At 71.1% G+C, this 46250-nt stretch carries 50 protein-coding genes; 20 read left to right on the forward strand and 30 right to left on the reverse strand.

The genetic code is table 11. From position 1 onward, the window contains the following. Positions 1 to 141: 141 nt before the first annotated feature. From AB0D04_RS27345 to AB0D04_RS27355, 3 genes are all read right to left on the reverse strand, one after another. A complete protein-coding gene (locus tag AB0D04_RS27345) occupies positions 142 to 1896 on the reverse strand; it encodes a PQQ-binding-like beta-propeller repeat protein (protein ID WP_362708325.1) in 1755 nt (584 codons plus the stop codon). After that, the gene (locus AB0D04_RS27350) at positions 1893 to 3386 is read right to left on the reverse strand and encodes a hypothetical protein (RefSeq protein ID WP_362708327.1); all 1494 of its coding nucleotides are present in this window, start codon (positions 3384 to 3386) and stop codon (positions 1893 to 1895) included. The genes AB0D04_RS27345 and AB0D04_RS27350 overlap by 4 nt, the downstream gene beginning before the upstream one ends. A gap of 561 nt (positions 3387 to 3947) precedes the next feature. Next, positions 3948 to 4802, reverse strand: a complete 855-nt coding sequence (locus tag AB0D04_RS27355) for a helix-turn-helix transcriptional regulator (RefSeq protein WP_362708328.1) — start codon at positions 4800 to 4802, stop codon at positions 3948 to 3950. 144 nt (positions 4803 to 4946) lie between these two features. On the opposite strand from AB0D04_RS27355, the gene AB0D04_RS27360 reads away from it, so the two are divergent. After that, positions 4947 to 5552, forward strand: coding sequence for an NAD(P)H-dependent oxidoreductase (locus AB0D04_RS27360; RefSeq protein WP_362708331.1), 606 nt, complete (start codon positions 4947 to 4949; stop codon positions 5550 to 5552). A 186-nt stretch (positions 5553 to 5738) separates the two neighbouring features. Here the strand turns inward: AB0D04_RS27360 and AB0D04_RS27365 are convergent, their stop codons facing one another. The 14 genes from AB0D04_RS27365 to AB0D04_RS27430 form a co-directional block, all read right to left on the reverse strand. After that, positions 5739 to 5912 carry a CsbD family protein gene (locus AB0D04_RS27365; protein ID WP_362708334.1) on the reverse strand — a complete coding sequence of 58 codons (174 nt, stop codon included), beginning with the start codon at positions 5910 to 5912 and terminating at the stop codon, positions 5739 to 5741. A gap of 132 nt (positions 5913 to 6044) precedes the next feature. After that, positions 6045 to 6458 (reverse strand): gas vesicle protein K, encoded by a 414-nt coding sequence (locus AB0D04_RS27370; RefSeq protein WP_362708337.1) that lies wholly within the window; start codon positions 6456 to 6458, stop codon positions 6045 to 6047. After that, positions 6455 to 6655 (reverse strand): gas vesicle protein, encoded by a 201-nt coding sequence (locus tag AB0D04_RS27375; RefSeq protein ID WP_362708431.1) that lies wholly within the window; start codon positions 6653 to 6655, stop codon positions 6455 to 6457. The genes AB0D04_RS27370 and AB0D04_RS27375 overlap by 4 nt, the downstream gene beginning before the upstream one ends. A 104-nt stretch (positions 6656 to 6759) precedes the next feature. Continuing rightward, complete coding sequence (locus AB0D04_RS27380; protein WP_362708339.1) at positions 6760 to 7587, reverse strand: GvpL/GvpF family gas vesicle protein; 828 nt, start codon at positions 7585 to 7587, stop codon at positions 6760 to 6762. Further along, positions 7584 to 8033, reverse strand: a complete 450-nt coding sequence (locus AB0D04_RS27385) for a gas vesicle protein (RefSeq protein ID WP_362708434.1) — start codon at positions 8031 to 8033, stop codon at positions 7584 to 7586. The genes AB0D04_RS27380 and AB0D04_RS27385 overlap by 4 nt, the downstream gene beginning before the upstream one ends. Before the next feature lie 36 nt (positions 8034 to 8069). Then, positions 8070 to 8342, reverse strand: a complete 273-nt coding sequence (locus AB0D04_RS27390; protein WP_362708341.1) for a gas vesicle protein GvpG — start codon at positions 8340 to 8342, stop codon at positions 8070 to 8072. Positions 8343 to 8352: 10 nt separating this feature from the next. Further along, entirely contained in the window at positions 8353 to 9066 is a 714-nt protein-coding gene (locus AB0D04_RS27395) for a GvpL/GvpF family gas vesicle protein (RefSeq protein WP_362708344.1), read from the reverse strand. A 3-nt stretch (positions 9067 to 9069) separates the two neighbouring features. Further along, positions 9070 to 9537: a gas vesicle structural protein GvpA gene (locus tag AB0D04_RS27400; RefSeq protein WP_362708346.1), complete on the reverse strand. Its 468-nt coding sequence runs from the start codon at positions 9535 to 9537 to the stop codon at positions 9070 to 9072. Between the two features lie 90 nt (positions 9538 to 9627). Next, positions 9628 to 10068, reverse strand: a complete 441-nt coding sequence (locus AB0D04_RS27405; RefSeq protein WP_362708348.1) for a gas vesicle protein — start codon at positions 10066 to 10068, stop codon at positions 9628 to 9630. Between the two features lie 409 nt (positions 10069 to 10477). Beyond that, a complete protein-coding gene (locus tag AB0D04_RS27410; RefSeq protein WP_362708349.1) occupies positions 10478 to 11491 on the reverse strand; it encodes an SRPBCC family protein in 1014 nt (337 codons plus the stop codon). A gap of 6 nt (positions 11492 to 11497) precedes the next feature. Beyond that, positions 11498 to 12517, reverse strand: a complete 1020-nt coding sequence (locus AB0D04_RS27415) for a histone H1-like repetitive region-containing protein (RefSeq protein WP_362708352.1) — start codon at positions 12515 to 12517, stop codon at positions 11498 to 11500. A 454-nt stretch (positions 12518 to 12971) separates the two neighbouring features. Then, a complete protein-coding gene (locus AB0D04_RS27420) occupies positions 12972 to 13103 on the reverse strand; it encodes a DUF6191 domain-containing protein (protein WP_362708355.1) in 132 nt (43 codons plus the stop codon). A 189-nt stretch (positions 13104 to 13292) separates the two neighbouring features. Continuing rightward, positions 13293 to 13667, reverse strand: coding sequence for a DUF3817 domain-containing protein (locus AB0D04_RS27425; RefSeq protein WP_362708358.1), 375 nt, complete (start codon positions 13665 to 13667; stop codon positions 13293 to 13295). Further along, positions 13664 to 14140 (reverse strand): hypothetical protein, encoded by a 477-nt coding sequence (locus tag AB0D04_RS27430; RefSeq protein WP_362708437.1) that lies wholly within the window; start codon positions 14138 to 14140, stop codon positions 13664 to 13666. Before AB0D04_RS27430 ends, AB0D04_RS27425 begins: the two co-directional genes overlap by 4 nt. A gap of 82 nt (positions 14141 to 14222) precedes the next feature. Here AB0D04_RS27430 and AB0D04_RS27435 point away from each other — a divergent pair, with 82 nt between their 5' ends. The 6 genes from AB0D04_RS27435 (at position 14223) to AB0D04_RS27460 (ending at position 18711) form a co-directional block, all read left to right on the forward strand. Then, a complete protein-coding gene (locus AB0D04_RS27435) occupies positions 14223 to 14564 on the forward strand; it encodes a helix-turn-helix transcriptional regulator (RefSeq protein ID WP_362708360.1) in 342 nt (113 codons plus the stop codon). Beyond that, positions 14561 to 15226: a permease prefix domain 1-containing protein gene (locus AB0D04_RS27440; RefSeq protein WP_362708363.1), complete on the forward strand. Its 666-nt coding sequence runs from the start codon at positions 14561 to 14563 to the stop codon at positions 15224 to 15226. Before AB0D04_RS27435 ends, AB0D04_RS27440 begins: the two co-directional genes overlap by 4 nt. Before the next feature lie 192 nt (positions 15227 to 15418). Beyond that, positions 15419 to 15958 (forward strand): GNAT family N-acetyltransferase, encoded by a 540-nt coding sequence (locus tag AB0D04_RS27445; RefSeq protein WP_362708365.1) that lies wholly within the window; start codon positions 15419 to 15421, stop codon positions 15956 to 15958. A 671-nt stretch (positions 15959 to 16629) separates the two neighbouring features. Next, positions 16630 to 17622, forward strand: a complete 993-nt coding sequence (gene dhaK / locus AB0D04_RS27450) for a dihydroxyacetone kinase subunit DhaK (RefSeq protein WP_362708368.1) — start codon at positions 16630 to 16632, stop codon at positions 17620 to 17622. A gap of 112 nt (positions 17623 to 17734) precedes the next feature. After that, a complete protein-coding gene (gene dhaL, locus AB0D04_RS27455; RefSeq protein ID WP_362708440.1) occupies positions 17735 to 18301 on the forward strand; it encodes a dihydroxyacetone kinase subunit DhaL in 567 nt (188 codons plus the stop codon). Beyond that, positions 18298 to 18711: a PTS fructose transporter subunit IIA gene (locus tag AB0D04_RS27460; protein WP_362708370.1), complete on the forward strand. Its 414-nt coding sequence runs from the start codon at positions 18298 to 18300 to the stop codon at positions 18709 to 18711. The genes dhaL and AB0D04_RS27460 overlap by 4 nt, the downstream gene beginning before the upstream one ends. Positions 18712 to 18745: 34 nt before the next feature. Here AB0D04_RS27460 and AB0D04_RS27465 read toward each other — a convergent pair whose 3' ends face one another. After that, positions 18746 to 19567, reverse strand: coding sequence for an SAM-dependent methyltransferase (locus tag AB0D04_RS27465; RefSeq protein WP_362708373.1), 822 nt, complete (start codon positions 19565 to 19567; stop codon positions 18746 to 18748). A 335-nt stretch (positions 19568 to 19902) separates the two neighbouring features. Between AB0D04_RS27465 and AB0D04_RS27470 the strand changes: the two genes are divergently transcribed. Then, positions 19903 to 20652 carry a sigma-70 family RNA polymerase sigma factor gene (locus tag AB0D04_RS27470; RefSeq protein WP_362708376.1) on the forward strand — a complete coding sequence of 250 codons (750 nt, stop codon included), beginning with the start codon at positions 19903 to 19905 and terminating at the stop codon, positions 20650 to 20652. A 2-nt stretch (positions 20653 to 20654) separates the two neighbouring features. Next, positions 20655 to 21437, forward strand: a complete 783-nt coding sequence (locus AB0D04_RS27475; protein ID WP_362708378.1) for a hypothetical protein — start codon at positions 20655 to 20657, stop codon at positions 21435 to 21437. On the opposite strand, the gene AB0D04_RS27480 is transcribed toward AB0D04_RS27475, so the two are convergent. From AB0D04_RS27480 to AB0D04_RS27490, 3 genes are all read right to left on the reverse strand, one after another. After that, on the reverse strand, positions 21424 to 23001 hold the full coding sequence (locus AB0D04_RS27480; RefSeq protein WP_362708380.1) for an aldehyde dehydrogenase family protein: 1578 nt from the start codon (positions 22999 to 23001) through the stop codon (positions 21424 to 21426). The two genes, AB0D04_RS27475 and AB0D04_RS27480, sit on opposite strands and share 14 nt — an antisense overlap. A 123-nt stretch (positions 23002 to 23124) precedes the next feature. Further along, positions 23125 to 24564, reverse strand: coding sequence for a VOC family protein (locus tag AB0D04_RS27485; protein WP_362708383.1), 1440 nt, complete (start codon positions 24562 to 24564; stop codon positions 23125 to 23127). Positions 24565 to 24652: 88 nt separating this feature from the next. After that, entirely contained in the window at positions 24653 to 25873 is a 1221-nt protein-coding gene (locus AB0D04_RS27490; protein ID WP_362708386.1) for an FAD-binding oxidoreductase, read from the reverse strand. A 156-nt stretch (positions 25874 to 26029) separates the two neighbouring features. Between AB0D04_RS27490 and AB0D04_RS27495 the strand changes: the two genes are divergently transcribed. Both AB0D04_RS27495 and AB0D04_RS27500 read left to right on the forward strand, forming a co-directional pair. Then, positions 26030 to 26941, forward strand: coding sequence for a LysR family transcriptional regulator (locus AB0D04_RS27495; RefSeq protein ID WP_362708389.1), 912 nt, complete (start codon positions 26030 to 26032; stop codon positions 26939 to 26941). A 176-nt stretch (positions 26942 to 27117) separates the two neighbouring features. Then, positions 27118 to 28335, forward strand: coding sequence for a sialidase family protein (locus tag AB0D04_RS27500; RefSeq protein WP_362708392.1), 1218 nt, complete (start codon positions 27118 to 27120; stop codon positions 28333 to 28335). A gap of 64 nt (positions 28336 to 28399) precedes the next feature. Here AB0D04_RS27500 and AB0D04_RS27505 read toward each other — a convergent pair whose 3' ends face one another. After that, a complete protein-coding gene (locus AB0D04_RS27505) occupies positions 28400 to 28828 on the reverse strand; it encodes an STAS domain-containing protein (protein WP_362708394.1) in 429 nt (142 codons plus the stop codon). Positions 28829 to 29200: 372 nt separating this feature from the next. Here AB0D04_RS27505 and AB0D04_RS27510 point away from each other — a divergent pair, with 372 nt between their 5' ends. The 5 genes from AB0D04_RS27510 to AB0D04_RS27530 all read left to right on the forward strand — a co-directional run bounded on the left by AB0D04_RS27510 (position 29201) and on the right by AB0D04_RS27530 (position 34285). Next, positions 29201 to 29962: a DeoR/GlpR family DNA-binding transcription regulator gene (locus AB0D04_RS27510; RefSeq protein WP_362708396.1), complete on the forward strand. Its 762-nt coding sequence runs from the start codon at positions 29201 to 29203 to the stop codon at positions 29960 to 29962. A gap of 229 nt (positions 29963 to 30191) precedes the next feature. Beyond that, positions 30192 to 31487 carry a sugar ABC transporter substrate-binding protein gene (locus tag AB0D04_RS27515; protein ID WP_362708442.1) on the forward strand — a complete coding sequence of 432 codons (1296 nt, stop codon included), beginning with the start codon at positions 30192 to 30194 and terminating at the stop codon, positions 31485 to 31487. 100 nt (positions 31488 to 31587) lie between these two features. Further along, positions 31588 to 32448: a sugar ABC transporter permease gene (locus tag AB0D04_RS27520; protein ID WP_362708444.1), complete on the forward strand. Its 861-nt coding sequence runs from the start codon at positions 31588 to 31590 to the stop codon at positions 32446 to 32448. After that, on the forward strand, positions 32445 to 33296 hold the full coding sequence (locus tag AB0D04_RS27525; RefSeq protein ID WP_362708398.1) for a carbohydrate ABC transporter permease: 852 nt from the start codon (positions 32445 to 32447) through the stop codon (positions 33294 to 33296). Before AB0D04_RS27520 ends, AB0D04_RS27525 begins: the two co-directional genes overlap by 4 nt. Beyond that, positions 33293 to 34285 (forward strand): zinc-dependent alcohol dehydrogenase family protein, encoded by a 993-nt coding sequence (locus tag AB0D04_RS27530; protein WP_362708401.1) that lies wholly within the window; start codon positions 33293 to 33295, stop codon positions 34283 to 34285. The genes AB0D04_RS27525 and AB0D04_RS27530 overlap by 4 nt, the downstream gene beginning before the upstream one ends. Positions 34286 to 34295: 10 nt before the next feature. On the opposite strand, the gene AB0D04_RS27535 is transcribed toward AB0D04_RS27530, so the two are convergent. The 5 genes from AB0D04_RS27535 to AB0D04_RS27555 all read right to left on the reverse strand — a co-directional run bounded on the left by AB0D04_RS27535 (position 34296) and on the right by AB0D04_RS27555 (position 40634). Beyond that, a complete protein-coding gene (locus AB0D04_RS27535) occupies positions 34296 to 35309 on the reverse strand; it encodes a winged helix-turn-helix domain-containing protein (RefSeq protein WP_362708403.1) in 1014 nt (337 codons plus the stop codon). Positions 35310 to 35424: 115 nt separating this feature from the next. After that, a complete protein-coding gene (locus tag AB0D04_RS27540; protein WP_362708406.1) occupies positions 35425 to 35907 on the reverse strand; it encodes an NUDIX domain-containing protein in 483 nt (160 codons plus the stop codon). A 5-nt stretch (positions 35908 to 35912) separates the two neighbouring features. Next, on the reverse strand, positions 35913 to 37460 hold the full coding sequence (locus tag AB0D04_RS27545) for an ATP-dependent DNA ligase (protein ID WP_362708408.1): 1548 nt from the start codon (positions 37458 to 37460) through the stop codon (positions 35913 to 35915). 60 nt (positions 37461 to 37520) lie between these two features. Then, the gene (locus AB0D04_RS27550; protein ID WP_362708410.1) at positions 37521 to 39179 is read right to left on the reverse strand and encodes an amidohydrolase; all 1659 of its coding nucleotides are present in this window, start codon (positions 39177 to 39179) and stop codon (positions 37521 to 37523) included. Positions 39180 to 39239: 60 nt separating this feature from the next. Beyond that, positions 39240 to 40634 (reverse strand): cytosine permease, encoded by a 1395-nt coding sequence (locus AB0D04_RS27555; protein ID WP_362708413.1) that lies wholly within the window; start codon positions 40632 to 40634, stop codon positions 39240 to 39242. Between the two features lie 168 nt (positions 40635 to 40802). Between AB0D04_RS27555 and AB0D04_RS27560 the strand changes: the two genes are divergently transcribed. Next, complete coding sequence (locus AB0D04_RS27560; protein WP_362708415.1) at positions 40803 to 41411, forward strand: TetR/AcrR family transcriptional regulator; 609 nt, start codon at positions 40803 to 40805, stop codon at positions 41409 to 41411. 12 nt (positions 41412 to 41423) lie between these two features. On the opposite strand, the gene AB0D04_RS27565 is transcribed toward AB0D04_RS27560, so the two are convergent. Further along, positions 41424 to 42191, reverse strand: coding sequence for a hypothetical protein (locus AB0D04_RS27565; RefSeq protein ID WP_362708417.1), 768 nt, complete (start codon positions 42189 to 42191; stop codon positions 41424 to 41426). A 344-nt stretch (positions 42192 to 42535) separates the two neighbouring features. Here AB0D04_RS27565 and AB0D04_RS27570 point away from each other — a divergent pair, with 344 nt between their 5' ends. Next, positions 42536 to 42847 carry an antibiotic biosynthesis monooxygenase gene (locus AB0D04_RS27570; protein ID WP_362708420.1) on the forward strand — a complete coding sequence of 104 codons (312 nt, stop codon included), beginning with the start codon at positions 42536 to 42538 and terminating at the stop codon, positions 42845 to 42847. 2 nt (positions 42848 to 42849) lie between these two features. Beyond that, a complete protein-coding gene (locus tag AB0D04_RS27575) occupies positions 42850 to 43527 on the forward strand; it encodes a histone deacetylase (protein ID WP_362708422.1) in 678 nt (225 codons plus the stop codon). Here AB0D04_RS27575 and AB0D04_RS27580 read toward each other — a convergent pair. Continuing rightward, positions 43481 to 44278, reverse strand: a complete 798-nt coding sequence (locus tag AB0D04_RS27580) for an HAD-IIA family hydrolase (RefSeq protein ID WP_362708424.1) — start codon at positions 44276 to 44278, stop codon at positions 43481 to 43483. The genes AB0D04_RS27575 and AB0D04_RS27580 overlap by 47 nt on opposite strands. Positions 44279 to 44423: 145 nt before the next feature. Between AB0D04_RS27580 and AB0D04_RS27585 the strand changes: the two genes are divergently transcribed. Continuing rightward, positions 44424 to 45731 carry a phosphoribosyltransferase family protein gene (locus tag AB0D04_RS27585; protein ID WP_362708426.1) on the forward strand — a complete coding sequence of 436 codons (1308 nt, stop codon included), beginning with the start codon at positions 44424 to 44426 and terminating at the stop codon, positions 45729 to 45731. A gap of 133 nt (positions 45732 to 45864) precedes the next feature. On the opposite strand, the gene AB0D04_RS27590 is transcribed toward AB0D04_RS27585, so the two are convergent. Then, positions 45865 to 46250 (reverse strand): ATP-binding protein (locus AB0D04_RS27590; protein WP_362708429.1); only part of this gene is annotated, 386 nt, incomplete at its 5' end.

Here is a 46250-nt window from a genome sequence, read left to right on the forward strand (position 1 = left end):
TTCCCTCCCCCCCTCTCTTCCTTTCTCGGGGGTCTTCGCGGGTTCCGGGGTACGGCCATCTGGACGTCAGGACCTCACACCGCTCCGCGGCCGTGCCCACAACTAAGGGTGGGCACGGCGGCGTGTTGGTGCCGAGCGGAGCTACTTGGCCGGAGACATCCGGAGGGCGATGATGCCGTACTTCTCCAGCGGATTGAACGTCCGGTTGGGGATGGCCGTCAGGTACATCTTGTCGTCACGCACCGTGGGCATGAGGCGGAGGCTGATGCCGTCGGCGACTCTCTCCGGATACTCGACGAGAGTGTGCGGGGCGCCGGTGTTGGGGTTGTACTCGACGAGCTCGGGGCCCTTGTCATTGCCGTTGATGCGCACGTAGGCAAGTATCTTGCCGCCGTCCGTGCCCGGCAGCAGGTGGTAGTCCCTCGACTCGTCCGGCTTGGTCTTCCACAGCAGCTTGCCGCTGTCGAGGTTGTAGGCGGCCAGCAGGTTCTTGCTGTTGCCTTCCACCACGCTCATGACGAAGGTCTTGCCGAAGGCCGCGGCCTCCGCCCACGGCGACCCCGACGGACTGTGGGTCTGCACGTATGTGGCCGGTGTCTTGGGGGAGAAACGGCTGTGGATCTTGCCCGTCTCCTTGTCCAGGACGATCAGCCCCATGTCCTGGCGTTCCGGCTGCAGCACGATCGGGTCCGTGCTGACGACATCACCGGTGGCCATCCCGGCGTCGAGCTCGTCCTTGCTCTCGGGCTGGAAGGTGTAGGTCCACATGGCCTCGCCGGTCGCGGGATCGACCCGGGAGACCTCGTCGTACGGCACTCCGAGCACGGGCTTGGTGTGGCATGCGCGTACCCGGATCAGGACCTTGCCGCCGGTGTACGACGGAGTGTCGCAGTTGGCGGTCGACTCCGCTTTCCACGCCACGGAACCGTCGGAGACCTTGAACGCCTGCCTGCCCCCGTACCCCTGCGAGATCACGACGCCGCCGGAGCGGGCGAAGTAGGCCGTCTTCCCGCCGAAGTCGACGCCACCGGGCTTGAACCGGTCGTCGGCGCCCGGCTTGGGCTTGGGCTTGGGCTGCTTCTTGAGCTCCTTGGTCCACAGCTGCTTGCCGGTGGTGAGGTCGTACGCGGCGATGTGGTTGCAGGCCTTGTTGTCACCGAACGCAATGATGCCGATGTCACCGTCCGACTGACGCGGCGCGGAGCAGGCAACGTTGCTGTCACCCGGAAGCCGCGTCGCCCACAGGCGCTTGCCCGAGGCGAGGTCGTACGCCTTCACACCGTCGGGAAGGGCCTGGATGAGGGTCTTGTCGGTGGTCCAGGTGCCGTCGAGCTGCTGGACGCTCTCGCCGGGAGGCATCTTGCCCTTGTAACCGGGCTGCGACCACAGCACGTTCTCCTCCACGGACGACCCGGTCAGCAGGAACCAGGCACCGGCACCGGCCCCGCCCAGCACCAGGAGCGCCACGACCAACAGCACGATCAGGCCGGCCTTGCCCTTCTTCGCCGGGGATGCAGGGGCCGGAGCGCCGTACGGGGCCTGGCCGTACGGGGCATGCGCCGCGAGGGGCGGCGGGGGCTGCTGGCCTCCGCCGTACTGCTGCTGGCCCGGAGGCACGGCACCGTATCCCTGGGGAGGCGCGGCCGCCTGCTGCGGGTAGCCGTATCCCTGCTGGGGCTGCTGTGGCTGCTGTGGCTGCTGTGGCTGCTGTGGCTGCTGTGGGTAGCCGTATCCCTGCTGCTGCGGCACCTGCTGCTGCGCAGGGGACTGTGGCTGCTGTGGCTGCTGCTGGGGAGCCTGCGGCGGTGCGGCCTTCTGCCAATTCACCGCGCCGGAGGCCGGGGGCGGGTTCTGCGGCGGCCCACCTGCCGGGCCGGGGATGCCGTTGCCCGTCATCGGACCACGCTCCTTACGTACTTGGCCCAGCTGCTCTCGAACGCGGCGCCGCTCTGGCCCGTGGCTTCCTGCAACTGCTGGTCCAGCTTTTTCGGTTTCTGGTAGTGGTCCGCGACGAACTTCAGGACCGCCGCCTCGCCGCCCTTCTTCTCGATGTACTTCAGGGCGAGATAGCTGAGGGAGTAGTCCATGCCGACGCTGTGCGGATAGGAGCCGAACTCGGAGTCGACATCCGGCAGCTTGTTGTCGAATTCGTGGCCGCGGAACGCGTATCGCATCTTGTCGCCGCCCGCCTTCGGGTCGAAGTGGAAGGCGATGTACTCGGCGAATCCCTCGACGGCCCAATTGCGCGGGCCGCCCTTGGCGCCCGTGAGGAAGCTGTGGTCGCCCTTGTCGAGCGGCTGCACCATGGCATGCGCCATCTCATGGTGGGAGATCTGCGCCACCCCGCGCTGCCAGTCACTGCCCTTGAAATAGCCCGAGCTGCCGTCGATCTTGATCCGGGCGCCACCGAACTGCGGCCGGTCCCCCAACGTCTCGTACGGTCCGGTGTACGCCGGCATGGCCACGCTCATCCCCGCGTCCCAGCCGGGGTCCTTCTGGTCGCTCGTGTACAGCGTTTTGTACGTCTTCCGCTCGGGCTCCACGATCACGGCGAACGACTTGGGCGTCGTCGCGGTGGTCGGCGGGTTCGCGCCCCAGTACGCCACGTCGTCGGCGGCCGCCTTCTCGATGGCCGGGGCCACCCGGCTCAGTTGCGCCGTGTTCTTGCTGTCGCCGATGACGACCGAATGCGGCTGCCTCTTGACGAACATGTTGTCGTAGGCATCCCACGGCGCGGGGTAATAGACGTACCCCTTCGCCCCGTAGGCGGACGGCGATCCGCCCACCTTCGTGATGGTCGGCTTCTCGCTCTTCGACTTCCGCTTGACGACCCATCGGTACCACTCGGAAACCGGCTGGACGTCCACATCCTTGATCTTGTGGACGAAAGCCACATCGAGTGCGACCGTCGCACCGTCCCCGTAATCGTTGTCGCCCGTGCCGGTCTGCTTCGTGACGCGGTATTCGGCCTCGGCGAGCGGCACCTTGCGCAGATTATCGAAAATCTTCTTCTGCTGCGTGCGCGCGGCGCCCGAGAAGGGGGCGAGGAAGGCGTCCTCGTCACCGCCCTGGAGGGCCTTGCTCCGCCCGTCCAGCAGGCTGGATATATCGGATTCGCTGAGCAGTTGCCCCTTGGACCCGTCTCCGCCGGCGGCCGTGGGCAGCGCTTCGCTGCCCATGTTCTTGACGATCGCCACTCCGCCGATGCCGACGACCGCCAGCACGGCGAGGACGATCACTCCGATGACCGCCCGCTTCAGCCCCTTGTTCTCATCGCCGGACGGCGGGGGCGGGGGCGGCATCGGCGGACCGCCGGCCTGCGGCGGCCAGGGCTGCTGCGGCGCGTACGGGCCGCCCTGAGGTGCCGGGCCCTGGCCCGGGGGCACATAGGGCCCCGAGGGGGGCAGGCCCGGAGCTGCCGGGGGTGGACCTGGGGGCTGGGAAGGCCGGGGCGCCTGGCCGTACGCATTGCTGCCGCCCGGCCCTCCGGGCTGCGGAGGGTACGACATGTGCTTCCTTTCGGACACGGATGGGTGGCACGGCGCCGAACTGCTGCGCTCGCGGGCAGACCTGGAGACGCCTCCCGCACACACTTCCCGGCCGGGCCGGGCGCCGTGCGGGAGTTGCCGGCCGGCAGATGTCGGCCCGTGCTTGGGTGCCGCGTCCGAGTGCCGCCGACACGCCGTTGGCCGGACTCGCGAGGCGAGTCGTGACCACTTCCCCGTTACTGCTGACGCGTACTGTACAAGCGTGGTAGCCGCTGGTCAGCCGTGGGCCGCGGCTGACTGGTATATGCCAGATGGGTGTGTTGGGTGGTGTCGTGGGAGGGTGCGGCAACCGCCCGGATTACGGCGTGGTTTCGGGCTCGCGGCCTTATGTGCCACGCCTCATGCGTCGCGGCTCTTGCCTCGCGCCATAGGCCTCGCGCCGTGCTCAAGCGGCCCGCGTCATCCGGACACTGCGCGCAGAACGCCCGGCCGGCGGCCGGTGAGATGGTCGAGCGCGGCGGATGTGGCGTCGTCGGCAGGGAGATGGACCACGAGGCGCTGGTCGTCGTCAGCGGGCAGTTCGAGGGTTTCGTATGCCAGGCGCAGCTCCCCCGCCTCCGGGTGGACCAGCCGCGCGATGCCGCTGGACTTCGGAAGGCCGGGCAGGGTCTCCACGCGCCCGGCGAAAGCCACCCCGGCGGTGACGCTCAATTCATCGGCGAGCTGCGCTACATGCCGGTCCGCCCGGAACGGCCCCTGCTTGAGGGCGGCGACCTGTTCGTCGGCGATACGGTCCCAGTCGGGGTAGGCGGTACGCGCGCGGTCATCGGTGAAGACGAAGCGGGCGAGGTTCGGCGGACTGCCGTCCAGCAGCCCGATGGGGCCCGCCAGCCGCTCGTAACCCGTGGTGCAGGCGAGGATCTCGCTGAGCCGGTTGAGCAGCACGGCGGGGGCGGGCTCGAGGCGGTCGAGCAGTGCCCGCACGGTGGGCCGTACCGTGCGGTTCGGCGCCGCACCACCCATGCAGGTGAAGCCGCCCTCGGCCGCCTTGGTGAGTTGGTGCAGGTGGATGCGTTCGCTCGCGATCAGCCGTAGTGCGTCGGCCAGCGCGGCGAGCACCTGGGCGGACGGCCGGCGGTCACGCCCCTGCTCGAGCCGGGTCACGTACTCGACGCTGACTCCGGCAAGCGTGGCCAGCTCGGCCCGGCGCAGACCCGGCGTACGGCGGCGGGGGCCGGTGGGCAGCCCCACCTCAGCGGGTGTGACGGCTTCGCGGCGGCTCCGCAGGAACAGACCCAGCTCGTTGTCGCTCACCGTGCGAACGTAACAGCCGCGGCCGACGGGATCGTGGCCCTGCCACTACCAGTCCCGGCCCGGCCTTCCTGGCCTTGGCCCCGCTCGGCAGATTGAGGGACGTGACCCCACGGTCACTTGTGACATCGGACAAGGAGCACAGTCATGGCCAGTGAGCCCCTCAACCTCGCAGTGATCATCGGCAGCGTCAGGGAGGGCCGGTTCGGGCCCGTGGCCGCGCGCTGGTTCGTCGAGCAGGCCGAACAGCACGGCCGGTTCGCGGTGGACCTCATCGACCTGGCGGAGACGCCCCTGCCGCTCGAGCTGCCGCCCGTGCCGCCGGCGCTCGAGCCCGACATGGCCCGTCCCGCCGAGATGGCGGACCTCACGCGGCGGATCGGGGCGGCCGACGCGATCGTGGTGGTAACGCCGGAGTACAACCGCAGCTTCCCGGCCTCGCTGAAGGCCGCCATCGACTGGCACTACACCGAGTGGCAGGCCAAGCCGATCGGTTTCGTCGGCTACAGCGGAGGGAGCGGCGGCCTTCTGGCGATCGAGCAACTGCGGCAGGTCTTCGGCGAGTTGCAGGCCCATACGGTCCGCGACTACGTCGCGTTCCCCCGCTACTACCAGCTCTTCACGCCCGACGGTCGCCTCAAGGACCCCGAGGTCCCCAGCGGCGATGCCAAGGCTCTGCTTGACCAGCTCCTCTGGTGGGGCTCGGTCCTCCACGACGCCCGGCGCGACCGCCCGTACACCCTCGCGGACTAGGGCCTGTCCGATGGGCGCGGGCCCGGCCATGACCCATCGGACAGGCCCTGGGTGCGTCCGCCTGCCTGTGGCGGCAGACGCAGCCGGGGTCTCTCCGCCCGGCGGCCGGCGGCGATGCGGGGCAGCGCCCGGGTGGACACCACCGGGCGCTGCCACGTTCGTGGGCGTCAGTGCTTGAGAGCGTCCTCAGTGCTTGAGAGCGTCCTTGGCCTTTTCCGCGGCGTGCTTCACCATGCCCTTGATCTTTTCGGCCTTGCCCTTCATCTCCAGGCTCTCGTTGCCGACGGCCTTCCCCGTCGATTCCTTGGACTTCCCTTCGGCGATGTGGCCAATGTTCTGCAGCTTCTTTCCGATGCCCATGTCGTGCTCCCTCGGAGGCTTCGGTCGAGCGGAGGCTTCGGTGAGCCGGCGGGATTCTCGGTCGGATCGCCGGGCACGGCTCCTGGATCACCCGTTCCCCGGTTTTCATTGTCCCACCTCAGGGGAAACCGCTCAGTCGGACGGCGGCAGCAAGGTCCCCAACGGACCGAGGTCCAGATTGAGGTCTTCCAGGGAAAGGTCGTATCGGGCGCAGAGTTCGATCATGCGGTTGTGCAGGATCATGAGAGTGGTCCCCAGGCGCTCCTCCTGTTCTTCGGTGAGGTCTCCGGCGTCGACCCGGTGCAGGGCCTGGCGTTCCATGAGCTGGCGCAGCAGCTCGACCAGGGTGAGGACGAGTTTGACGAGGTCCCTTTCCACCGTGTCGGGGTCGGTGTTGATGCGCTGCGCCGCGCCGCGGGTTTCCGCGGTGTGCAGCGGCGGCGCGTTCTGGGATGCCGCGGGCAACCGCCGGGCGGCGCGGGAGGCCGCGTCGGCGACGTCACGGAAGCGGTCGGCCGGCCGGCGTCCGTCAGGGGGCATCGTCATGGCCGTCTCGTCGGCGTGGTGGCCTCGCCGTGCCACGGCGAGGGGTTCTGTTCGCTGATGGAGGCGATGAGCGCGCGCAGTGAGATGCGTACGAGGTCGATGTCGGCGATGGAGAGGACGACGTCGCCGGTGAGGACCACGCCTCCGGTGAGCAAGCGGTCCAGCAGGTCGATGAGGGCTATCTGCCGGTCCGGCAGCGGTCGGTCCGCCGCCGGTGACCGGTCGCCCGCGGGTGACCGCTCGAGTGCCGGTTGCCGGTCCGCCTCCGGTGACCGGGCCGCCGGCTGCCGGTCCGCCGCGCTCATGGCGTGGCGCTCCTCGACGGCGTGGCTTCGGAAGGGCCGGCAAAGGAGTACGGGGCCCAGGGGCCGGTGACCTCCACACGTACCCCGTCGATTCCCTCGGTGGCCTGCAGGACGCCGGCGCGGAAGCTCTCGGCGTGCTCACACGGTACGAGGTAGGCGTCGTTGAGGACATTTTCCCCGGGCCCGCGGGCGAGTTCGCCCTGCTGCGGCCGGTGCTGGACCCGGTCCACCGCGTGGCCGCGTGCGGCGGCCTCCACGCGTGCGGCGGCCTCCTCGGCGCCCCGGTACGTGTCGTCGCGGGCATGCCGTTGCGCTCTGCGGTGGCTGAGGTAGGCCCGCCCGGGACTCAGGTCCGGGGTCGGCTCCGGGGCCGCTGCGGGCTCCGGCCGGCTCTCCGTCGCTGCGGGCTTCTCGACATAGATCTTGACGCCCCACTCCTCGTGCGCGGCCAGATGGGACAGGCGCTCGGCGAACGCCTCCTGGCGGGCATCGAGCATGCTCCGTACCCGGTCGTCGTCGAGATAGACCGTCGCCAGACGAAGCGGCAGCACAGTGGCGCGGGCGGCCAGCGCCTCGATCACACGGTGATGGGCACGGGCGACCGACTCCAGCCAGTCCAGGTCCTCCAGATGCGCCTTCAGCGCGTCCTCCTGGAAGTCCTGTGCGGGCACGGGGCTTACGGCGACCACCACCTCGCCGCCGTGTTCCGCACGCACGAGATGGACGGGAGCATCCGCCACCCCGGGGAGCCCGGGCAGCGCCTCCTCCAGCAGTCCGTCGGCGTCCCGAGCCGCACCGTACGCGTAGGTGATGGACTCGGTCATCGCTCGTCCCGCCTCCTGCTGCGCGGGCTCTTCGGCGCTGCCCGTTCGGTACCTGCGGTGCGTGCGGTACGCGTGGGACGCCGAGCGGTGCCTGAGCGGCTCTCCTCGCCCTCGGCCGGTGGCAGTTCGCCTTCGCTGCCGTCGCGCAGGGCCGCGATCTCGGCGCGCAGCCGTTCGTTCTCCTGGGCGAGCTCATGGTCGTCGCGGGCACGGGAGGACAGCGCGGGATCGTGCTCCCACCAGTCGATGCCCATCTCCTTCGCCTTGTCCACCGATGCGATCAGCAAGCGCAGCTTGATGGTGAGCAGTTCGATGTCCAGGAGGTTGATCTGGATGTCGCCGGCGATGACGATGCCTTTGTCCAGGACGCGCTCCAGGATGTCGGCGAGATTGGCCGAGGAGCCCTGGCCGTACGGCGTGGCGGACCTGGACGGGTAGTCGCCCATCCTCCTGGCGACGGGTTCGGTCACGGCCCTTCCACCTCATTCTCCTGTGCCGGTGTTGTCGGTGTCGGTCCCCCGCAGATGGGCGCGGATCTCGTCCAGCCGGTCCAGCAGCTCGTCCTCGCGCCGGTCGAAGGTCTCCTCGTCGATCTCCCCCGCGAGGAGCGCCCGCTCGAGCTCGGCCAGCTCCCGTTCGATCGGCTCGGGGTCGTAGTACTCGTTCTCCGCGGCCTCAAGGACGCGCCCGACGACCCAGGCCACGCCGCGCACCGGCGCCAGCGGAAAGGTGGTGATCTGCGTCAGCAGGCCCATGAGGTGCTCCTCAGATGAAGCTGTACGGGGGCAGCGGGCCGCGCAGGCGAAGGTCGAAGTCGTCACCCAGCTCTGCGGCGAGCCCTTGCTCCGCGGCGAGGAACTTCGCTTCCCGGTCCCGGTCCACCAGGAAGGAGACGTTCACGAAGTCGTCCCCGGCCGCCGGCGACGCGCTCTCGTCCCGTGCGAATTCCCGGAGTACCTCGACGACGCCGGCGGCCAGCCGGTCGTGGCGGGCCTGCACTTCCTGTGCGATCACTTCACCGAGAGCGAGCGGCAGTTGCGGGCTGTTGCTGCCTCTCCTGATCTCCTCGTTGAGCCCACGCGCCTCATCCGACTCCCGAAGGATCTCGCGCAGCAGTGCGTCCTCGTCCTGGGCAGCCTTGAGGTGGTATTCGGCGCAGCCCTCCAGCGCCTCCAGCCGTGCGGTGAATTCGTCCGTACGCTCCTCCAGCACCTCCCGTACGGCGTCGTCATCGGTGGTGGTGAAGCCGAACTGCAGCGGCAGGACCGTGCCGTCGGACATCAGCCGCTCCTGTACGGCCTGGTGCGCGCCGAGGTCGCGGCGTTTGGGCCGCAGGTTCTCCGGAGCGTCGCTGACGACTGCGGAGAGCTTCCGGCCGCGCACCGTACGGAGGGGGGCCGGCGGGTCCCCTACCCCGCCGAGGCCGTCCAGGCGCTGTGGGTGGGTGATCGCGACAACGGAGTAGACGTACACGGCCATGGCTTATTCCTTCCGGCGCCGGGCCGGGCGGTGTGCCGGCCGCTCCCGCTTCCCTGCGGGCTCCTTGTGGCGTTCCGCGTGCCGGCTCTCGTGCTCCTCGTCGTCGTCGCGTCCCCCCTTGACGGCGTCGGACACGGCCTCCGCGGCCCCCTGCAGCGCCCCCTTGGCCTTGCCCTGGGCACCGCCCTCGGTGACCTCGCCGACGATGTCCGTCAACTGGGCGGGCGCCTTGTCTCCCGACTCCAGGTCGAGGCGGTTGCAGGCCTCGGCGAAGCGCAGGTAGGTGTCGACGCTCGACACGACGATGCGGGCATCGATCTTGATGAGCTCGATGCCCACCAGCGACACCCGCACAAAGACGTCGATGACCAGGCCACGGTCCAGAATCAGATCGAGGATGTCGTAGAGGTTTCCGGAGCCGGCCCCGCCCGCCCTGGAGATGGTTCCTCCGCCTTGCGGCACCACAGTCACGGTGCCTCCCTTCGTCGACGCGCCCCTGCCTGGGCGGGGCGGCCGTTTCGTTCGCCTGGTGAACGGTGCTGCACCGGCATGCCGAAGTCCTCAGGTACCCCGGTCGATCTGCCCGCGGGTGTAGCGGCTGGTGCGCTCGTACGCCACCAATTCGCCCTCCTCGTTCAGCGTCACCCGATAGCTCGCCATCACGCTGGTGGTCTCGGGGACGCGTGCCAGCTCCAGCACTTCCACATCCGCCTGCCAGCCGTCTTCCGTCGGCTTCACGGAGGAGACGGACTCGGGGGCCCGCCCGAGCAGCTCCTGAAGCTGCTCGGCCGCGTACCGCATGGCCCGCGGCGCCGACACGCGACGGGGCGCGTGCTCCGTGCCGCTCCCGTTCTCACGGCTGTCGGGCCGAAGACTGCTGGTCTTTTTGCCAGCAGTCTTCTTGGCGGTCGTCTTGGCAGTGGTCCTGGCAGTCTTCTTGACGGTCTTCTTGCCGGACGGCCGCCGTACTCGTGCGGGGCCATCCTCTTCCTCTGCGGCCATGCTCTCTCTCCGGGATCGGAGACGATGCTGCCCGCGCCACCTTCAAGAGGCGCCACTACATCATATACGGCATGAAACCGGGGGGAATTGGGACGCATCGGATGCTCCCGCCGGGAACGGCACGGCCCGGGGAGCCGCGGTTCGGCGGCGCGGCTCAGCAGGGGCTGAGCCGCCGCTGCCGCGTCCGGCCGTCATGAGCGGCAGGCAGGCGCGGCCAACGGCATCCCAGAGCCTGAGTGGCACCTACGGTGCCGTACGGCGTCATGCGGCGCATTCGGCGTGATGCGGCGCATCCGGCCGACTCGGATCAGCCACGGGACCGGATGCCGGGTGGCCCGTTGCCGGCGCGGCCGTCGAGCCACGTCATGTCAGCGGGCGAACACATGGCGTGGACAGCGGGACGAGGTACTCATTCCTCTTCCTCGTCGCCACCCTCTTCCGCGTAACCCTCTTCCTCGTAACCTTCTTCGTCGCCCTCTACCTCACCATCCTCATCATCCACGTCGTATTCCTCGCCCTCCTCGCCATAGTCCTCACGGTCACGGGCCTCGCCCTCCTCGCCTTCTTCGCCTTCTTCGTCTTCAACTTCTTCGTCCTCGGCTTCTTCGTCCTCGATGGCCTCTTCGTGGGTCCGTACGACCTCGCCGTCGCGGATTTCCCCGCGCCAGCCCTCCGGCTCCTCGTCGGTGAGCGAGACATGGCGCTGGAAGTGTTTGAAGTCCAGCCTCAGGCGTCGCCCCTGAGCCCGCCACAGGTTGCCCGTTTTCTCGAAGAAGCCCGAGGCGTAGTACTCGACGACCAGCACGATGCGGGTGAGACTGGGCGTCAGCTCATGGAAACTGACGGCACCCCGGGTTGATCCCTTGGCTCCCTCGGACGTCCAGACAATGCGCTCGTCGGGGATCTGTTCCTGAACGGTCGCCTTCCAGCCCCTCGTTGACGGACCGACCTTGACCTTCCAGTCACTGGTCACTTCATCGCCCTGGGATACGTTGCGTACGCCCTTGGTGAAGCCGCTGAACTTCTCGTACTGCGTCCAGTGATCGTAGGCGGTGCGTATCGGCACACCGACATCAATGACCTCGATGATGTTGGTGACCTTCGTATCCCCCGACTTCCCTCCTCCTCCGCCGCCCAGGGCTTCTTTTGCCTTCCCCAGGACTTTATCTTTCACGTCCTTTGCTTTCCCGGTGATCGCAGCCTTGATCGGAGAGTCGCCTTGGAGGATGCCGGCCCCGATTTTGGACAGCGATCCGCCGTTCTCGGCGACATCGGTAAGCTGGCCTGTCACATCCATCAGCTTGTCGCCGGCCTTTTCGGCCATGTTCCCGACCCAGGCATTCACGTAATTTCCGAGCTCGTCACGCAGTCGATCGATACCCGAGTCTCCTGCGCCGCCGTTTTCCCGTTCTGTCTTGGCCATGACCGGCTACCTCCGGCGCGCGGCGCGCGATGATGTCTTCTGGGCAGCCCTCTTCGACGAGGCTGCCTTCTTCGACGACGCCGCTTTCTTGCCTGCGGCTGTCTTCTTGGCCGGCGCCTTCTTCGCGGGGGCCTTCTTGGCTGGTGCCTTCTTGGCGGCGGTCTGCTTCGCCGCAGATTTCTTGGCCGGGGCCGTCTTCTTGGCCGGGGTCTTCTTCGCCGCGGCCTTCTTGACAGGGGCCGACTTCTTCGCGGTGGTCTTCGTCGCCGCGGTCTTCCTGGCCGGGGCCGCCTTCTTGGCCGGGGTCTTCTTCGCCGCGGCCTTCTTGGCAGGAGCCGACTTCTTGGCGGGGGCTGACTTCTTCGCGGCCCTCTTGCCGGAAGCAGGCTTCTTTTCGGTGGCGGCGGGCTTCCCTGCTGCCGACTTCTTGCCGGCCCGCTTTTCCCGGGCCGCCTTCACGGATTTACGCGAGGCACGACGACGGGGGCGCTCCTCCGGCTCTTCTTCTTCCTCTTCCTCTTCCTCTTCCTCTTCCTCTCCCTCTTCCTCTGCTCCCTCCGGCTCTTCTTCCTCCGGCTCCTCTCCGTACTCCTCCTCTTCTTCCTCTTCTTCCTCTTCCTCCTCCGGCTCTTCCGGCTCCTCTTCCTCCTCCTCGTATTCCTCTTCGTATTCCCCTTCCGGCTCTTCGCCCTCCTCTTCCGACTCTTCCTCACCGCTCTCGAGCTGGAGAGTACGGTCATGGAGCGTGTCGGCGAGCGACTCCAACTGACGGTTGGCAGCGGCCGTGACGGCCTGTCGGCCGGCATCCATCACTTCCCCGCGCAGCTGCTCCACCAGTTCCGTGACCTGGGGTATCTCACCGAGCCTGCGGACCCCCTCCACTACGAGCTGGCGCGGCTGAAGCCCGAATTCCCGCCCGGCGAGATAGGAAACGGCGCTGAGAGCGAACCGGCCCTTCTTCGTACGGCCCAGAACGTAGCCGCCGGCCACGGCAGCGGCGAGCAGGACCTTGGTCCCGTCATTCATACGTGCATCACCTCTTCATCGGCATGCGGCCGATCGGTGCCCGTGCAACGGGCGAGCGGCCCGTTCCTCTTCACCGACTCGACGACACGGTGTGCCGCCGCCCCAGCTCCGTATTCCGGGGCATGGGACGCCGTCGGCTGACCGTCGATGGGGGACCGAGTACGCGTTCGGATCGCTCTCCCATATTTCAAGAGTGATCCGGGTCCTGGCCTGCGCATCCCGAGCACCCCGAGGGTGACCCTGCGGAATCGGGCGACGCTGCCGCGTGAACCACGACCGCGCTCAACCGGGAGACGGGGAATCCCCGGGCGCCCTTCCGTCTACTGGACCGGAACGAAGCCGTGGTGGGCGTGGTGGAGCCCGTGACGGCCGGCGTCACCGTCGGGCGGGGCATACGGCACCGGCCCCGGCCCCGGCCTCACCGTCGGCGCTGCCGAAGAGGCGGTTTACTTTCTCAACGGACGTCTCGGCGCCGCTGTGGAACGACCGCAGTACCCGCGTCCAGGCCAAGGCCCGTGCGGGGCGGGGCGCCGTCTTGTGCGTCATCGCGCAGCACCATCTCCACCCGGCGTTGCTCCACTTGCACGCGCCACCGCCATGACTGACAAGCTCGCCAGCATGACCCTGCCTCACCAACGCCCCGGAGCTGCGAGCAGTTCCCTGTTGCTCGGCGCAAGGACCCTCCGTCAGCCTCGCCGCTGGCAGGGAGAAGCTCGGCCAACTCGACGCGCGGCAAGAACGCGGGTACTCCCCGGTCTTCATACGCCGAAGTTCTTCACCGGCCCGATGACCTCGATGGCGGCTGCCGAGCCGCTCCTGGCCATGAGCCCGGCCTGGCCCCGGTCGACGGGCATCCTCCCTGAGGCGGTACGGGTCCGGGCGCACCGGCGCCGACAGAGGCGTTGCGGAGCCTGCGCAGGGCGAGCATCGCGCCGATTCCCGGGATGAGGGCCGGCCACCGGGCACGCGACGACGCGGCGGCCGGGGCCATCCAGGTCATCGCGAGGGCGACGAGGTAGGCCGTGCCGTGGATCGGTCCACAGAGCGACGTGATCGGCTTCGCGTGGACGGTCAACGCATTGAGCAGCAGCACGACGAGAGAGGCGGCCTCGACGGCGGCCGCGATGCGCAGCGTACGCATGGGCGTCACGCCCCCGTCGTGGAGCCGGGGCGAACGATCATGAGGATCACGACGATCGCCCACAGAAGGTTGAACATGCCGGTGAGCATGGACAGTCGGCTCGCCGGGGGCGGCGGCGCGTGCGTTTCGGCCGCTCCCCGGGCCACCGCCAGAACGCGCTGTTGGTGAGGCAGGATCGCCATCGCGAGAACGGCCGCGGCGGCCGCGGTCAGGATGATCGAGACGATGAGCCAGATGTCGCCGAGCGCCCCGAGCTGGGCGGCCGTGGCGAATCCGAAGACCGGGACGGCGATTCCGAAGAGTGCGTAGCCGCGGCAGATCTTGTGCAGGATCGCGGCGACGCCGGCGGCCCGACCGTTCGGATCTTCCGCGTGGGGCGCCAACTGCTGTGCGTAGCGGGGGAACATCGAGGCGGCCACGGCGATCGGCCCGACCGCCAGGATCGCCACGAGGACATGCACGGATAACAAGAACTTGGTCACTGCGGACCCTTTCACCGGCAGCAGATATGTTGGCTGCCAATAGATAGCATGCCAAGAGCCCGAATAGGTAGGCTGCCCACTCATGAGACAAGACGCGGTACGAGGGCACCTGGACGGGCTGTTGCTCGCCGTGCTCGAGTCGGGCCCCTTGCACGGCTACGCGATCATCACGGCGGTGCAGCAACGCAGCGGCGGCGCACTGGAGTTGCGTACGGGCACGATCTACCCGGCGTTGAATCGCCTTGAGCGGGTCGGGCTCCTGCGCAGCAGTTGGCAGTCCGTCGGTGAACGCCGAAAGCGCTGTTACGAGCTCACCGACGAAGGGCAGCGCTCCCTGGCCAACGAGCGGACGGCCTGGAGCGAGTTCACGACGGCGATCGGCTCGGTCCTCAACCCCGTGATCCCGCCCGGGCTCACCACGTGAGCACGGAGCGACGGGACGACCCCATCGAGGACTACGTCGCGGCGCTGGAAGCCGCTCTGCACGGCCCCGTCCGGGCCAAGGCCAGGCTGGTCGAAGAGATACGCGACGGCCTCACGGATGCCGTGGCGGAGCGCACCCGCGACGGGATGCCCTACGGTCGCGCCGCCGACCAGGCGGTGCGCGAGTTCGGGAGCACGGACGACCTTGTGCCGAGCTGCCAACGGGAACTGACCATCGCCCAGGCCCGGCACACCGCCCGGGCCACAGCGGCGACCGCCCCGTTCCTGATCGCCTGCTGGTACCTGGTCCGCAGCGCGGACCACGACCAGGACTGGCTGTTGTCACGGACCGCCCAGCTGATGGCCGTGCACCTGGCCGGAATCGCGGTGGGAGCAGCCCTGCTCACGGCAGTGGCCCTCGCCGCCACCGGAACCCTCGCCCGCCGGCTGCCCATCCCGGACCGGTTGCCGCGCATGGTCGGGTGGACGGGCACCACTGCCAGTGTGTCCATCGCGATCGCCACACTCGCCCTCGCCACCGCCTCCGTGCTGGCCACGAACTGGCCGCTGATCGCGCTCGCCGGTTCGCTCGCCGCCGCTTCGCACGGCGTGATGGCCAGTTCGGTCCGCGCCTGCCGTCGGTGTGCACGTCTGCCCAACTGACGGGCCGAGGCCGAGCGGTCGCAGCCCGGCGGGCTGCCCGGCGTCGAGGACGGGGTGGCGCCGCTCGATCTGCCGAGCTCGATGCCGGTCACGGCGTGCGGCTCGGTCCGCGAGGGAGCGCGTGGGGATGGGCAGTCGGGGTGGGGATGCCCAGGTGCCTGGCCAGAGCGGCAGACTGAGATACTCCGGCGCATGGATGCCGGGGTGACGGGGAACGGGACGCGAGCGGACGTGGCGGTGTCCGCACGGTCCACGTCGGCGCATGGCGCGGGCTGGGTGCTGCGCTCTGCGGCGGCCGCGGACATCGAGACGATCGCGGAGTTGCGGGCCACCGTCATGCGTGCGGATCTGGAACGCCTGGGGCGCTACGACGAGCACCGGGTGCGGCAGCGGCTGCGGGATTCCTTCTCCCGGCAGCACACGTCGATCATCATGATCGACCGCGCACTCGCAGGATGCGTCACGCTGCGGCCCGCCGACGGCAGGCAGTGGCTGGAGCACTTCTACCTTGCTCCGCATCATCAGGGCCGAGGGCTCGGATCCGCTGTCCTGCGCACGGTGCTGGGGCGGACCGACGCGCGGGGCATGACCGTGGGTTTGAACGTCTTGCAGGGCAGTGCTGCCCGTCGGCTCTACGAGCGCCACGGATTCGTCGTGGCGGCCCAGGACCCGATCGATGTCTTCATGGTGCGGCCCCCGGGGGCGATGGCGAGCCCCGCCACCCAAGCCTGACCTGCGACGACGCGGCGGTGCGACGGCCTCACCCCGTCCCGCGGGGCCGGCCACGGCGATAACGTGACAGTGGCCGCACGGGTTCTTCGACGGTGACCAAGAAGTGGTCTGCGGGAACTCTTCCGCTTCCTCGCTGACGTGGTGGCCGTCTCGGCCGCGGCGGCCCGATCCGCCTCCCGCTGACCTCGCGCAGCCGGGCCGAGCGCACGCCGAAGACCTCCACGAGCGACTGCGGCGCCAGCGCTTCGCGCGGTGGACCCGAGGCCACGACCCTGCCCTGGCGCTCGGACAGGAGGCCGCACCGTACGCCGCGGGTGGCGAGGGACTCGCGCCCGGAGGGAGGTGTGTCATGGAGGCAGTGACCCGCCAAGGCGGGTCACCCGTGGGCAGCGCGAAGTGACCACACCACACAGACCACACCGACACCGGCACACAGCAGTGCGCCTCCCCCTTCTCCGTCAGATACTGATCCCGTACGCCCTCGACGCCTTGGAGGCCGGCACGAGCTCACGTGACGCCCCATCAGCAATGTCGGCATGAAGTCGGCATCGGCCGCACCGGAGTCCGTCTCCGGCCGTGCGGGACCGCTCACACCAATATCGCCGAAATCGTGACTGACCTGGAAAAACACCGGTCAGAGACTCGCCTGCGAAGCTGCCCAGGAGGTACCCATGAAGATGCTTATCAACGTCACCGAAACCGTTGTGGCGGACGCCTTGCGGGGAATGGCGGCGGCCCACCCCGAACTGGTGGTGGATGTGGAGAACCGGGTGATCGTGCGGCGGGATGCGCCGGTGGCGGAGAAGGTGGCGTTGGTGTCCGGGGGCGGGAGTGGGCATGAGCCGCTGCACGGGGGGTTTGTGGGACCAGGGATGTTGGATGCCGCGTGTCCTGGGGAGGTGTTCACCTCGCCGGTGCCGGATCAGATGGTGCGGGCCGCGGCGGCCGTGGACAGCGGGAGCGGTGTGCTGTTCGTGGTGAAGAACTACACCGGCGATGTCCTCAATTTCCAGATGGCGGCGGAACTGGCGGAGGACGAGGGGGTGCAGGTCGCCAGCGTGCTCGTCAATGACGATGTGGCGGTGACCGACTCGACGTTCACCGCGGGGCGGCGCGGGACCGGGGCGACGCTCTTCGTCGAGAAGATTGCGGGCGCGGCGGCCGAGGAGGGCATGCCGCTGGAGCGGGTCGAGGCGCTGGCGCGGCGGGTCGTGGCGTCCTCGCGGAGTTTCGGGGTGGCGCTGAGTGCCTGTACGACGCCGGCGAAGGGCAGTCCGACGTTCGATCTGCCCGCCGGTGAGCTGGAGTTGGGGGTCGGTATTCATGGCGAGCCGGGGCGGGAGCGGCGGGCGATGATGACCTCGCGCGAGATCGCGGACTTCGCGGTGGAGGCGATTCTGGAGGATCTGGAACCGCGGCTGCCGGTGCTGATGCTGGTCAACGGGATGGGTGCGACGCCGCTGCTGGAGCTCTACGGGTTCAGCGCGGAAGTGCGGCGGGTGCTGGACGAGCGCAAGGTGCCGGTGGCTCGTACGCTCGTCGGGAATTACGTGACGTCGCTGGACATGGCGGGGTGTTCGGTGTCGTTGTGTCAGGTGGACGGGGAGCTGCTGCAGCTGTGGGATGCGCCGGTGGAGACGCCGGGCCTGCGCTGGGGGCGGTAGGGCCTGTCCCACCCGGCGCACCGTACGAGATCCACAGGGATCAGCCAGTGCACGAGCAGAGGAGCAGTACGTGACCGACAGCGTCTTGGATGCCGCGTTCTTCGTCCGGTGGATGGCGGCGGCGGCCGCCTCAGTGGAGCGGGAGGCCGGCCGGCTGACGGAGCTGGATTCGGCCATTGGGGATGCCGATCACGGGAGCAATATGCAGCGGGGCTTCGCTGCCGTGGTGACGGTGCTGACGACGGATGAGCCCGCGACGCCAGGGGGTGTACTGGTGGCTGCGGGGCGGCAGTTGATCTCGACGGTGGGCGGTGCGTCCGGGCCGTTGTACGGGTCGCTGCTGCGGCGCAGCGGGAAGGCGCTGGGCGATGCGCCGCAGGTGACGGTCGGGGAACTTCGGACGGGCCTGCAGGCGGGGGTGGCCGCGGTGGCGCAGCTGGGCGGTGCGGGCCCGGGGGACAAGACGATGCTGGATGCGCTGGTGCCGGCGGTCGAGGCGCTGGGCACGTCGTTCGAGGCGGCGGCCGCGGCGGCGGAGGACGGCGCGCTGGCGACCGTACCGCTGCTGGCCAAAAAGGGGCGGGCGAGCTACCTGGGGGAACGCAGCATCGGGCATCAGGACCCGGGGGCGACCTCGTCGGCGTTGCTGTTCGCGGCGCTCGCGGAGGTGGCGAAGTGACCGGGGAGGGTGCGCCGGTGGGGATTGTGCTGGTGTCGCACAGCGGGCCGGTTGCCGAGTCGGTCGCGGCGATGGCGGCCGCGCTGGCCGGGGGCGGGGCGACGGCTCCGGTCGCCGCGGCCGGGGGGACGCCGGACGGCAGGCTCGGTACGAGTACGGAGCTGATCAGCGCGGCGGCGCGGTCGGTGGACCGGGGTGCGGGGGTGGCGATCCTGGTGGACCTGGGCAGCGCCGTACTGACCGTCAAGGCGATGGTTGCCGAGGGGGACGACCTTCCCCAGGGTGCGCGGCTGGTGGATGCGCCGTTCGTGGAGGGCGCGGTGGCCGCCGTGGTCACCGCCTCGGCCGGCGCGGATCTGGACGCGGTGGCGGCCGCGGCCGGGGAGGCGTTCGGCTACCGGAAGGAGTGAGGAGGAGCGGAGGTGAGGGAGCCGGGCGGGGCCGTTACGGCTTGCGGGCGATTGCCGCGTAGCAGGCGGCCTCGGCGTCGGTGACGTGGGTGGCGTCCTCGGGGTGGTCGGGGCGCCACTGGTGGGAGAGGGTGACGCCCGGCTCCAGCAGCTCCCAGCCGTCGAAGAAGCGGAGGAATGCGGCGCGGGAGCGGAACTGGAGGTTGGCGCCCGCGCCGCGGTAGATGTCGATGATCTCGCCCATCGCCTCGGGGTCGAAGTCCGCGGTCGCGTGGGTCATCGCGAGGGTGCTGCCGCTGGGCAGGGCGGACTTGAGGGTTTCGACGACGGTGTGGGCGCGGCATTCCCCGTCGTCGGCGACGAAGTGCATCAGGGCGTTCAGACTGAGAGCGACGGGCTCGCGCAGGTCGAGGGTGTCGAGAAGCTGTGGCGCGGCGAGGATGCCCTCGGGGTCGTTGACATCGGCCTGTACGTAGGCGGTGCGTCCCTCGGCGGTGCTGAGGAGGAGGGCCGCGGCGTGGGCGAGGACGATGGGGTCGTTGTCCGTGTAGACCACGCGGGCGTCGGGGGCGATGCCCTGAGCGATGTCGTGCAGATTCGGCGGGGTGGGGATGCCGGTGCCGATGTCGAGGAACTGGCGCAGGCCCGACCGTGCGAGGAAGCGGGTGGCGCGGTGCATGAACTCGCGGTTGATACGGGCGGCGACCAGCGCGGCGGGGAAGACGGACAGGACGCTCCCGGCGGCCATCCGGTCGGCCAGGAAGTTGGTCTTGCCGCCGAGGAAATAGTCGTAGATACGGGAGGAGTGGGCCCGGTCGAGCTGTAGATCCACCACGGGCTCGGTGCGGTCGCTCATCGTGGGCTGCCTCCCCAGTACGGCCGGCGCGCTCCCCGCGGCGCCCCGAATGCCGCCGCCCGCCCGGCAGTTGGAGCACTGCCCCGTACGGTCCGGATCATACCGGCCGTGTGCCACGCGCCCCGGCGTACGCCCAGCGCACCGCCATGCGGGGTGAACATGCCCTTGGCACGCGTAGTCATATGAATACGCAGCGGAAGATTTCTTGCGCCCTGGTGCCACAAATGGGCGTACTTTCCTGTTCATTAGATGGTGAGGGCAGACAGTCCTCCCACTGCGGCCGGCCTCCTCTGTGCGGCAGCAGCGGCGCACGGCGAACGGAACGAGGACGGCTCGTGGGCTCAGACCGGGACCGACTTCTGCCGGCGTGCGCGGAGGCGCACGGCCATCGCGCGGACTTACCCGCGCTCCCCCGCCGGCCATCGGCGGGCTCGGCCGACCCCTCCCGTCCCACCGGTCCATCCGGCCCGGCGGGCCCCGCGGCTCGACATCTGTCGATAGCCCTGGAGGCGTTCCATGCCACGCATGCCCGGAAGTGGCTGACGTACGCCTATCTGCACACCGGCAGCGAGGACGCGGCCCGCGAGGTGACCCGGTCCGCCTTCCGGCAGCTGAGCCGGCTGTGGCCGCATGCGCTGCGCCAGGCGTCGGTGGAGGCGTTCGCCTGGTCGGTCCTGAAGGAACGTGTGGTGGAGTGGCTGTACGACCACCAGCAGCCCACCGCGCTCACCGAGACCGCCGCCTTCGCGATCGTCACGCATGCCCTGCTGCGCGAGTGCCAGCAGCGATTCGCCCTGCTGGAGAGCCAGTTGGGGCTGTACGCGGCGATCTCGCGGCTGCCGGAGCGGCAGTGCGATGTGATCGTGCTGCGGCATGTCACCGGGTACGACGACGCGCAGATCGCCGCGCTGCTCGGCGTCGACGAAGTCACCGTCCGCTCGTATGCGAGCCGGGGCAAACGCAAGCTCGCCGCCGCGCTCGGCATCGACCAGGGCACGACGGGGCGGGGTACCGGCGACGACCGCGGCGCTTCGGACGACCACCACGCAGCACACGCCTCGCACGCATCGGCAAGGGGGAATTGACCATGTCGCCCATCGATCACACGGATCACACCGGCCACGCCGGGCGTCGGGACACCGTGGAGACGCTGCTGAGCGCCGCCGCGGCGGTGGCCGGCATCGACGGCCTCGCCGGGTTCTGCGCTCTCGATCACGCGGGCGCGCTCGACGGTCTCGGCTGCTTCGCTGCCGTCACGGAAACGGGGTGCGGGGCTCGGGGCGCGGCGGGACGCGGTGACGGGCCGCCCCCGGTGCGGGCCGACCGCGGTGCGCCCAGCGCCTATCCCAGCGCCCGCGACGAGGCCACCCATGAGCTGGAGCTGGCCTGCGCGCTGGTGGTCAATGCCGCGGCGGCCGCCGCCAGCCTGGAGCGGCTGGTCGACGACCATCACATCGACCCGGAGGGCGCGCTGGTCTTCGCCTGCCTGCTGCACATCACCGGGCGCTTCGACGCGGCGCACTTCTGGTGGCACTTCGGCGCGGGCGCGGGAAGCCGGACCGCCGCGTACTGCCTCTATCTCTCCCACCGGCGCAACGGCGAATACCGCGACGCCGCGTACTGGCGCGAGCAGGCCGCGCACGGTCCGGACGAGGAGCGTCCGTCGGTACCGGCCTGCGACGACAAGCAGTTGCTGCCGGACGCGGCCCGGCACAATCTCCTCGTCCAGTGGCACAGCGGGCTCGCGCCGAGCCTGCCGACGGCTCTGGAGAATGTGATCAACCGTCTTGTGGTGGACAGCGACGACGAGGATTTCGGGGAGATCCCCCGTCCCTCGCCCACCCTCGTCAGGGATCTCAGAGGAAGTTGACGCCCTGGGCGAGGGGGAGGTCGGCGGAGTAGTTCACCGTGTTGGTGGCCCGGCGCATATAGGCGCGCCAGGCGTCGGAGCCGGATTCGCGGCCGCCGCCGGTCTCCTTCTCGCCGCCGAACGCGCCGCCGATCTCCGCCCCCGAGGTGCCGATGTTCACGTTGGCGATGCCGCAGTCGGAACCGTCGGCGGCGAGGAAGCACTCGGCCTCCCGCTGGTCCTGGGTGAAGATGCTGGACGACAGGCCCTGGGGGACGCCGTTGTGCAGCGCGATGGCCTCCTCGAGGGTGCGGTAGGTGAGGACGTACAGGATCGGGGCGAAGGTCTCGGTGCGGACGATCTCGGTCTGTTCCGGCATCCGGACGATCGCGGGACGGACGTACGCGGCGTCCGGGACCTCGGCCGTGAAACAGCGGTCGCCGCCGGTCAGGAGCTTGCCGCCGTCGCGTTGGGCGGTGGCCAGGGCGTCGGCCATCGCCGTATGGGCGGACGGGGTGATGAGCGGCCCGACGAGGGTCGAGTCGTCGAAGGGGTCACCGAGCGGCAGTTGGCCGTAGGCATGCACCATCCGCTCGGTGAGCCGGTCCGCGATGTCCTCGTGGACGATCAGCCGGCGCAGCGTCGTACAGCGCTGGCCCGCGGTGCCGGCGGCGGAGAAGACGGTGCCGCGGACGGTGAGGTCGAGATCCGCGGAGGGGGTGACGACGGCGGCGTTGTTGCCGCCGAGTTCCAGGAGGCAGCGGCCGAAGCGGGCGGCCACCCGCGGGCCGACCTGCCGGCCCATCCGTACCGATCCGGTCGCGCTGACCAGCGCCACCCGGGGGTCGTCGGCCAGGCGCTCGCCGCATGCCTGCGCCCCGAGCAGCAGCCGGTGGACGCCGGGCGGTGCGCCGGCATCGGCGGCGGCGCGGGCGAGCAGGCCGTCGCAGGCGAGCGCGGTGAGCGGGGTGAGTTCGGACGGCTTCCAGACGACGGTGTCACCGCAGACCAGGGCGATGGCGGTATTCCAGGACCAGACGGCGACGGGGAAGTTGAAGGCGGAGATGACGCCTACGACGCCGAGCGGGTGCCAGGTCTCGGCGAGCCGGTGGCCGGGGCGTTCGCCGGCAATGGTGCGGCCGTAGAGCTGCCGCGACAGGCCTACCGCGAAGTCGCAGATGTCGATCATTTCCTGGACTTCGCCGAGCGCCTCGGAGCGGATCTTCCCCGCTTCGAGGGTGACCAGGTCGGCCAGGTCGTCCTTGTGGGTGGTCAGGAGTTCGCCGAGCCGCTTGACGAGGGCGCCGCGGCGGGGGGCGGGGACGGTGCGCCACTGGTGGAAGGTGCGGTGGGACGCCTCGACGGCCTGGGTGGTCTGTTCGGCGGTGGTGACGGGGAGCCGGGCGAGGGTGGCCCCGGTCAGGGGGGTACGGGCGAGGACGACGGCGGCGGTGGTTTCGGGGTGGTCGTACGCGTCGAGATCCACGCCGCAGTGGCGCAGGGCCGTTGCCGCGCGGGCACGGAGGACGTCGACGGAGGGGAAGCGGGGGGTGGTGGGCGGCGGGGTGGGGGTGGCGGTGGTCATGGTGGGTTCCTTGGCTCCTTGGGAGTTGGGGCGGGGGGCGGGATCCCCCGGGCCGGGCGACGGGGCGGGGCGGGCCGGGGGTGGGAGGTCATGGTCATGGCGACTCGCTCGGGGCCGAGGTCCTCAGGGTCCGTTCCTCTCGGTCGTCGTCAGGGTCTCCTCGCCGGTGTCCAGGGCGCGGAGCGCCGCGCCGGCCCCCACGGTGAACAGCGCCTGGCGCAGCGAGTGGTCCTGCTGTGCGGCGTAGAGGGTGAACGGGTCGAGGACGGGACGGCCCATGGCCTCGGAGAGACGGTGGGCATCGAAGGGGGTGCCGGTCAGGGCCGCGTCGCGGGTTCCTTCGCCGGTGAGGTTGGAGCGGAAGATGCCGGCGGCGGAGCGGGGCAGGAAGTCCTCGTAGACGATCGGTTGGGCGGTGAGCCAGCCGCCGTCGAGGAGGCCGGCGAGGTCGGCCGGCGGGCGCCGGCCGTCGCGGGGCCGTCCGGTCACCGGGTGGTAGGTGAAGAACGCCTGGCGTGCGGTGGCCAGTTGGTGTTCGGTACGCGGGAAGGTGCGCTGCCACAGGGCGCGGGCGGTCTCCTGCCGGTCGGCGTCCGGGTGGTGGGCCATCTGGCGGTCGGTCTCGGCCATCAGCTCGTCGTAGCGGGCCCGGCCCGCGCGGGTCAGGGCGATGCCGCGGGCCTCGACCTCGCCGAAGCGGACCCGTAGGGAGCCGCCGGAGATGCTGCCGTCGGGCTCGCGGAAGCGCCGTGGCTCGGCGAGCGCGCGGAAGGACGTCTGACGCAGGAGGACGTCCGGGCCGTCCCAGCGCGGGGGTCCCTGGATCCGGTCGATCATGGTGATGCCGCGCTCCCCCATGCGGCGGTAGAGGGCGTCGATGTCCAGGACGCGGGGGGTGAGGTGATTGATGTGGGTGGCGGCCACCCCGCCGATGTCTGCGGCGACGGCGGAGATCCGCTCCAGTTCGGCGTACCAGGCGCGGTCGACCGGTTCGGGGGACAGTTCGAAGGCGGCCACGGCGAGGGTGAGGAAGCGTTCCGCGTCGGGTTCGGGGAGGCCCGCCAACTCCTCGGCCTGTTCGGCGAGTTGGAGGAGTTCCGGCGGGAAGAGGCGGCGGCGGGCGAGGAAGGCGTCGAGCCGGGATTCCAGGCCGGCATCGAAGAAGCGGCGGTCGGAGGTGGTGAGGAGGGAGGTGAAGACGCGGAAGGGGTTGCGGTCCAGTTCTTCGGTGCCGGTGGGGCGGAAGGCGGTGGAGACGACGGGTACGGCGCCGGTCTCGCCGTCCCGCAGGTCGTAGAAGCCCACGGGGCTCATCCCGAGGGCGGCGAAGATCTGGGCGGCCTGGCGCAGCTCCTCCTCGGTGCCGACACGGATGGCGCCGTGGCGTTCGGCGGTGACGCGGGCGATGCTGCCGAGCCGTTCCGCGTCCGGGTCCCGGCCCGCGACCTCGTCGTTGACCTGCCCGGCCACCTCCAGCAGCGTGGTGTAGGCGGGCACTTCGGTGCCGTACATCCCGGACAGCCGACGGGCGAACGCGGCGCGCAGCCGCCAGGTGGGGACCATGGGGGGCTCCAGGGGGCTCCGGTCGTAGGACGTCGGATGCAGTGCGTCTGATGGGGTGCGTCGGGTGGGGAGTGGCGGGTCGGGTGCGTCAGATGATGTGGGCCTCGGGGCGGGTTTCGCGGGCGGCGTGGCCGTCGAAGCGGGTGGCGGTGAGCGGGGCGATGTCGAGGAACGGTGCGCGGCCGAGGTAGAGGTCGCGGATGATCTCGCCGACGGCGGGGGCCTGGAGGAAGCCGTGGCCCGAGAAGCCGGTGGCGTAGAGGAAGCGGTCGAGGTGGGTGGCCTCGCCGATCAGTGCGTTGCGGTCGGGGGTCATCTCGTACAGGCCGGCCCAGCCGCCGGTGACGGGCAGCCGGGCGAGCTCCGGTGCCCGGCGGGCCGCGGCCGCACGGAACGGGCGCAGCCATTCGCGGGTGAACTGCCGCCCGAATCCCGCCTGTTGGGCCGGGTCGGACAGGCCCAGGAGGAGGCCGTCGGCGGTGTCGTTGTGGAAGTAGAGGGTGGAGTCGAAGTCGAGGGTGAAGGGGATACGGGGCGGGGCGGGATGCAGCGGTCCGGTGAAGGCGATCTGGCGGCGCAGCGGGGTGACGGGGAGGTCGACGCCGGCCATCGCCCCGATGGCACCGGACCAGGCGCCGGCGCAGCAGATCACGCTGCCCGTGCGCACGGAGCCGTACGGGGTGCGGACGGCCCGGAGCGTGCCGTCGGCGGTGTCGATCGCGGTGACCGGGCAGCGGGTGCGTACGGTGGCGCCGAGCCGTTGGGCCGCGCGGAGGTAGCCGGTGACGGCGGCCTTGGGGAGGGCATGGCCGTCGGTGGGTGAGTAGGCGGCGGCGACGATGCCGCGCGGGTCGAGGTAGGGGCACAGACCGGCGGCCTCGGACGGGGTGATGATGCGGCTGGGCAGGCCGAGGGCGTTCTGGGTCTCCACTCCCCCGGCGAAGGTGGCCAGTTCGGTGTCGTCGCCGAGGAGGAAGAGATAGCCGACGGATTCCAGTCCGATGTCGGCGCCGGGGCGGCGGGCGAAGGAGCGCCAGGCGTCCAGGCTGCGCAGGCCCAGGCGGATGTTGAGGGGGTCGGAGAACTGGGCGCGGACGCCGCCGATGGGCTTGCCGGACGAGCCGGAGGCGGGCCGGTCGCGCTCCAGCAGCAGTACGTGGCGGACGCCCGCCTCGGCCAGGTGGAACGCGATGCTCGCCCCGATGACGCCGCCGCCGATGATGACGACGTCGGCGTGTTCGGGGAGACCGGCATGTTCCGGGAGTCCGGCGGGTTCGGGGACGGGGACAGAAGCCGCAGTGGGAGCCATCGAGGCCGCCTTCCCGGTCTTCTTCGGGCGGGCCCGCTCGGCGGTGAGCGGGTCACTTTTGATGGTGGCGGGTGGGACGTCCCCCGTCCATGCACAGTTGCTGGACGTGATCTATCAGGAACTCTGGTCATCGGAAGCGCTGGGTAGGGTCCCGGCATGGAATTGCCGGGGGCCCAGCTGAGGGCGCTGCTGGAGCTGACCCGTAGCGGCACGATGACCGCGGCGGCCGCGGCCCTGGGCTATACGCCGGGCGCGGTGTCCCAGCAGATCGCGGCGCTGGAGCGGGCCACCGGGACGGAGCTGGTGCGGCGGCTGGGGCGCCGGGTGGAGCTGACGGACGCCGGGCACACGCTCGCCGCGCACGCCGAACGGATCCTGGCCGCGCAGGCCGAGGCGGTGGCGGCCCTGGAACGCGGCCGGGGCGAGGTCACGGCGCGGCTGCGGCTGGGCGTCTTCGGCACGGCGGCGGCCGTGCTGCTGCCGCCGGCCCTGCACCGGCTGCGGGCGCGGCATCCGGGGGTGCGCGTGGCGAGCCGCGAGGTGGAGGTGGACCAGGCGTACACGGAGGTCTGCGCCGGTCGGGTGGATCTGGCGCTGGGCCTGGACTATCCGGATGCGCCGCTGGCGCCGGCCGGCGGGGTGGAGTTGGTGCGGCTGCGGTCGGAGCGGTTCGGGCTGGCGGTGGCGGCCGGGCCGAGGGCGGAGGGGTGGACGGCGCAGGGGCGGGCGCTGCGGCTCGTGGACGCCGCCGCCTGCGACTGGGTGCTGCCCGCGCCGGGCTCGTACTACGGGCGGGCGATGCGGGCCGCCTGCCGGCGGGCCGGGTTCGAGCCGCGGGTGGTGCACGAGGTGACCGATACGGCCACGTCACTGGCGATGGTCGGGGCGGGGCTGGGGGTGGCGCCCCTGACGGAGCTGATGCTGCGGCTGCGGTCCGAGGGGATTGTCCCGGTGCCGCTGGCGGAGGTGGTCGAGCGGCACATCGTGGTGGCCGTCGGCGCCGCCGCGCGGCAGCGGCCGTCGGTCGAGGCGCTGATCGCGGCGCTGCGCGAGGGCGTCGCAGCGTAGGCCGAGGGTGCGGCGCGAGGTCCCGCGGGCTGCGCTCCGTGGACGAAGCGGGGTCCGCCGGCTCGGATTACCTTGGCGTCGAGGTTCCTTGGACATCGGACGTCCCATGTCCCTGCGTCCGCCGTCCGGCACCTCATCGATCGGCCCGTCGCGTCACGCCCGCCCTGGAGGTACCGGTGAGAGCCGCCCGCCCGGTGAGAGCCGCCCGTTCCCTGTCGCTGACCGTGCTGCTCGCCACCGGCACCGGCCTGGCGACGGCCACCCCCGCGGCGCCCGCCACCGAGCCGCCGCCCCCGGAAACGTCCCCGCCCCGCCACCCTCTGTACGAGACCACCGACGTGGCCGTCTCCGGCCAGGGCGCGCACACCTACCGCATCCCGGCCCTGGAGACGCTCCCCGACGGCACCCTCGTCGCCGCCTACGACCGGCGCAACGACAGCGCCGCGGACCTGCCCGGCAACGTGGATGTGATGGTGCGTCGCAGCACCGACAACGGACGGACCTGGAGCACCCCGCAGGCGGTCGCCGACTACGACGGCGGGGCGGGCGCCGGCGATCCCAGCCTGCTGGCCGACCGGTGGACCGGCCGTCTGTTCCTCTTTCACGCCTACGGCCCCAAGGGCATCGGCTTCGGCAATGCGGGCATGGGCAACGACCACGCCGGCACCAAGATCCTGCACACCGACTACCACTACTCCGACGACGGCGGCCGCAGCTGGCGCGCCCGGCGGCTGACCCGCCACCTCAAGGACCCGTCCTGGCTCGGCATCTTCGCCTCGTCCGGCACCGGTATCCAGCTCTCCACCGGACGGCTGGTACAGCAGTACGCCCTCCGTAAGGCCGACGCCAGCATGTGGGCAGCCAGCGCGTACAGCGACGACCACGGGGAGACCTGGCGCCTGGGGACGCCGGTCGGGCCGCTGATGGACGAGAACAAGACCGTCGAGCTGGCCGATGGCCGCATCATGCTCAACAGCCGCACCGGCAGCACCACAAGACGGCTGGTCGCCTACTCGCGTGACGGCGGGGTCACCTACAGCGCCCCGGTCGCGGACGACGAGCTGATCGACCCGGTCAACAATGCGGCGCTGCTGCGCTACGACCCCACGGCCCGGCCGGACCGCGCGCGGGCGCACTGGCTGCTGTTCAGCAATACGGCCAGCGCCACCGCCCGGCGGAACCTCACCGTCCGGCTGTCCTGCGACGACGGCCGGAGCTGGCCCGTCTCGCGGGTCGTCACGCCCGGCCCGGCGGCGTACTCGACGCTGACCCGGCTGAAGGACGGCACGTTCGGGCTGCTCTACGAGTCCGGCCCGTACCGGAGGATCACTTTCCAGCGGTTCAACGACGCCTGGCTGGGGGCGCACTGTCCGGCGGGATCGCCTGCGGGGTGACCTGCCCTGGGGAGGACCGTCGCCACAGCCGTCTCCACGACCGTCACCCCGATACCGCGTTACGTCACACGAACGGGTCATCGCTCGGCAGCGTCGGCTCTTCCATCGCCGGTGGCCACGCCGGACGCGCGCCATCAGGGACGGCCGCCAGCGCATGGCCGACGGTCGGAAAGCAGGAGAAGACGCCCAGCGACTGGGTGCCGACCAGCAGCCGCAGCATCCGTACGCCGAGCGAGGCCAGGAACAGCCGGCCGTCCAGCCGACGGCACAGCCACTCCAGGGCCAGCAGGCAGCTCAGCCCCCGGGAGTCGCAGAAGCGCAGGGCGGTCAGATCGAGCACGAGGAAGCGGTGGCCGACCGAGACGATGGACCGGGCCTCGTCAAGAAAGGCCTGCTCGGTGCGGAGATCCAGCTCTCCGCTGACCCGCAGCACCGCGCACTCCTCCGCCTGGACGATCGTCGTGACCGCCAGGGACCGCATCTCCGCACTCATGGCGTCCAGACTAAGCGCCCTTTTCGACCGCATCATCGGCACGGGGCCACCCGATGACGCGGGGCGTGCGCGGGGCGTGCAGGCATCGCGCAGACGGCAGCGGGCGGGCGTACGGAGCGTTCCGGAGGGCCGTACGGGCACCGTGATCAGGCAAACGGCCTGGTCACAGGCATCGGGGTGCGGGCAGAAACGGTCAGGCTTTCTCCGCTTACGGGCGGAGTTACCGCGTTCTACCGTTGCTATAAACCTGAGGCGGGCAGAAACGGTCAGGGCAGTGACCGAACGGACCCCCGATCGGGGCCCGTCATCCCACGTCACCCCACATCGCCCCACGTCATCCGCCACCACCGCCACTACGGGCAGGAGAGCACCATGAGGGCCGAGGAACGTCAGCACCGCCTCCTTGTGCTGGCCCGGCAGTCGGGGCGGGTCGAGGTCGCCGATGCGGCAGTGGAGTTCGGGGTCGCCCGGGAGACCGTACGGCGCGATCTGAGCGAGCTGGAGCGGCGCGGGCTGATCCGGCGCACGCACGGCGCGGCGTATCCGGTCGAGAGCGCCGGTTTCGAGACCACTCTGGCCCGGCGGGAGACCCAGCAGGTGGCGGAGAAACGCCGGATCGCGGCCGCCGCGGCCCAGCTGGTGGGCGAGGCGGAGACGGTGTTCGTGGACGAGGGCTACACCCCCGAGCTGGTCGCCACGCTGCTGCCCACCGACCGCCCGCTGACCGTGCTCACCGCCTCGCTGCGCACCGCCTCCCTGGTCTCCGCGTCCGGCTCCACCACCGTCCTGCTGCTCGGCGGCCGGGTCCGCGCCGGGACGCAGGCGACGGTGGGCTCCTGGGCCCGGGACATGCTCGCCGGGTTCGTGATCGACCTGGCGTTCATGGGCGCGAACGGCATCTCCCGGGAGCACGGTCTGACCACCCCTGATCCGGCGGTCGCCGATGTGAAGGCACAGGCGGTGCGGTCCTCGCGGCGGCGGGTGCTGGCCGGGGTGCACAGCAAGTTCGGGGCCAGCAGCTTCTGCCGGTTCGCCGAGGTGAGCGACTTCGACACGGTCGTCACCGACGTCGGGCTCTCCGCGCCGGAGGCCCATCGCTACTCCCTCCTGGGGCCGCAGGTGCTCCGGGTCTGACCGGGCCGGGGGCCGCCCGGAGGACCGGCCCCGTACGGAAACAACCCACCGCTCACCGCCGACGGCCGACCGGCCGCCGGACGGTCTCCCCAACGTGCCCGCGGGCACCCCCGTACGTCCCTGTACATCCCTGTACGTCCCCAGAAAGGCACGAGCCGTGAAAGCACGATCCCCCATGCGCAGCCGCACCTGCCGCACCGTAGGGCTGACCTCGGTCGCCCTGACCCTGATGCTGTCCACCGCCGCCTGCTCCGGCTTCGGTGACGCAGAGGGCGCTTCCGACACCCTCAATGTGCTGATGGTCAACAACCCGCAGATGGTGGATCTGCAGAAGCTCACCGCCGAGCACTTCACCAAGGAGACCGGCATCAAGGTGAATTACACCGTGCTGCCGGAGGACGATCTGCGCGACAAGATGAGCCAGGACTTCTCCAGCCAGGCCGGCCAGTACGACGTGGCCAGTGTGAGCAACTACGAGACGCCGATCTACGCCCGCAACGGATGGCTCGCCCCGATCGGCGAAAGGGCCGCCAAGGACCCGAAGTTCGACCAGAAAGACATCCTCGCGCCGCTCCGCAAGTCCCTCACCGCCGCCGACGGCAAGGTCTACGCGGAGCCCTTCTACGGCGAATCGTCGTTCCTGATGTACCGCAAGGACCTCCTCAAGGCCGCCGGACTGAGCATGCCCAAGCAGCCGACCTGGCAGGAAGTCGCCAAGATGGCCGCCAAGCTGGACGGCAAGGGCACGAAGGGCATCTGCCTGCGCGGCCAGCCCGGCTGGGGCCAGGTGATCGCCCCGCTGTCCACGGTCGTCAACACCTTCGGCGGCACCTGGTTCAGCAAGGACTGGAAGCCGCAGCTGGACAGCCCGGAATTCACCAAGGCCACCCAGTTCTACGTCGACCTGGTACGCAAGCACGGCGAGGCGGGCGCCCCGCAGGCCGGCTACGCCGAGTGCCTCAACGACATGCAGCAGGGCAAGGTCGCCATGTGGTACGACGCGACCGCAGGCGCCGGCTCGCTGGAGGGCTCCGACTCCAAGGTCGCCGGCAAGGTCGGCTACGCGCCGGCGCCGGTCGTCAAGACGCCCAGCTCCGGCTGGCTGTACACCTGGGCCTGGGGCGTGCAGAAGGCCAGTAGGCACCAGGACGCGGCGTGGAAGTTCATCAGCTGGGCCTCCAGCAAGGAGTACGAGCAGCTGGTGGGCCGCAAGCTGGGCTGGTCCAGCGTGCCCGCGGGCAAGCGGGCGTCCCTCTACGCGAACCCGAAGTACGTCCGGGAGTCCGGAGCGTTCGCCCAGGCCACCAAGCAGGCGATCAGCTCGGCCCGGCCCGATGACCCGGGTGTGCAGCCGCGTCCGGCCCCCGGTATCCAGTTCGTCGGCGTCCCCGAGTTCGCCGACCTGGGCACCAAGGTCTCGCACGAGGTGAGCAATGCCATCGCCGGTGCGCAGAGCGTCCCCGAGGCCCTCAAGAACAGCCAGCGGCTGGCGCAGGAGGTGGCCGGTGCGTACGCAGACCGCTGAGCGGACCCGGCCCGTCGAGGCCGTCGACCCACCGTCGGGCAGACGGGCGGCCCGCGCCCGGCGCGCACAGCGGGCGAAGGACTGGGCCCGGCGCGCTCCCCTGCTGCCCGCCCTCGTCTTCCTGATCGTGGTGACCCAACTGCCGTTCGTGGCAACCGTGGTGATCTCCTTCACCCGGTGGAACGCGATGGCGCCCGAAAACCGCGGCTTCGCCGCCTTCGACAACTACAAGGCCGTCTTCACCGACCCTGCGATGCGGGCGTCGGTGGGCACGACCGTGCTGCTGACCGTGTCCGTGGTGCTGGTCAGCCTGCTGCTGGGGCTGGGCCTGGCGCTGCTGCTGGACCGCAGTTTCCGCGGCCGCGGGATCGTACGGACCCTGCTCATCACGCCGTTCCTGGTGGTGCCCGTCGCCTCCGCCCTGCTGTGGAAGCACGCCCTCTACAACGCCTCGTACGGGCTGATCAACGGCTCGCTGACCTGGATATGGGGGCTGTTCGGCAGCGACAATCCGCCGCAGCCGGACTGGATGACGGACTCGCCGCTGCTCGCCGTGGAGACGTCGCTGATCTGGCAGTGGACACCGTTCATGATGCTGATCCTGCTCGCCGGGTTGCAGAGCCGGCCGGCGGACGCCGTCGAGGCGGCCCGGATGGACGGCGCCTCCGCCTTTGACATCTTCCGCTATCTCACCCTGCCCCACCTGCGCCGCTATCTGGAGCTGGCCGCGCTGCTGGGCACCATCTACGTCGTCCAGAACTTCGACGCGGTGTTCACCATCACCTCGGGCGGGCTGGGCACCGCCAACCTGCCCTACACCATTTACCAGACCTTCTATCAGGCCCATGACTACGGACTGGCGTCCGCGCAGGGCGTCGTCGTCGTGCTGTGTTCGCTGGTGGTGGCGACCTTCGCGCTGCGCACCGTCTCGTCCCTGCTGCGCGAGGAGGTCTCCCGATGAACAGCGCACTGCGCAACACCCTGGGCCGGCGACGCACCGGCAGCCTGCTGGGCCTGCTGGCCTGGCTGTGCGGCATCGCCTTCTTCCTCCCCGTCGCGTGGATGGTGCTGACGTCCTTCCACAGCGAGACGGACGCGGCGACCAATCCGCCGAGTATCGGTGCCGGGCTCAGCCTGCACGGCTACCGCGAGTTCTTCGGCGAGGGCACCGGCATCAGCCCCTGGCCGCCACTGATCAACTCGCTCACCGCCTCGGTCGTCTCCACCCTGCTGGTCCTGGCGCTGGCCGTACCGGCGGCGTACGCGCTGTCGATCAAGCCGGTGCGCAAGTGGAGCGATGTGATGTTCTTCTTCCTCTCCACGAAGATGCTGCCGCTGGTGGCGGGCCTGCTGCCGATCTATCTCGTCGCGCAGAACACCGGGATGCTGGACAGCATCTGGCTGCTGGTCATCCTCTACACCTCGATGAACCTGCCGATCGCGGTGTGGATGATGCGCTCGTTCCTCTCCGAGGTCCCGACGGAGATGCTGGAGGCCGCCGCCATCGACGGCGCGGGGCTGCACACCACCCTGCTCCGGATCGTCGCCCCGGTGGCCATGCCGGGGATTGCCGCGACGGCCCTCATCTCCTTCATCTTCAGCTGGAACGAGCTGCTGTTCGCCCGGGTCCTGACCGGCATCGTGGCCGGTACGTCGCCGGTGTTCCTGACCGGCTTCGTCACCAGCCAGGGCCTGTTCCTGGCCAAGGTGTGCGCCGCCGCCACCGTCATCTCCCTCCCGGTGCTCATCGCCGGATTCGCCGCCCAGGACAAGCTCGTCCAGGGCCTCTCGCTCGGAGCCGTGAAATGAAAGCCGCAGTGATCAGCGCCCCCGGCCAGGTCGAGGTCACCACCGTCGACGACCCCAGCCCCGGGCCCCGCGAGGTCGTGGTCGCGGTCGCCGCCTGCGGGCTGTGCGGCACCGATCTGCACATCCTCCAGGGTGAGTTCGCCCCCACCCTGCCCGTCGTTCCCGGTCACGAATTCGCCGGTACGGTCGTCGCCACCGGCAGCGCCGTCACCGAACTGGCCGAGGGCGACCGGGTGGCGGTCGACCCGTCCCTCTACTGCCACGAGTGCCGCTACTGCCGCATCGGCCGCAACAACCTCTGCGAGCGCTGGGCGGCGATCGGGGTGTCCACGGCCGGCGGCGCCGCCGAGTTCGCCGTCGCGCCCGTCGCCAACTGCGTCAAGCTGCCCGATCACGTCCGCACCGAGGACGCGGCCCTGATCGAGCCGCTCTCCTGCGCCGTACGCGGCTACGACATCCTGCGCTCCCAGCAGCTGGGCACCCGGGTCCTGATCTACGGCTCGGGCACGATGGGCCTGATGATGCTCGAACTCGCCAAGCGCACGGGGGCCGCGGGGGTGGACATCGTCGACATCAACCCGGACCGGCTGGCCACCGCCGTCACTCTGGGCTGCAGCAACGCGGCCGCCTCCGCCGACGAGTTCGACCGCCCGCGCGGCTGGGACGTGGTCATCGACGCCACCGGCAACGCACGCGCCATCCAGGACGCGCTCGGGCGGGTCGGCAGGGGCGGCACCTTCCTCCAGTTCGGGGTCGCCGACTACGCCGCCCGCGCCGTCATCGAGCCGTACCGGATCTACAACCAGGAGATCACCATCACCGGCTCGATGGCCGTCCTGCACAGCTATGAACGCGCCGCCGAGCTGTTCGCGGCGGGCGCCCTGGATCCGGAGATCTTCATCAGCGACCGGCTGCCGCTGACGGAGTACACGGCGGCGCTGGACCGCTTCCGGGCCGGGCAGGGCCGGAAGATCCAGGTGCGGCCGTGAGCCCCTGACCTCAGCCCGGCAGCCGTACGGGCGCCAGCTCGCCGTGCAGCAGCGCCGCGCCGAGCGGGGTCAGGGCATGGACGACGCACCCGCCGTCGCGGCGGCTGTGGGCGAGGTTCGCCTCGCGCAGCGCGCTGACATGCTCGCTGGCGGAGGGGGCGGAGACCCGTAGCCGGCGGGCCAGTTCGCCCGTGGTGGCGGGTGCATCGAGGGCGGTGAGGACCCGGGCCCGGGTGCGGCCGAGCAGTGCGGAGAGGGCCTGCGGGTGGCAGGCGCGGGTGGTGGCGGGGGCCCAGGCCGTGCTGTGGTCGACCGGGTAGACCAGGACCGGCGGCAGGTCCGGGTCGGCGAGCGCGATGGGCCGGCGCCAGCAGAAGTGGGACGGGATCAGCCGCAGTCCGCGTCCGTGCAGGCGCAGATCACCGTCGCGGGGGTAGTCGACGGACAGCACCGGCGGCTCCCACCGCAGGTGCGGGCGGAAGGAGTTGAGCATGCCGTCGACCCCGTCGTGGCACAGGGTGCGGGCGCGGGCGGCGCGGTCACGGTCGGCCGTCGCGGCCGCCTCCGTCCAGTCGGGGGCGATCACCGCGCGGTGCACCTCCTGGTACGCGGCGGCCAGTTCGTCGAGGGGCTGCCGGTTGCCCTTGGCCACCGATCCGGCCCAGCGCGGCAGCCGGGCGGGGAGGGCGGCCCGGCGGATCTCCGCGGTCAGCCGGGCCCTGGGCGTCTCCCGCAGCGCCGTGAGCCCCGCCGCCAGGCCGTGGCGTCCCGCATCGGGCGTCAGAAAATCCGGGAAGTAGCGTGCGTCGCCCGGCGCCAGCGCGCCGATCAGCCGGGCGGCGCGGGTCAGCCCGCGCTCGGCCAGCTCCACCCGGGCGCGGGCGCGCCAGCGGGCGTACACCGGCGCGCCGTTCCCGGGCGCCGTCAGCTGATGCATCGCCAGCACCGTTTCCCACAGCGGATCCGGTGCGGCCGCGATCTGTACGCGCGCGATGTCCCGCTCGTCGAAATGGATACGCAACATGCGGCCCCCGCGGCATGCTCATGACCCCGTCCCCAGAGCCCCCCGTCATTCCCCGCCCCAGATTGCCCGGCCGCCAGGGGGGTGTCCAGCGCAAGCTGTGCCCAAAGGGCGGACCCTAGGTGTTGTCGTCGAGCCGCTCGGCCAGCCGTTCCAGGAACACCCGCTGCCCCTTCACCATCCGCTCCGCCGCCTCGGCCGGGGAGAACCACGCCACCCGGTCGATCTCCGGAAAGCTGCGGGTGGTGCCCGAGCCCCGCGGCCACTCCATCTCGAAGGTGCCGGGCACGATGTGCTCCGGATCGAGATCGCTCTCGACGGCCCAGACGGTCACCACCTTGCCGCCCGACTGGCGGGCGTCCCCCAGGGGCACGTAGGGCCCGTCCGGCGGCGGCATTCCCAGTTCCTCCTCGAACTCCCGCCGGGCCGCGTCCTGCGCTTCCTCCGGCGGTACGTACTCCCCCTTGGGCACCGACCAGGCCCCCGCGTCCCGGCGCGCCCACAACGGCCCGCCCATGTGCGCCAGCAGCACCTCGACGCCGTCCGCGCGGCTGCGGTCCGCACGGTAGAGGAGCAGCCCGGCGCTCCGCTTCCCCGCCATGGTCCCTACGTCTCCTCACCGGTGTGCGCGGCCAGCACCGTCTCCACCGTGTCCGCCTGAGCCGCGGTCTTGTCCTCGCGGTAGCGCACGACGCGCGCGAAGCGCAGCGTGACGCCCGCCGGATAGCGCGTGGACGTCTGCAGGCCGTCGTACGCGACCTCGACGACGAGCTCCGGCCGCACGGTGACGACATGGCCCCGCTCCGCCACCGCCAGCTCCTGGAGCCGTTCGGTCTGCCAGGCGAGGGTGGCGTCGGTGAGGCCTTTGAACGTCTTGCCGAGCATGACGAAGCCGCCGGCCGGGCCGCGTGCGCCGAGGTGGAGGTTGGAGAGCTTTCCGGTGCGCCGGCCGTGGCCCCATTCCGCCGCCAGCACCACCAGGTCGAGGGTGTGCACCGGCTTCACCTTCAGCCAGGAGGCGCCGCGGCGGCCCGCGCTGTACGGGGCGTGAAGGGCCTTGACGACGACGCCCTCGTGGCCGTCGCGCAGGGTGCGGGTCCAGAAGTCCTCGGCGGCGGCGCGGGCCGCGGCATCGGCCGGGTCGGGCACCACCCGGCGGCGCACCCGTGCCTCCTCGGGAACCAGCCGGGCCAGCTCCGCGGCCCGGTCCGCGCCGGGCAGTTCCAGCAGGTCGCGGCCGTCGAGCGAGAGGACGTCGAAGAAGACCGGCGACAGCGGCAGCGCGGCCTGCGCGGCCGTGACGTCCACCCGCGAGCCGAACCGTCCCGCGACCCGCTGGAACGGCACCGGCCGCCCGTTGTCGTCCAGCGCGATCACCTCGCCGTCCAGGATGCAGCGCGCGGCGGGCATGCCGCGGACGAGGGCGACGACCTCGGGGAGGCGGTCGGTGACCTCGTCCAGGGTGCGGGTGTAGATCCGTACGTCGTCGCCGTCGCGGTGGACCTGCACCCGGATGCCGTCCAGCTTCTGCTCCACGGCGCATGCGCCGAGCCTGTCGATGGCCTCGGCCACCGACCTGGCGCTGTGCGCGAGCATCGGGCCGACGGGCCGGCCGACCGTGAGCCGGAACTCCGCGAGCGCCGGCGGCCCCTTGGCGAGCAGCGCCCGCGCGACGTCCGGCAGCGACCCGGCGAGCATCACGGCCCGCCGTACGTCCGCGGCGGGCACCTCCGTCGCCGCCGCGAGACCCTCGGCGGCAAGGGCGTCCAGTGCGCCCTGCCGCACCTCCCCGGTCAGCAGTCCGAGCAGGAACCGCTGTTCCTGCCCGGTCGCCGCGGCCATCAGCTCGCCGACCCGCCGCCGGCGCTCCCCCTGCGCGCCGGCGCCGCCGACCCCGGCCAGGCCGGTCAGCGCGGCATCCACCTCGCGCACGGTGAGCGTGGCGCGCTCCGCCGCCGGCACCGGCTCGCGCAGCACGCTCCAGCCGACGCCGATCCGCCCCTGCGGCAGCCGTCCGGCCAGGTACGGGATGACGACCGGTACGTCCGGCGGCTCGGCGGCCCGGAACAGCCCGGCCAGCAGCGCGATCTTCCGCGAGCGCGCCGAGGTCGCGGCGACGTCCGCGGAGACCTGTGCGAGAGCGGCCAGCAGCATAGGGCCATGGTGCGCCCGGGGCGCCGTCCCCGCTTCCGGGAGGAGCGCACCGCGACGCGGTCAGGCCGTGTGCACGACCTCACCTCCGACGACGACCGTCGCGGCGACGGTGCCGGGGATGTCCTCGGGGGCGGCGCGCAGGATGTCCCGGGAGAGCACCACGAAGTCGGCGAGTTTGCCGACGGTCAGCGAACCGCGTTCGTCCTCAAGGAAGTTGGCGTACGCGGAGCCCATCGTGTACGCGTGCACGGCGGTCTCCACACTCACCGTCTCGGTCGGCTGCCAGGCCTCGCCGCCGCCGAGCGGCTGCCGGGTGAGGGCGGTGTAGATGCCGATCATCGGGTCCATCTCGGCGACGTTCCAGTCGCTGGAGAAGGCCAGTACGGCGCCCGCGGTGTGCAGGCTGCGCATCGGCCAGGCCTTGTGCCAGCGGTCCGGGCCGACGTTCTCGGCCCAGTCCTGGCCGGGGCCGGCGATCTCCGGGGCGCAGTGCCGCGGCTGCATACAGGCCACCACGCCCAGCTCGGCGAAGCGCGGGGTGTCGCGGGGGTCGAGGCATTCGACGTGGACGACCTGGTGGCGGGCGTCGCGCGGGCCGTTGACGGTACGGGCCTGTTCGACGGCGTCGAGGACGGTACGGATGCCGCGGTCGCCGGTGGCGTGGACGAAGCACTGGAAGCCGCGGGCGTCCAGCTTGGTGAGCAGGTCGCCGAAGTCCGCCGCGGGGTAGAAGGTGTCGCCCCGGTGGTGGCGGCAGCCCGCGTACGGCTCCAGAAGGGCGGCGGTCCGCGGCTCGACGACATCGTCGATGTAGAGCTTGAGCGGGCCGACCCGCAGCCGGTCGTCGTCGTGGCGGCGGGCGGCCGCCGCGAAGTCGTCGAGGTCGGCGTCGGTGGTGCCGCGCGGGTGGAAGAGCGCCGCGACGATCCGGGAGCGGAGCCGGCCCTCGGTGCGGGCGCGCCCGAAGAGGGCGAGGTCGTCGAGGGAGTTCTGCGGTTCGACGACGGTGGTGATGCCGAAGCGGATGGCGTCGTCGAGGCTCTTGGCGAGGCGGCCGTACTGGCGGTCGGCCGAGGCCCAGGGCACACCGAGCTGCTGCAGTGCGCGGTGCCCGTCGCGGGAGAGGCCCTTGACCGCGAAGTCCTTGACGAATCCGGTGGGTTCGCCGGTCTCCGGGTCGGTCTCGGCCTCGCCGAAGGGCAGGCTCGTACGGTCCCGGTCGATGCCGAGGCGGCGCAGGGCGGCGGTGTTGAGCCAGGCGGTGTGGACGTCGTAGCTCAGGACGAAGGCGGGGGTGTCGCCGGTGGCCGGGTCGAGGTCGCTCGCGCGGGGCATCCGGCCGCCGGGGATCGCGGAGTAGTCGAAGGCCTCGGCCTCGATCCACTCGGCGTCCGGGTGGGCCGCGCGCCAGGCGCGGATGCGCTCCTGAATCGCCTCGAGGCTGCGCACGCCCGCGAGCTGGACGCAGGCGTCGTCGGAGCCGAGCCGGACGTGGTTGTGGGCGTCGATGAAGCCGGGCAGCACCAGCCGCCCGCCGGCGTCGATGACCTCGGTGTCCGGTCCCGTCCACTGCGCGGCGTCGGCGTCCGCGCCGAGCCAGGCGATCCGGCCGTCGCGTACGGCGAGCGCCTGGGCCTCGGGCAGGGCGGGGTCGACGGTGTGGATACGGGCGCCGGTCAGGACGAGGTCGGCGGGAGCGGCCGGGGCGGTGCAGGTCATGAGGAGGGGCTCCTGGGTGGTGCGGAGGTAGGACGTGGGGTGTCGGCGGCGGGGCGGGCGTCAGGCGCCCGGCGTGGTGGCGGCCACGCCGCGCCGGGCGAGCGCCCAGTAGACGAGGCCGGAGACGACCGAGCCGAGCAGGGTGAGGTCGGCGCCGCCGAGGGGCGCGACCAGGGGGCCGGTCCATAGCTCGGAGTCGCAGGTCAGGGCGGCAAAGGCCATGCCGGCCAGCAGCGCGGTCATACCTGCCGGGTGGTAGCCGGAGCGGTACCAGTACGCGCCCGCGCGCCCGGAGTGCAGGGCCCCGGTGTCGTACCGGCAGCGGCGCAGCACCATGTCGGCGAGAAAGACGCCGCCCCAGGGGGCGAAGACGATGATCAGCAGGGAGAGGAAGGACAGCAGCGACTCGGTGAAGTCGGTGAAGAAGAGCGCGCCGAGCGAGCCGAGCGCGGTGACCGCGGCGCTGATGATGATGGCCTTGGAACGGCTCCAGGGGATGCCGAGGACCTGGAGGTTCAGCGACGACGAGTAGAGCGTGATGATCGAGTTGGTGACCGAGCCGAGCAGGACCAGGGCGAGGAAGACCGGCTGGAACCATCCGGGCAGCAGGTTCTCCGTCCCGGCCACAGCGTCGGTCATGTCTGTACGGCTCGCCGCGGCCACCCCGATGATGCCGAGCGCGACGGAGGAGAGGAACCCGCCGAGCGCGCCGGACCAGGTGATGGCGCGCAGCGAGGTGGCCTTGGGCAGATACCGGGTGTAGTCGGCGGGCATCGGCACGTACGAGAACGGTCCGGCCAGCATCACCACGAACGCCAGGCTCCAGCCGGTGGCACCGGGGGCTGCGGCGGGGCCGGCGGTGTGCGCGCCGGGCAGGACGAAGACCAGCAGCGCGGCGAACCCGACGGCCAGGACGTAGGCCATCCACCGTTCGGCGAACTGGACGGTGGCATGGCCCCACATCGCCACGGCGAAGGTGAGCGCGAGGGTGACCAGCAGCGCGAGCGCGCGGGCGAGGTTGCCGCCGGCCCAGCCCAGGTCGGCGAAGAACGCCTCGAGGGCGAGGGTGCCGACGACCGTGTTCACGATGGTGTAGCCGATGCTGACCACCCAGTTGAGCAGTCCGGCGGGCCAGTTGCCGCGGACGCCGAAGGCGGCGCGGGAGATGACGAGGGTGGCGGTTCCGGTCCGGATACCGCTCAGGCCCGCGGCGCTGATCGCGAAGAACGCCAGCCCGCCGATCACCACGACCGCGGTCGCCTGCCAGAAGGACAGACCGAAGCCGACCGCGAGGGCGCCGTTGATCACGTAGGTGAAGGTGAGATTGGAGCCGAACCAGAGCCAGAACAGGTCCTTGGCGCTGCCGTGCCGCTCGTCGTCGGGGATCGGGTCGATGCCATGGGTCTCTACCCGGAATACCTCGTCGGTCGCCTGGATTGCCTCGTCGGTCGCCATCCGCGCCCGCCCTTCCCCAGCAGGAATGAATCTTGAATGTCGTTCTAACTTCTAGAACGGCATTCAAGATGTGGGACCGCTCCCCCGCCCGTCAAGCCCCCCGCACAAAGTCACGGATAGGGTCGGGGCAGGCACACACCGCGCGAGGGAAGAGCAGAGGCGATACGGGTGGCACGGGCGGCACGACGGCGCGATGGGCACATCGCCCAGGAACGGATGCTCGAGGAGGCCATGGCGGCCATCGCCGAGAAGGGCCTGGCCTCGCTCACCATGTCCGCCCTCGCCGAGCGGCTGGGCACCAGCGGCGGCCACATCCTGTACTACTTCGGCAGCAAGGACCTGCTGCTCCTGGAGGCCGTGCGCTGGAGCGAGGCGGCTCTCACCGCGGAGCGGCGCACGCTGCTGGCCCGCCGGCTGACCGCGGAGCGCAAGCTCGCCCTGTTCCTGGAGCTGTACCTGCCGCGCGGCCCTCGCGACGCCCGCTGGATGCTGTGGATCGAGCTCTGGGCCCGCACACCGTCGAACGAGCCGCTGCACCAGGCCCAGGAAGAGATGGACCAGGGCTGGCAGGACGACCTGGAGGCGCTGCTCGCCAAGGGCGTGGAACGCGGCCGGTTCGCACCGATGGACGTCACGGCCCGCGCCTGCGAACTCCTTGCGCTGCTGGACGGGTTGAGCACCCGCGTCGTCCTCGGCCAGCGCGGCACCGATCGCCGGCAGGCCCTGGCCGCGGCCCGCTCGGCGGCGGAACGCCTCGTCCCCAGAGCCGGCTCGTGACGGCTCACCCGGTCACTCGTACATCACGTACTCCGGCCGCGGCGTGAGCGCCAGGACCTCCTTCGGGCTCATCAGCCGGCTGCCCTGCGCGTCCTCCTCGTAGAACAGCTTGAAGCCGGCGTGCACGCCCTCGGGCATACGGGAGACCAGCCGGCGCCAGGTGCCCCGCTTCAGGGCCGGTGAGCCGATTCCGTCGACGCTTTTGATCAGCGCCACACCCGGATGGGGCCGCAGCGCGGATTCCTCGCGCAGTACGGAGGGGGCGACCTGGTGGAAAACCAGCGGCTTCTCCGGCAGATCGTGTTCCGCCACCAGGCCGGACAGATAGCGGGCGACGCCGGTCACTTCCCGCCCGCTGGTGTGGCCGAATTTCCCGCCCGGCACCTCGCCGGCGCCCATCTCCCATTCGGGATCGAGCGCGACGCCCACATCGGGATGGACCAGCCACTCGCGCAGCGCCCGCACCTCCTCCAGCGGCGCCGCGCGGCCCGGCTGGACATTCAGCAGAAGCAGGGCACGGCGCGCACGGGCCAGTTCATGAAAGCGACGGATCACGGCGGACGGTATCCGGGTGCGGTATTTCCCGTCGGCTCCCGGGGCGGCATTCGCCACCACCGCCAGCAGTTCCAGTACGGGCATGGGCTCGCGCCCCGCCGCATACGACTGCGCCACCTTCTCGACCTCGACGGCGCGGGAGCGGGGGTCGCCCGTGCCGAGCCGGCCGAGCGCCGCGGCACCGGGCAGCCCGCAGAAGCCCACCAGACGGTACCGGGGAAACAACTCCCGTCCGCCCCGCGGGAGTTGGGGAAGGGGGCGCGGCCGGGGCCGGGCCGGTCGGGTGGACGGGGAGCGGGACGGCGTCGCCGGCCGTGTGGGGGCCTCGGGCGGCGTCGCGCCGTTCGCGGAGTCGTCCTGAGCAGCCGGTTCACCGCATGCCCCGAGAAGGCCGAGGCCCGCCGCCGCAGTAACGGCGAGCACCCCACGCCGGCTCGCCCCACTCATCCCCTCGTTCGCCCGCACGCCGCCTCCGTCCGTCGCCACCACACCCCCGCACGACGCGCCTCTCCAGACCGCACCCCGCAAAACCGCCGGGTGCGCTCACAATGGTTCTCACCACGGGAAGAATGCCGCGCAATGAGGGGAATTCCGACGTGATCATCGTTGCGGGATGGGTTCAGGTCGAACCGGGCCGGCGCGAAGAGTACGTGGCCGGATGCCATGAGGTCGTCGAACTGACGCGGGCCGCCGACGGTTGCCTGGATTTCGCGCTCTCGGCGGATGTGCGGGAACCGGGCCGGATCAATGTGTATGAGCGAGGGGTATCGGACGAACAACTCATGGAATTCCGCGGCGCAGGCCCCGATCCGGAACAGACGGCGAAAATCCTCGCCGCCGAGGTGTCGCGCTACCGCATTTCCGCCACGGAAGCGGCCTGACCATGAAGGGGCGCGCCCTTGTCTGGTACGCGGCCTACGGCTCCAACATGCACCTCGACCGGCTGACCACCTACCTGGAAGGCGGCCGGCCACCCGGCGGACGGCACCGCCACCCCGGCTGCCGGGACCCCCGCCCGCCCGCACGTTCCGCACCGCTCCTGCTGCCGGGCACGCTCTACTTCGCCACCGAATCCCAGGTCTGGACGGGCGGCAGAGCCTTCTACGACCCGGACGCCGACGGCCAACTCCCCGCTCGCGTATATCTTCTGACCGTCAGTCAGTTCTCCGACATCGCGGCGCAGGAGATGTACCGCGATCCGGGCGAGGACCTCGACCTGACGGAGGCGCTCCGCCAGGGACGGGCGCGGCTCGGCCCCGGCCGCTACGAGACGCTGGTATGCGCCGGCCGGCTGGAGGGATCCCCCGTACTGACCTTCACCGCCCCGTGGAGCAGCACCGACGTCCCGCTGAACGCCCCCTCCGCCGCCTATCTCCGCCATATCGCGGCGGGCATCGTCGCCGCACACGGCTGGAACGCGCGGCGGACGGCCGCGTATCTGGCAGCGTGCCCGGGGGCGGCGGGCCGGTGGCCGGTCGCGGAGATCGAGGCGCTGCTCACCGAGAGTGGTGCCGCTACCGCAGCTCCAGGAGATCCGGCAGATCGGCGAAGGATTCGATGACGTGATCGGGCGTGCCCTCGGCCGCGCGGTGCGTCTCGGGCAGATATTTGCCGGTCTTGACGAGGACGCCGGTGATGCCGCTGCGCTGGGCCGCCAGCACATCGGACTCGATGTCGTCGCCCACCATCAGCGTCTCGGCCGGTGTGGCCCCGAGGTGCGCCAGGGCAGTGGCGAAGAACGCTTCGGCGGGTTTGCCGGTGACCTCCGCCTCGACGCGGGCGGCCCGCTCCAGCCCCAGAAGAAAGGCCCCGGTATCGAGGTCGAGCCCGTCCGCCGTGCGCCAGTACAGATTGCGGTGCATCGCCACCAGGTGGGCCCCGCCCTGCAGATGCCGGAACGCGGCGTTGAGGGCCGGGTAGTCGAATGCGCTGCCCGCACCGCCGAAGACCACCACGTCGGGGGCCTCGTCGGCCCCCTCGTCGACGAGCGTCACGCCCTCGAGATCGTCGCGCACCTCCCCGGAGTTGATCAGCAAGCAGCGGGCGCCCGGATGGTGCTCGCGCAGATAGCCTGCGGTGACGGCGGGCGCGGTCAGGATGTCGTCGGCCGCGATCGGGAATCCCTCCTCGGACAGCCTCCGGGCGATCACGGCGCGGGTGCGCGAGGTGTTGTTGGTGACCAGGGCCAGTGGAAGCCCGGCGGCGCGCAGCCGTTCCATGGCCGCCACGGCGCCGGGCAGCGGCTTCCAGGAGACGGTGAGCACGCCGTCGATATCGATCAGGGCGGCCCTGATGTGCCCGTTGCGTTCCATACGGCGACGGTAACCACGATCGGTCGACAGCCGGAAGCGGACCGTCCCGCCGATGTGCCCCGACTTGCGAAACCCCCACGGATGGGGTTGTTTCGAAGTAGGTGTGGACGTGGCTCCGTCTCCCCTGAGTAGGGGGTGCACAACTGTGCTGTTCACCGATCGCACGGATGCGGGGCACCGTCTTGCCGAAGCCCTGGGCCACCTTGCAGGGGAAGACCCCATCGTCCTCGGACTGCCCCGCGGAGGGGTCCCGGTCGCCTATCAGGTGGCGCAGGCCCTCGGCGCGCCCCTCGATGTGATCGTCGTCCGCAAGCTCGGCGTCCCCTACCACCGTGAGCTGGGCTTCGGCGCCATCGGTGAGGGCGGCGTACGGGTGATCAGCGAGGACATCGTCCGCCGCGGCCGGATCAGACAGGCCGACCTCCAGGCCGTCGAGCGCACCGAGGAAGCGGAGCTCGTACGGCAGGCGCGCCGCTTCCGTGCCGGGCGGACCCGGCTGTCCCTCAAGGGCCGGACGGCCGTCCTGGTGGACGACGGGATCGCGACCGGCGCCACGGCGGCGGCCGCCTGCGAAGTCGTACGGGCCCAGGGCGCGGCCCGCGTGGTGCTGGCCGTCCCGGTGGCGCCGCCGGATGCGGCCGCGTGGCTGCGTACCAAGGCGGACGATGTGGTGTGCCTGTCCACGCCGGCGTCGTTCTCCGCCGTCGGCGAGTGGTACCAGGACTTCTCCCAGACGCCCGACGACGAGGTCATCGCCCTGCTGACCGAGGCCGCGGCCCGCCCGGCGGCCGAGCGGGCCGCTCCGGCTTCCGGGGCCGGCGTCCAGGAACCGGTGGAGGTGGACGCCGGCGGGGTACGGCTGGCCGGGGACCTCACCCTTCCTGAGGGCGCCGAGGCGGTGGTGATGTTCGCCCATGGTTCGGGGAGCAGCCGCCACAGCCCCCGTAACCGGATGGTGGCCGCGGTCCTGAACCGTGCCGGTCTGGGCACCCTCCTCTTCGACCTGCTGACACCGCCCGAGGAAGCCGATCGGGCGAATGTCTTCGACATCGAAACCCTGGCCGGACGGCTGGCCGACGCCACCCGCTGGCTGCACGGCCGGGTGCCCGTCCCGATCGGCTATTTCGGTGCGAGCACCGGAGCCGCGGCCGCGCTGCGGGCCGCCGCGGCCACCGAGGTCGACATCGGCGCGGTGGTCTCCCGCGGCGGCCGCCCCGACCTCGCCGGGCCGCATCTGGGCGACGTACGGGCGCCGACGCTGCTGATCGTGGGCGGCAGCGACACCCTGGTCCTCGACCTCAACCGGCAGGCCCTGGAGGAGCTGCGCTGCGAGAACCAGCTCGAAGTCGTGCCGAACGCCACGCATCTCTTCGAGGAGCCAGGGGCGCTGGACGCCGTCGCCGATCTGGCGCAGGACTGGTTCACGAGGCACTTGGTTCCGCAGGCGGGGTAGCGGTCCATCTGCCGAACTCGTCGTCATGGGCGGGAAGTTGGGAAGCTGACGCACAGTCACCTGCTCTTGGGGGCCGGTCCGCGCCTCCCGCGGCGTGACGTCGTGTCCGCCTGGCCCGCTCTGCGGGCGTCCGTCAGCCGGGCGGGAGCGCGAATTCGCACCAGACGGCCTTTCCGCCGGCGGGGATACGGCGGGAGCCCCAGGACGAGGCGATACCGGCGACCACGGAGATGCCCCGGCCCGCCTCATCGGCGGGCTCGGCGCGGCGGGGGTGCGGGAGGCGTTCGTCGCCGTCGGTGACCTCGATGATCAGCCGGCGGTCCGTACGGCGCAGACTGAGCCGCATGGGCGGCGTCCCGTGCTGGAGGGAGTTGGCAACCAGTTCACTCGCCGCCAGCATCCCGCGCTCGCAGAGTTCGGACGGGAAGCGCCAGGAGGCCAGGACGCCGGAGGCGAAGGCGCGGGCGCGGGGGGCCGCTTCGGTGCCGCCGTGGAGTTCGAGGGCGGCGTTGTGGAACA

Source organism: Streptomyces sp. NPDC048483 (genome assembly GCF_040651455.1).
Taxonomy (GTDB): domain Bacteria; phylum Actinomycetota; class Actinomycetes; order Streptomycetales; family Streptomycetaceae; genus Streptomyces.

Bases quoted from the DNA above. Each gene is read 5' to 3' on its own strand.
- AB0D04_RS27480 (WP_362708380.1), bottom strand. From the start codon at position 23,001: ATGACCACCGCCACCCCCACCCCGCCGCCCACCACCCCCCGCTTCCCC.
- AB0D04_RS27555 (WP_362708413.1), bottom strand. From the start codon at position 40,634: ATGGCGACCGACGAGGCAATCCAGGCGACCGACGAGGTATTCCGGGTA.
- AB0D04_RS27360 (WP_362708331.1), top strand. From the start codon at position 4,947: ATGGCCAGTGAGCCCCTCAACCTCGCAGTGATCATCGGCAGCGTCAGG.
- AB0D04_RS27475 (WP_362708378.1), top strand. From the start codon at position 20,655: ATGTCGCCCATCGATCACACGGATCACACCGGCCACGCCGGGCGTCGG.
- AB0D04_RS27445 (WP_362708365.1), top strand. From the start codon at position 15,419: ATGGATGCCGGGGTGACGGGGAACGGGACGCGAGCGGACGTGGCGGTG.
- AB0D04_RS27515 (WP_362708442.1), top strand. From the start codon at position 30,192: ATGCTGTCCACCGCCGCCTGCTCCGGCTTCGGTGACGCAGAGGGCGCT.
- AB0D04_RS27545 (WP_362708408.1), bottom strand. From the start codon at position 37,460: ATGCTGCTGGCCGCTCTCGCACAGGTCTCCGCGGACGTCGCCGCGACC.
- AB0D04_RS27380 (WP_362708339.1), bottom strand. From the start codon at position 7,587: ATGACCGAGTCCATCACCTACGCGTACGGTGCGGCTCGGGACGCCGAC.
- AB0D04_RS27505 (WP_362708394.1), bottom strand. From the start codon at position 28,828: ATGAGTGCGGAGATGCGGTCCCTGGCGGTCACGACGATCGTCCAGGCG.
- AB0D04_RS27485 (WP_362708383.1), bottom strand. From the start codon at position 24,564: ATGGTCCCCACCTGGCGGCTGCGCGCCGCGTTCGCCCGTCGGCTGTCC.
- AB0D04_RS27370 (WP_362708337.1), bottom strand. From the start codon at position 6,458: ATGACGATGCCCCCTGACGGACGCCGGCCGGCCGACCGCTTCCGTGAC.
- AB0D04_RS27495 (WP_362708389.1), top strand. From the start codon at position 26,030: ATGGAATTGCCGGGGGCCCAGCTGAGGGCGCTGCTGGAGCTGACCCGT.
- AB0D04_RS27345 (WP_362708325.1), bottom strand. From the start codon at position 1,896: ATGACGGGCAACGGCATCCCCGGCCCGGCAGGTGGGCCGCCGCAGAAC.
- dhaL (WP_362708440.1), top strand. From the start codon at position 17,735: ATGGCGGCGGCGGCCGCCTCAGTGGAGCGGGAGGCCGGCCGGCTGACG.
- AB0D04_RS27365 (WP_362708334.1), bottom strand. From the start codon at position 5,912: ATGGGCATCGGAAAGAAGCTGCAGAACATTGGCCACATCGCCGAAGGG.
- AB0D04_RS27525 (WP_362708398.1), top strand. From the start codon at position 32,445: ATGAACAGCGCACTGCGCAACACCCTGGGCCGGCGACGCACCGGCAGC.
- AB0D04_RS27575 (WP_362708422.1), top strand. From the start codon at position 42,850: ATGAAGGGGCGCGCCCTTGTCTGGTACGCGGCCTACGGCTCCAACATG.
- AB0D04_RS27540 (WP_362708406.1), bottom strand. From the start codon at position 35,907: ATGGCGGGGAAGCGGAGCGCCGGGCTGCTCCTCTACCGTGCGGACCGC.
- AB0D04_RS27465 (WP_362708373.1), bottom strand. From the start codon at position 19,567: ATGAGCGACCGCACCGAGCCCGTGGTGGATCTACAGCTCGACCGGGCC.
- AB0D04_RS27390 (WP_362708341.1), bottom strand. From the start codon at position 8,342: ATGGGCCTGCTGACGCAGATCACCACCTTTCCGCTGGCGCCGGTGCGC.
- AB0D04_RS27510 (WP_362708396.1), top strand. From the start codon at position 29,201: ATGAGGGCCGAGGAACGTCAGCACCGCCTCCTTGTGCTGGCCCGGCAG.
- AB0D04_RS27435 (WP_362708360.1), top strand. From the start codon at position 14,223: ATGAGACAAGACGCGGTACGAGGGCACCTGGACGGGCTGTTGCTCGCC.
- AB0D04_RS27550 (WP_362708410.1), bottom strand. From the start codon at position 39,179: ATGACCTGCACCGCCCCGGCCGCTCCCGCCGACCTCGTCCTGACCGGC.
- AB0D04_RS27385 (WP_362708434.1), bottom strand. From the start codon at position 8,033: ATGGGCGACTACCCGTCCAGGTCCGCCACGCCGTACGGCCAGGGCTCC.
- AB0D04_RS27410 (WP_362708349.1), bottom strand. From the start codon at position 11,491: ATGGCCAAGACAGAACGGGAAAACGGCGGCGCAGGAGACTCGGGTATC.
- AB0D04_RS27490 (WP_362708386.1), bottom strand. From the start codon at position 25,873: ATGGCTCCCACTGCGGCTTCTGTCCCCGTCCCCGAACCCGCCGGACTC.
- AB0D04_RS27570 (WP_362708420.1), top strand. From the start codon at position 42,536: ATGCCGCGCAATGAGGGGAATTCCGACGTGATCATCGTTGCGGGATGG.
- AB0D04_RS27580 (WP_362708424.1), bottom strand. From the start codon at position 44,278: ATGGAACGCAACGGGCACATCAGGGCCGCCCTGATCGATATCGACGGC.
- dhaK (WP_362708368.1), top strand. From the start codon at position 16,630: ATGAAGATGCTTATCAACGTCACCGAAACCGTTGTGGCGGACGCCTTG.
- AB0D04_RS27415 (WP_362708352.1), bottom strand. From the start codon at position 12,517: ATGAATGACGGGACCAAGGTCCTGCTCGCCGCTGCCGTGGCCGGCGGC.
- AB0D04_RS27395 (WP_362708344.1), bottom strand. From the start codon at position 9,066: ATGGCCGTGTACGTCTACTCCGTTGTCGCGATCACCCACCCACAGCGC.
- AB0D04_RS27530 (WP_362708401.1), top strand. From the start codon at position 33,293: ATGAAAGCCGCAGTGATCAGCGCCCCCGGCCAGGTCGAGGTCACCACC.
- AB0D04_RS27405 (WP_362708348.1), bottom strand. From the start codon at position 10,068: ATGGCCGCAGAGGAAGAGGATGGCCCCGCACGAGTACGGCGGCCGTCC.
- AB0D04_RS27535 (WP_362708403.1), bottom strand. From the start codon at position 35,309: ATGTTGCGTATCCATTTCGACGAGCGGGACATCGCGCGCGTACAGATC.